The sequence below is a fragment of the Pseudokordiimonas caeni genome, from assembly GCF_026719705.1.
Lineage (GTDB): Bacteria > Pseudomonadota > Alphaproteobacteria > Sphingomonadales > Kordiimonadaceae > Gimibacter > Gimibacter caeni.
Genome location: NZ_JAPPRR010000003.1, coordinates 230686 through 285302, shown reverse-complemented (window position 1 = coordinate 285302; position 54617 = coordinate 230686). Strand labels below are relative to the sequence as shown.

Here is a 54617-nt window from a genome sequence, read left to right as displayed (position 1 = left end):
ATATGGGGCAAATCACCCTCCCTGACAAGAGTCATTTTCGGGTTGGCTCAAATTGTGTTCACCCGGTCGGATTTGACACCGGGCGCATCTTTCTGGATCATATCCGCCAAGGCGGGAGATACTTATGGCCGCGAAGGCAGTCCATCTGGCCCATCGCACACATTGGGTCGATTTCGACGACAATGAAATCCCTTGGTCGGCCGGCCAGGATTTTTTTCGGTTATGGTGCGAACGCCGCGGCGAACGCGACTGCCCGTCACGGGCCGACTTCACACCGGTAGAGCTAAAGCGCTGGCTGCCCCATGTTGTGCTCCTTGATTATCTGCCTGAAAAGAAGGATTGCCGCATTCGGCTCGTCGGCACAGCAATTGCCGAGCTCTTCCCGCGCGACCCAACGGGGATGCTGATCAGGGACCTGCACAATGGCGACCAGACCATGCTCGGCCTTCAAGCTGTCATTGATTGGCGCATACCGATCATGGCGAAGGACCTGAGCATCGAATGGGCTGATCGTTCGTACCGCATTTTCGATTCGGTCAACCTGCCGCTAAGCCGGACCGGTGAAGCTATCGACATGATTCTGATCCTGATCAACCTCAGGCCGTTGCAGGTCTGACTATTCCCCTGAAACAGCTTCGTGATCCTTTCCTGAAACGGCAATATGCGGTAGGACTCTGATATGAGCCCCAGCCGTCCGCCGGCCCGGGTCACCTTGTGCGAGAGAGTTGGAGTTCGTTCATGATCAGACGCTCGGTTGAGGTAGCTGGCGGCATCATTCATACCGATTTCGACGCTGAAGACCTGCCTTGGGCGGGCGGCGCTCATGTCTTCCGACTATGGTGCGAACGCCGGGGTGATCGGGACATGCCTTCGCGCGCCGACTTCTCGCCGCACGACATGGTGCCCTACCTGCCCTTTGTTGTGCTGGTGGATGTGCTGCACGATCCGCTGCGATTCCGCAACCGGTTGGTCGGTACGGCGCTCGCCGAGCTCTTGCCAAACGACCCGACCGGTATTTTCATGGATGAATTGCCGAACGGCGAGGTCACTGCAGCCCGACTGGCACTGACGGTGAACGAACGCCATCCCACATTCAGCACGGACCTGCCGCTTGACTGGGCGAACCGCGATTACCGCAGCTTCGATGCCATCGGCATGCCGCTTTCGTCGGACGGCCAAACGGTCGATATGATCATGACAGTGATGAGCCTGAGGCCTGCAACACAGGCAGCCCCAAGGGGCAAGGGCCCGGTGAGGCACAAAAGCTGAAAGCAAAAAGGGCGGCCACCGGGACCGCCCTTCTTCATTTCATCAGGCTGAAGCCTCAGGCTGCCACTTCGGCAAGCGCCAGCATCCAGTCCAGTTCTTTTTCGAGATGCGCCTTCGCGAGCTCGTCCTTGGCGTCGGCGATATCCTCGCGGGTATCGGCGATCTTCTTGGCGAGCTCTGCAGTGTCCACACCGTCAAGGCTGATCGTTTCCTCTGCGAGGATCGTCAGGCCCTTGGGGCTGACTTGGGCGAGGCCGCCCTTGACGAACAGCTTCTCGGGGGCGGCGCCTTCAGAGGCATAAACCGCCACAACGCCCGGGCGGATGGTCGACATCATCGGCGCATGCCCCGGCAGCACGCCGAAATCGCCGTCCGCTCCCGGAACCACGATCATGGCCGCTTCGGCGTCTTTCAAAAGACGCTCGGGCGACACGATTTCATAATGCAGGGTATCGCTCATGATGTTCCCTTATCCGCGGGCCGCACTCAGGCGGCGTCGCGTGCGAGTTTTTCAGCCTTGGCGATTGCCTGCTCGATGGTGCCAACCATGTAGAAGGCAGCTTCCGGCAGGTGGTCATATTCGCCGTTAACGATGGCCTTGAAGCCCTTGATGGTGTCTTCAAGCTGGACGAACTCACCCGGCGTACCGGTGAAGACTTCGGCCACATGGAACGGCTGGCTGAGGAAGCGCTGGATCTTGCGGGCACGGGCCACAACAAGTTTATCGTCTTCCGACAGTTCGTCCATGCCGAGAATGGCGATGATGTCCTGCAGCGACTTGTACTTCTGCAGCACTTCCTGAACCTGACGAGCCACTTTGTAGTGCTCTTCGCCAAGAACGTTCGGCGACAGAATACGCGACGTGGAATCGAGCGGATCCACTGCCGGGTAAATGCCGAGCTCGGCGATCGAACGGTTCAGAACCGTCGTTGCGTCAAGGTGGGCGAACGAAGCAGCCGGAGCCGGGTCGGTAAGGTCATCCGCGGGTACGTAAACGGCCTGAACCGAGGTAATCGAGCCCTTCTTGGTCGAGGTAATACGTTCCTGCAGCGCACCCATGTCGGTGGCAAGCGTCGGCTGGTAACCCACGGCCGAAGGAATACGGCCAAGGAGAGCCGACACTTCCGAGCCTGCCTGGGTGAAGCGGAAGATGTTGTCCACGAAGAACAGCACGTCCTGGCCTTCCTGGTCGCGGAAATATTCAGCGAGGGTCAGACCGGTCAAGGCAACGCGGGCACGGGCTCCCGGAGGCTCGTTCATTTGGCCGTACACAAGGGCCACTTTACTGTCGCCTTCGAGGTTGATAACGCCCGAATCGATCATCTCGTGGTAAAGGTCGTTCCCTTCGCGGGTACGCTCACCCACACCGGCGAACACGGAGTAACCGCCGTGGCCTTTCGCGATGTTGTTGATGAGTTCCTGAATGAGAACCGTCTTGCCCACGCCGGCGCCGCCGAAGAGACCGATCTTGCCGCCTTTAGCGTAAGGCGCCAGAAGGTCCACGACCTTGATGCCGGTGACGAGCACTTCCTGCTCGGTCGACTGGTCGGCGAAATCAGGAGCCGGCGCGTGGATCGGCGCGGTCTGCTTGTGGCCGATGGGGCCGCGCTCGTCAATCGGCTCGCCGATCACGTTGATGATGCGGCCAAGCGTTTCCGGGCCAACCGGCACGTTGATCGGCTTGCCAAGGTCACGAACGGGCTCGCCGCGGACGAGACCGTCGGTGCTGTCCATGGCGATCGTGCGAACCGAGTTCTCACCGAGGTGCTGGGCAACCTCGAGAACAAGGCGCTGGCCGTTGTTTTCGGTTTCAAGCGCGTTCAGAATAGCCGGCAGTTGGTCGTCGAACTGAACGTCGACAACGGCGCCGATGACCTGGGTAATGCGGCCTGTATTGGTGGTGGCAGCCATCGCTACACTCCTTCGTGCAAACTTTAGAGCGCTTCAGCGCCCGAGATAATTTCAATCAGTTCCTTGGTGATGAAGGCCTGACGCGTCCGGTTGTAGGTCAGCGTCAGACTGTCGATCATGTCGCCCGCGTTCCGCGAGGCGTTATCCATGGCCGTCATCCGGGCACCCTGCTCGGACGCCGCATTCTCAAGGAGACCGCGATATACCTGCACTGCCACGTTCCGCGGCAGCAGGTCGTCGAGGATCGCGCTTTCGTCGGGCTCGTATTCATACACCGCCCCGCCAAGCTCGTCCGTCATGTTCTCGTTGGCAGCTTCCGGAAGCGGCGCCGGGATCAGGCGCTGCTTCGTGGTGATCTGCACGAGAGCCGACTGGAACTTGGCATAGAAGAGCGTTGCCACATCGAACTCGCCGCGCTCGAACATGTCGAGGACGTCAGTAGCGATAGCCTGCGCGTCTGCGAACCCGAGGCGTTTCACACCGGCAAGGTCTTTGGTGCCGATGATCTTCGAGGCATACTCGCGGCGCAGGACGCCGTAGCCCTTCTTGCCGATGCAAAGGATCTTCACGGTCTTGCCAGCAGCGGTGAGGCTGTTGATATGCGCGCGCGCAGCCTTGACGATGTTGGTGTTGAAACCGCCGCACAGGCCCCGCTCGGAGGTGGCGACAATCACCAGTTCAACATCGTCCTTGCCGGTACCGACAAGAAGCGGCGAAGCACCAGGCTGGTCCTTGACGGCCAGCCCGAGGCCCGCGAGCACTTTTTCCATCCGCTCGGCATACGGCCGGGCAGCTTCCGCCGCCTCCTGAGCACGGCGCAGTTTCGAAGCCGCCACCATCTTCATGGCTTTGGTGATCTTCTGCGTCGACTTGACCGACTTGATCCGGACTTTCAGGTCTTTAAGGCTTGGCATGTGTCCAGCCCTTCTCCATTGGATCCGTTAACTTAGCTGAACGACTTCGAGAAAGTATCGAGGATCGATTTCAGCTTGGTGATGGTGCCGTCCGACAGCTTCTGCTCGCTGCGGATGGTGGCGAGCACGTCAGCGTGCTTGCCGCGCATCTCGGCGAGGAAACGCTCTTCGAAGCGGGTCACGGCCGAAGTCGGGATCGCATCGAGATAGCCGTTCACACCAGCGAAGATCGACACAACCTGCTCTTCTACCGGCAGCGGCGAGAACTGGCCCTGCTTCAGCAGTTCCGTCAGGCGAGCGCCACGGTTGAGAAGTTTCTGGGTCGAGGCATCGAGGTCCGAACCGAACTGGGCGAAGGCTTCCATCTCGCGATACTGGGCGAGTTCGAGCTTGATCGAACCTGCAACCTGTTTCATCGCCTTGATCTGAGCGGCCGAACCCACGCGGGATACCGACAGACCGACGTTAATAGCCGGACGGATACCTTTGTAGAACAGTTCGGTCTCAAGGAAGATCTGGCCGTCGGTGATCGAGATCACGTTGGTCGGAATGTAGGCCGACACGTCACCAGCCTGGGTTTCAATCACCGGCAGAGCGGTGAGCGAACCAGCGCCGCTTTCATCCGACATCTTCGCAGCGCGCTCAAGAAGGCGGCTATGGAGATAGAATACGTCGCCAGGGTAGGCTTCACGTCCCGGAGGACGACGGAGCAGCAGCGACATCTGGCGGTAAGCAACAGCCTGTTTCGACAGATCGTCATAAACGATCACGGCATGCATGCCGTTGTCGCGGAAGAATTCACCCATGGCCGCACCGGTATAGGGCGCGAGGAACTGCAGCGGAGCAGGCTCCGAAGCGGTTGCAGCCACGACGATCGTGTACTCGAGAGCGCCTTGCTCTTCGAGCGTCTTCACGATCTGGGCAACGGTCGAACGTTTCTGGCCGACGGCGACATAGATGCAGAAGAGCTTCTCTTTGTCATCCTTGGCGGTCTTGTTCACCGATTTCTGGTTGATGAAGGTGTCGATGGCTACAGCGGTTTTACCGGTCTGGCGGTCACCGATGATCAGCTCGCGCTGGCCACGACCGACGGGCACGAGGGCGTCAATTGCCTTGAGGCCGGTCTGCACGGGCTCATGAACCGATTTACGGGGGATGATGCCCGGCGCCTTGACTTCCACGCGCTGGCGAACAACGTCCGTCAGCGGGCCTTTGCCGTCGATCGGGTTGCCGAGACCGTCAACCACGCGACCGAGGAGGCCACGGCCAACGGGCACGTCCACGATGGCGCCGGTCCGTTTTACGGTGTCGCCTTCTTTAATACCGCGGTCGTCGCCGAAAATCACCACACCGACGTTGTCGGTTTCGAGGTTGAGGGCCATGCCCTTCACACCACCGGGGAATTCGACCATCTCACCGGCCTGAACCTGATCCAGGCCGTAAACGCGGGCAATACCGTCACCAACGGAGAGAACGGTACCAACTTCGGTCACTTCGGCCGAAGCGCCGAAATTTGCAATTTGGTCCTTCAGGACCTTGGAGATTTCCGCGGCACGGATATCCATCACTGAACCCCTTTCATGGCGATTGCGAGGTTTTGGAGTTTGGTCTTGAGCGAGCTGTCCACCATACGGGAGCCCACTTGTACTTTGAGGCCGCCGAGAAGGCTCTCGTCAACGCGGGCGTCGATGGCGACATCTTGGCCCGTGGCGGCTTTGAGTTTCTTCGACAGCGCGTCGAGCTGCTTCTTCGTCAGCGCGCGGGCGCTTACGACTTCGGCGCTGACTTCACCACGATGGGCAGCAAGCAGCGCCGCGAAGGCTTTGATGGTGCCGGCAATCGCCGAGAGGCGGCGATTCGCTGCCAGAACACCCAGAAACTTGAGGGTCAGGTCGCTGACCTTGCCAAGCTTGCCGATGGCCTCGATGCCTTTCAGCTGTTGATCGCGGCTGTAGAGCGGCGAAGCAACGAAGGCGCGGAGGTCGGCGCTTGTCTCCAGCATGGCACTGAGGGTTTTAAGGTCGGATTCGACGGTATCCAGCGCTTTTTTCTCGACAGCAAGGTCGAAAAGCGCCCGGGCATACCGGCCCGTAATCCCTGAAACGTTGGCTTGTTGCGAGGCCACGTCTGGCGTCCCCTTGTCGATGGCCTGAACCAGGGTGTTGGTCCAGAACCAGTTGACGATTGCAAACCGGCGAAATGCCGCCTGCGTGATGTTAATATCGAACGGTCATGTGCGAAGATCCGCGAAATTCGCGGCCACAAGCGACTGACCTGTCAAAATGCGTGCTCCGTCTAGCACAAGGAAAACGAGGGGGCAAGCGACTATCGGCGCGGGTTTCCGATTCTTTCCGGGGCTTTCCGAAGGGCCTTGGGAAGTGGCATCATGGGCATCCCTTGAACACCCGTTTTACCGAAGCCGGATACCGTTCAAGAAGGGCGGCGGCGCGTGTGGGGCGCGACAATAAGTCGCCCCCGCAATTGGGGCAGCGGCCACCAAGCTTGCCTTCCGCACAGGCTGCGCAGAAGGTTGCATTCGAAGCTGCAGATATAGGCACCCGGCGCATCCGCCGGCAGGTCCTTGTCGCAGCATTCACAGCCGGGGCGCATTTCAAGCATGACGGGCTCGCTTCCCTATCCTGCCGCCTATTTCATATAGATGCCGAAGAAACGGCGGCGGCGTTCTTCAAGCAGCGTGCCCAGAATGCCATTGGCGCTGATCGTTTCAAAGCATTGATGGACACGCGCCCCGACCGCCACATCTTTGAAAACCCAATGCGCCTGTGTTGCCGGGAACAAGGCTGCCACATCGAACCGACCCTCCGCCTGCCCGTCGAGGCCCGCCTGTGCACCCAGAAGATTGGTATAGGCCGCGAAGATCAGCTTGTCGGCAATCACAGCATCCACCCTGCCGGCCATGATGAGGCGACTGTGAGCGTCCTGATTGGCAATCTCCATATAGGTCGAGAAACTGCCCCGCACAGCGCCAAGCCCCGGCAGGATCCGCGCCGCGCCCGGAAAGGATACGACCCGCATGCCGGCGAGATCCGAGAGATGCTCTGGCTTTGCCATGCGCTCACGCAACGTGATGACGCTGTTCTGATAGGATGAATAGACAAACTGGTACGCGACATCAGCAGGCGCGGAAATGACCGTGACTGCGGCCTCCACCGAGCCATCCTGCAGGAAGGATTCGAGGTGGCGACCAAAGGGTTGCAACTGGATCACCGGCTTCAGTCCGCACTCGCCAAGCGCGGCAATCACAATCGCCTCTTCAACCCCGCCGCCATTACGCTCATAGAGCGGATAAAGAAGCGGTGCCGCGATCACGAGGCTGTCGTCATCTGCCCTTGCCATACATGGGGCGAAACACAGGCTGAAAGCGAGCAAAGGCCCCGACAGAGACCGCCCCGGAAGCACCCAAAGCTTTCCCACTGACTGCGCTGCGCGATTTGCAACGGCCCGCCAGCGCCACCCAGTATCGCTCAACAGCCTGACCCCCAAGGTTGCAAGCTAACGCCCGTGCGCAGCATTCAAATTTCAGTCGGCACCGTCAGTCAATTCAGGAATGGAAAAAATTTCCACTATTCGACAGCCGGAAGCCCTTCATGCGAAGTTTTCATCAATATATCCAGCAAATCCGGATCGAGATTCTTCGGCGCTATCAGATAGCCCGGATATCGGGCAACTTCGCCAAGCGACGCAGTCTCATCTTCAGCCACGCCAAGATCGGCCATGTTGCGGCTGAAAATCTTTTCGGTGCTGACGATGAAGTCGGCCCGGCCGGCCAGAAGCAGCCGCTCAAGCCCCGTTGTCGCAGTCAGCGGTGTGGCCACCATATGCGCGTCATCGATTCCGAGGGTGGCCATGACTTCGCAGCCGATCGCCTGAAACTCGCAGGCACCAACGAAGCCGCCCTCCTTCAGATCGGCGAGTTTCACCCCGGCCGCGCGGCTTGACCGCAGCGTATAGACCCGGAGGCTGTAGTCTTCGCGGATCGGCAATATCCAGTGATATTTGTTTTCGCGTGCCGGGGTACGCAGATATTCGAGATACAGCGCCTGTTCCTGCCGCAGCAGGAAAGCAGTTTTACGCGGGCGCGGCAGAAAGCGCATTTCATACGGGATGCCGGTGCGCTCCATGAAGGCCTTCACCCGGACGATGATTTCCCCCATCTGCCGTGCCTGCTCCTCGCTTTGCGGATGGATGTGCCAGTCCTCGCCATAAACGATCATCGGGTGGCGCCCGGCGGGGCGCACGACTTCCTCAGCCAACAGGGGGCGAGCCAGCAACGCCAGCAAAAAACTCAAAACCAGAACACGCAACATATACACCATGGGTAGATCGGGGTGCCAATCTAGGGACCAACCCTTCAACGGATCGTTAAGAATTGGTCGCAATTTTATCGGCTCACCCAACAATCGCCCTCTCTGCCCTACATGAAACTGTAGGGGTCGATATCCACCCTGATCTTCACGGCACTCGCCGGTTTGACCCGCCCGAGCCAACCCGCCACCAGATCCTGTATCAATGTGTCACGCCCCGTTTGAACCAGCATGCGATGCCGGTGCAGCCCGCGCAAGCGTGCAAGTGGCGCCGGCGCCGGGCCCAGCACATGAATGCCCTCGCCCGCAGGGGCAGCCCGCGCCAGCCTGCGCCCGGTCTCGACGACCGCCGCCAGATCCGGCCCTGAAATCACGAGCGCTGCAAGCCGCCCGAAGGGGGGCATCCGGAAGCGGGAACGCTCGGCTTCCTCCGCTTCCATGAAGGCTTCACCGTCGCCCGTAGCAATAGCGGCGACCACCGGATGGGCGGGATCGTAGCTTTGCAGGAAGACCGTGCCCGGCTTGTCGCCCCGCCCCGCGCGGCCCGCCACCTGAACAAGCTGCTGCCACGTGCGTTCGCCCGCCCGCAGGTCCCCGCCGCGAAGCCCGAGATCGGCGTCAATCACGCCAACGCAGGTAAGATTCGGGAAGTGATAGCCCTTGGTGACGATCTGTGTGCCGATCACGATATCAAGCGCCCCGCTTTCGATCATCGCCACCATCCGCGCCATATCGCCGGGGCGGGTGAGCGTGTCGGATGTCATCACCGCCAGTCGGGCGGTCGGGAAACGTGCAGTCACTTCTTCCTGCAGGCGTTCCACTCCCGGCCCGCAGGGGACGAGCGATCCGGTATCGTCGCATTCCGGGCAATTGTCCGGCGTGCGCATCGAATGCCCACAGTGGTGGCACACCAGCCGCCGCTCGCTGCGGTGTTCCACGAGCCACGCCGAGCAGGCCGGGCATTCGATCCGGTGGCCGCAGGTCCTACACAGCGTGAGGGGCGCGTATCCCCGGCGATTGAGGAAAAGCATCGACTGCTCGCCCCGGCTGAGCCGGTCCTCGATGGCGCTCGCAAGCGCTGGCGCGATCCACTCGCCGCTGGCCGGGCCCTCATGGCGCATGTCGATCACCCGCATGGCCGGCAGCTCGGCGGCACCATGCCGTTCGGTCAGGCGTAGTTCGCTGTAACGTCCGGCCTTCGCATTCACCCGGCTTTCCATCGACGGCGTGGCGCTCGCCAGCACCAACGGACAGGCCTCGAACTTGGCGCGCACCACGGCCATGTCGCGGGCGTGATAGATCACACCTTCTTCCTGCTTGTAGCTCGGGTCATGTTCTTCATCGACGACGATGAGCCTGAGGTTGCGGAACGGCAGGAACAGCGCGGAGCGTGCCCCAACCACCACGCGCGCCCGGCCTGCCGCGATCTCACCCCAGGCGCGCCGCCGACCCGCCTGCCCGATATCGGAATGCCAGACCACCGGCTCCACGCCGAAGCGGCTGGCGAAGCGGTCGAACCATTGGGCGGTGAGCGCGATTTCCGGCAGCAGCACCAGTATCTGCGCCGTCGGGTCCTTCAGCGCCTCGACCACGCCTTCGAAATAGACTTCCGTTTTGCCAGAACCTGTGATGCCGTCCAGCAGGAAGGGCGCGAAGTCATGCTCTGCAACCGCCGCACGGATCGCGTCCGCCGCCGCCTGCTGTTCGCGTCCGAGGACGGGGCCCTCTGCCTTTGGTATCGGCACGGCAAAAGGCTGGTCCACCGGACGCAGTTCAGCCATCAGCGCGCCCTGCTCTTCCAGCCCTTTGATGACCGCTGCCGACACGCCGGCCAGCTCTGCGATCTCGCCGGGTGTGCGGGCGATGCCGTCTGCCATCAGGGTGAGGACTGCCTTGCGCGCCGGCGTCAGCTTGTCTGGCACGGCCAATCCGTCGCGCCAGAAAAGATGCTTGCGCACCGGCACGCCTTCAAGCGCTTCGGGAACGCTGAGGCACATTTTCAGGATCATGCCGGGGGCGGACATCGTGTAGGCCGCAACCCAGTCAACAAGCTTCATAAGGGCGGCATCGAGCGGGGCCGCCTCCACCGCGCGGATCGCCGGTTTCAGCTTCGATAGCGCGACCTGACGGCCCTGATAGCGCCCACCGTCCCACACCGCGCCGATCACGCGGCGCTTGCCAAGCGGCACTTCCACAAGTCGGCCGGGGGCCGGGGCCGGCATATCCCCCGCCCACAGATAGTCAAGCGGGCCATCAAGGGGCGCGGGCACCATCACGCTGATCCGCCTTGCTTCCCCGATGTCGTCCAATTCAATCGTCACGCCTGCCATGCCCTTGCCACTTTCTGGCACCATAACGAGAGGCACGAGGAAAAGGCAACGCGCACGATCATGACACCGACCCTTACCCCCTTTGCACTTGCAAAAAAGCCCCATCGGCGCTAGGCAGGCGGCCAATGACCGACCTCCAGACATGGTAAGGAGCGACCCGATGAAATTCTTCCTCGACACCGCCAATATCGACGAGATCCGCGAAGCGAATGCGACCGGCCTGCTCGACGGCGTGACCACCAACCCTTCGCTGATCAAGAAATCCGGCCGCGACTTCTTCGAAGTCATCACCGAGATCGCCAAGGAAGTGAAAGGCCCGGTTTCGGCTGAAACCGTTGCGCACGATCACGAAACGATGCTGAAAGAAGGCCTGAAGTGCGCCAAAATCGCGGACAATATCGCCGTGAAAGTGCCGCTCACCATCGAAGGCCTCAAAACCTGCAAGGCGCTCCGCGCTGAGGGCATCATGGTCAATGTCACCCTCTGCTTCTCGGCCAATCAGGCCCTTCTCGCAGCCAAAGCCGGTGCGACCTTCATTTCGCCCTTCGTCGGCCGTCATGACGACATCGGCTTCGATGGCATGGACCTGATCCAGGACATCCGCACCATCTATGACAATTACGAGTTCAACACCCAGATCCTGGTCGCAAGCGTGCGTCACCCGGTGCATATCCATCAGGCTGCCCTGATTGGCGCCGACGTGGCCACTTTCCCGGCCGACGTGATGAAGAAGCTTGCCAACCACCCGCTGACCACGAACGGCCTCGCCGCTTTCGACAAGGACTGGGCGGCGACGGGCTTCTCGATCCTTTAAGGAAGGAACCGAATGGCGCAGCGCCTGATAGAGGATTCCCTGCTGGCACTGCGCCGGGCCCATCCGTGGCCCGAACGGAACGACTGGGCGGTCATCCCGCCCTGGCCCTACGCGCTGGGCGGCGGCGGGCGCGAGCTCGTGGATGCGATCATCCGGGTCAGCCGCCCACGCCTGATGGTGGAAATCGGCGTCTTCCTTGGCGCCTCCACCAAGCGCTGGCTGGATATATCCCCGCGCCTTACCGTTATCGGCATCGATCCGTGGGACGAGCTGCGGCTGATCCCGCAATGCCGGCGTTATGTCGGCCGCCCCGCGCTCACCCGCGCCTATCCCGACCCGGAAATGCAGGAACGCTTTGCCGTCGATATCGCGGCGAACGGCGTGCGCCTGACCGCACTATCGCTGCTCAGGCCCTACCGCGACCGCTTCATCCCGATGCAGGCGACAAGCCCCGACGGGCTGCATGAAATCGCCGCGACCGGGCTGAAGCCCGATCTCGTTTATATCGATGCAGACAAGAAGGCAGAGGACCTGGAGGCCGCTCACCGCCTGTGGCCCGAAGCCATCATCGCAGGCGACGACTGGCACTGGGGCCGCACCAAGGGCTATCCGATGCGCCGGGTCGTCGAGGAATTCGCAGCGAAAAACGGTTTTGCCATCACTGCCGACCACGGCACATGGGTCCTGACCCGTCAGGGCCTTACTGCTTGAAAACCTCATTGAGGTAAGCGGCAATCCGCACGCTGGCCATCGACAGGCGCTCTTTCGCCGTGCCGATATGGTCATAGCCATATTGCCACGACAGCATCTGGTTCTGCGGATAGACGCCAGGGCGCAGCGTGGCACTTTCCTTGATCCAGACCTTGGGGTCCGTCACCGTCCATGCCTGCACCTTCTCAGGCGTGATGCGCGCGGCAAGCCATGTGGACATTTCGGTGTAGGAAAGACCCTGATGGTTCAGCAGGTCCTCATCCCACACCATGTGCAGGTTCGAGGGTTTTTCAAACCACATGACCTTCACATCGTTGCCGCCGCGGTCGCTGCCGTCGCCGGTGTGCATCGGCTGGTGCAGGTCGCCGACGATATGAACGATGAAACGCAGCGCCCGCTGCCGGTCGGCAAGGCTCGCGTTCTTGTCTTTCAGTGTGGCGGTGAAGGTGGCAAGTGCGGTCATCGCATCGCCCTGCGGCGGTGCCATCGACGCGTCATAGTCGGTGCCTTCGGGCATCGTCACATAATGCCAGGGGGTTGCCTGCTTCTGCCAGAATTCGTCAGGGTTGGAGCGCTGTTCATCGGGCCATGTGGAGGCTTCGGCGAGCGTTTCGACACCGAGAAGCGCCTCAACCGCAGCTTTCGCCTCGGGCGTCAGGTAGCGCTCGGCGAGCGCCCCGGTCACACGGTGGCCAAGCGGCCCCCATGCGCTTGCGGGCGTGGTGGCAGCAGCCAGCATCAGGCCGGCGATCATCAGCTTTTTCATGGCATCCCCCATCTTCTTTTCAGAAAGCCCCGGCGCGGGGGCCGGTTTTTCCCTGCCTAGCATGGCTTCATGCAGGAAAAAAGACAGGGGTGGTGGGTGCGCCTATTTCTCTTCCGGGCGGAAGCGTTCGACCCAAGTCACATGGCCCATCTTGCGGCCGTCGCGCGGGTCAAGCTTGCCATAGTGATGGAAGTGGGCGTTGGTATCGGCCAGATACTGCTCGTACTCGAGGATATCCTTGCCAAGGAGGTTCTTCATCCGCACTTTGCCAAGCGCCTTGGTGGGGCCAAGCGGCAGGCCGCAGATGGCGCGGATATGCTGCTCGAACTGGCTGGTTTCAGCCCCTTCGATAGTCCAGTGGCCGCTGTTGTGAACGCGGGGTGCGATCTCGTTGACGATCACTTCGCCCGTCTTGTCGTTCACGAACATCTCGACCGCCAGCACACCGACATAATCGAGGGCGTTGGCGATGCGGGTGGCCATCACCTTGGCCTTGGCCTCCACCACTTCGGTGATGGTGGCCGGCACGTCCGTGGTGTCGAGGATATGGTTGGTGTGCACATTCTCGCCCACCGGGAAGGCCGCCACATCGCCTTCCACACTGCGGGCCACGATGGCGCTGATTTCGCGGTCGAACGTTATGAAGCCTTCAAGGATCGAAGGCGCACCGCCGGTAACCTCAAGCACGCGGTCGATATCCTGCCGGTTCTTGATCAGGATCTGGCCCTTGCCGTCATAGCCCATGCGGCGGGTCTTGGCGACGGCGGGGCGACCGATCACGCGCAGCGCTGCGGTCAGCTCTTCTTCCGTTTCGAACGGCTGGAAGGGGGCGGTGGTGACGCCGCATTCGTTGAGGAAGGTTTTCTCCAGCAACCGGTCCTGCGAGATTTTCAACGCGCGCGCACAGGGGCGCAGGGTCGAATGGCGCGCCACGATCTCGGCGGTCTTGGCCGGCACATTTTCGAATTCGTAGGTCACAACGGCGCAGCTTTTGGCGAACTCGGCCAGTGCTTCCTCGTTCTCATAGGGCGCGATCGTGAACTGGCGCGCCACATGGAAGGCGGGGCTGCGCTCGTCCGGGCAGAAGATATGGGTGCGGTAGCCAAGCTTGGCAGCGGCGAGCGCCAGCATGCGGCCCAATTGCCCGCCGCCAAGGATGCCGATGGTGGAGCCGGGTTTCACTGCAGTCATGACTCAGGCCTCGTTCACAGGTACATCGGCAACCGACGCGGTTTGCGCGGCGCGGAAGGCATCCAGTTTGTCGGCAACGGCCTTGTCATGCAGCGCGATCACGCTGGCCGCCAGGATGCCCGCATTCTTCGCCCCGGCCTTGCCGATGGCAAGCGTACCGACCGGCACACCGCCCGGCATCTGCACGATGGATAGAAGACTATCCTGCCCCGAAAGGGCAGCGGACTGAACGGGTACCCCGAAAACCGGTAGCGGCGTCATGGCAGCTGCCATACCCGGCAGGTGGGCGGCACCGCCCGCACCGGCGATGATCACATGCAGGCCGCGCTCGCGTGCTGTTGTCGCATAGTCGACAAGCCGCGCGGGCGTGCGGTGGGCAGACACGATCCGGGCTTCGTAGGGAATCCCGAATTCTTCAAGCATGTCGGCTGCATGTTTCATGGTCGGCCAGTCGGACTGGCTGCCCATGATGATGCCGACAATCGGCTTCGCGTCACTCATACACACACCTCGGGTCTGAGAGGACCGGGCGAACGCCCGCGATATAAAAAGGCCGGTGAATGAACCCGGCCAACTGCGCGCGCATTATAGGCGGGAAGCCTTTCAATGCAAGCAAAGCCGTTGCCGGGTGCGTCTTTCGTACCGTGCGATCAGGGATTCACACCAGCGCCCATATGGGATAATGATGGTAGGATAAGTTAGGTTCCACACGATCACGGGCTGACACCGCATGAAAGTGACCAACAGTTCAGGGGTGACCCGTTATGGCCCCACGGGCGGTGTGCGCCGCACCGGCAGCAGTGAGAGCACCCCGAGCGCCAGCACGGTCCGCCGCGTGGAAGACAGCGTCCAGATACTGGGCGTATCCCCCGACGAGATCAGCCCGCGCGTCCATCAGGCCATCCTCAGCCTGATGCAGGAGGTGGAAAACCTGCGGCGCGAGCTCGAAGAATCGAATCGCCGCCTGCGCGAGATGGAAGACCTCGCGGACCTTGACGCCCTCCTGCCGATCCCCAACCGCCGCGCCTTCGTGCGCGAACTGAACCGGATGATCGGCTTCGCCCAACGTTACGGCACGCCTTCGACGCTCATCTTCATCGACCTGAATGACATGAAGCTGATCAATGATGAATATGGCCACGAAGGGGGCGACAAGGCGCTCCTGCACCTCGCCCGCCTGCTGATCGACAATGTGCGTGGCACCGATGTGGTCGCGCGGCTTGGCGGCGACGAATTCGGGGTGATTCTGGCGCAAGCCGACGAAACGACCGGTCAGGAAAAGGCCAAGGCGCTGGCAGAGGTGATCGCCAATTCACCCATTGAGCTTGGCGGCAAACCCTACCAGTTGAAAATGGCCTATGGCACCTACACGATCAAACAGGACGACGAGCCCCATGAAGCGCTCGATAAGGCCGACAAAGCCATGTACGAGAAAAAACGCGAGATGAAAGGCGAAGGCAACGTCCGCTAAGGGTGGCCGATTTTCAGGCGATGATGTCAGGCAAAAGAAGATCGCGGAGCTTGGCCATCTGGTCCTTCAGGTGCAGTTTCCGCTTCTTCAGGCGTTGCACCTGAAGCTGGTCGAACGTCGTACCGTGCTCAAGCGCCGTGATGGCGTCGTCAAGATCCCGATGCTCCTCCATGAGAAGCGCCAGTTGCGCCCGAACATTATCTTCGTCCATAAGTGAAGTATCCCGCCCTGCCTACTCGGAAATTTGCGCAGTATAGCACCATGAACGATATGAGAGAAGCAAGCGCCACCGCCTTCTGGCACGCATCGAAGGCCCTTTACGACAAGCCCGAGGTCATGCGCCTTGCCCTGAAAGCACAGGATAGTGCCGGGCGCGACGTGAATGTGATCCTCCTGCTGGCCTGGCTTCATCAGCGCGGCCTGACCCCCGATGCGGACGGCTGGAAGCAGTTGAAAGCCGAATCGGACAAGGAACGCAAGACGCTCGAAATGATGCGCGCCTACCGTCGCAGCATGCAGGGCAAGGGTGGATACGAAGAGGCGAAGTCCATCGAGCTTGATGCCGAACGTTCGGTGCAGGAGCGCCTGATCGACGCGATGGGCACACCGGTCAAGGGCGATCCCGTGCCGCTTCTGGCGGCATATCTGAAAGGCTTCCGGGAGGCTGGCGCGCTTATGAAGGCGCTTGGTCTTCCGCCTCGCGCCAACGCTTGACGTCCGGGTGATCGAACCCGAATAGATCCAGCACCCGGGCAACCGACTGGGTGACGATCTCGTCAATCGTTTTGGGCTTCGTGTAGAAAGCCGGTACCGGCGGCACGATCACCGCCCCCATTTCAGATAAAGATGTCATGGTGCGCAGATGTCCGGTGTGGAACGGCGTTTCGCGCACCATCAGCACCAGCCTGCGACGTTCCTTCAACACCACGTCTGCCGCGCGCGAGACGAGGCTGGTAGTCACACCGGTCGCAATCTCACCCATTGTCTTGATCGAGCACGGGGCGATCAGCATGCCGCGCGTGCGGAACGAGCCCGAGGCAATCGCCGCCCCGATATCCTTGACCGGGTAGATGGTGTGGGCGAGCGCCTGAACGGCCTTCAACGAGACGTCGGTTTCTTCGCCGAGCGTGCGCTCGGCGGCCTTCGACATCACGAGATGCGCCTCGGCGCCAAGGTCGCGCAGCATCTCGAGCGCGCGGATGCCATAGACAATCCCGCTCGCCCCCGTGATGGCCACGATCATCCGGCGGTCCTGAGTCTCGCTCATCGGGTGAAGGTCCTTTTTCCCATGCGGCATTCTACGGCAAAGAATCCCACTTAATACGATGGAATGTTACACTTTTTCGATTGGTAACAAAATTTTCCGTGACAAGCCCGCCGTTCGGATGTTGGAATCAGGGCCTCTTTGAAGCAAACAAGAAGGAGAGACGGGAATGAGCCTTCAAACGCATGTCGACAGCCTGACTGCGAAACACGCCGAGATCGAAGAGATCATTACCCGAGAAGAACACCGACCTAATCCCGATACCATCAGACTCATGCAGCTGAAGCGCCGGAAGCTCCGCATCAAGGAAGAGCTGAGCAAGCTCGCGGTGCGGCACTGATACGCCTCCCGGTCGGGACCTTATGAAAGAAAAAGCGCAGGATTTCCTGCGCTTTTTGCATTTTAAAGGTCGATATGGCCAGCGGATCAGGCTTCGCCTTCGCCTTCCGGCATTTCAGCAGCAGGTGCTTCAGCCCCGGCTTCCGGCTTCACATCCGTTTTCTTGCGGCGCTCAGCCGCAAGGCGCACGGCGGCATCAAGTTCGCTCTGCTTGCAAAGGCCAAGGCCAACAGGATCCTGCGGCTTGATATTCTGGGCGTTCCAGTGGCTTTTCTCGCGGATCGCCTGAATAGTCGGCTTGGTGGTGCCGACAAGGCGGCTGATCGCCAAGTCCGAAAGCTCGGGATGGTGACGCACCAGCCACGCGATGGCATCGGGCTTGTCCTGACGCTTCGAAACCGGCGTATAGCGCGGACCCTTGGTGCGCGGCAGGGCTTTCACGTCATCCTCGCGCAGTTTCAGGCGCGCGGTCTCGTCCGCGGCACAGCGGTCGATCTCAGCCTGCGTCAGCTGACCGTTCGCGGTCGGGTCCTGCCCCACGATATGGGTGCCGACGGTGCCGTCCGCGATGCCTTGAATCTCCAGCTCATGCAGGCCGCAAAACTCGGCAATCTGGCGGAAGGTCAGGGCTGTGTTGTCAACGAGCCAGACGGCGGTTGCCATGGGCATCAGGGGTTGGGTCATCTGTCTCTATCCTGTTTCAAGTTTATCGGCCGCTTAACCCCAGGGCAGCACGAACAAGCCATGCGTCCGGGCCCAGACAAGCTTTCCCTTGCCTGCCTCCAGCGCGATACTCTCTGTCCGGAGGGGTGAAACGGCGTTTCACTGACCTCTCTTTATCAGCTTGGGGGCGGCGTGTCATGGCCTTATGTCGTGCCTCTGGAAAGAAATTCCAAGGGGTAATCAGCCGGCCGCAACACGAAGCACGATCTTCCCCATATGGCGTGACGATTCCATCAACGCATGCGCATCCGACGCCTTTTCAAGCGGCAAAACTGTATCGACAACCGGCTTGACCCTGCCAGCCTCGATGAGCGGCCAGACCTTCGCCCGAAGCGCTGCCGCCACCGCCGCCTTGAAGCCGTTGTCGCGCGCCCGGAGCGTGGAGCCCGTCAGCACCTGTCGTTTCAGCATCACCTGCATGATATTGAACTCGGCCTGCATGCCACGAAGCGCTGCGATGGAAACATGTCGGCCTTCCACCGCCAGCGCATTCAGGTTGCGTGGCAGATAGTCGCCGCCGACCATATCCAGCACCACATTGACGCCCTTCCCGCCCGTTGCCTTCAGCACCGCTTCCACAAAATCCGCCTCGCGGTAATTGACGGCAAGGTCAGCCCCGAGCTTTTCAACGAACGCGACCTTGTCCGCCGAGCCCACGGTCGTCGCGACCTTGGCACCAAACGCCTTGGCAAGCTGGATGGCAGTCGACCCGATCCCGCTGGATCCACCATGAACGAGCAGCCACTCGCCGGGCATCAGCCCCGCACGGTCAAACACGTTGGACCAGACGGTGAAGAAAGTTTCAGGAATGGCCGCCGCTTCCGCCATCGCCAGCCCTGCGGGCACCGGCAGCACCGAGCCCGCAGGCGCCACCGCATATTCGGCATAGCCGCCACCGGAGATGAGCGCGCAGACGGCATCGCCTTCCTTGAAGCCCGTGACCCCTTCGCCCACCGCAGCCACATGGCCAGCGATTTCAAGCCCCGGAATATCGCTCGCGCCCGGTGGCGGAGCGTAGAAGCCCTGCCGCTGCACCACATCGGGCCGGTTGACCCCGGCTGCCGCCACCTTGATCAACACCTCGCCTGCCCCTGCCACCGGTACGGGCCGCGTCGCCGGCTTCAGCACTTCCGGGCCGCCGGGCTTCTCGATCTCGATCGCGGTCATGGTTGCAGTCATTGCGTCTCTCCCTCCTGTACTTTCGGGGCGAAGTCTAGGCGTGTGTCTTGACCGGTGACAAGTAAAGACACCTGCGGCAAGATCACAAGAAACGGAGATGCCCCATGGATTTCGATGACCTGCCCCGAAAGAAAACCGGTCCCCTTTTCGACCTTGAAAAGGAAGACATCAGCACGCTCGGTGTCGAGGAACTCGATGACCGCATCCTGCGCCTGAAAGCCGAAATTGTCCGCGCCGAGACTGCAAAGGCCGCCCGCAGCGCCTCTCGCTCCGCCGCTGAAGCGCTGTTCGGGAAAAAGTAGCCCTCAGCCCTTGTAGAAAATGCAGGCTGCCCCCGCCGCGATCAGCGAGAAGCCAAGTGCGTGGTTCCAGCTGAGCGGTTCCTTGAGCACAAGGATTGAAAAGACGGCGAAGACGGTCAGGGAGATCACTTCCTGTATCGTCTTCAGTTCTGCGGCGCTCATCACACTGTGGCCGATGCGATTGGCCGGCACCTGCAGCAGATATTCGAAAAAGGCGATGCCCCAACTGATCAGGATGACCGTGATCAGCGGGGCCGCCTTGTATTTCAGGTGGCCGTACCAGGCAAAGGTCATGAAGATGTTGGAGAGAAGCAGAAGGCCGATGGTGACGGCCGGCACAGGCAGGGCAAGCGCCATGATGAACTCCGGAGAGGGACAAGCTGGCGCCAGAATATAGCCGTGTGTTCGGAAAGAGAAGCGGGACGCGGGGCCTTCGCAAGGGGGGAGGGGGAAAGAAGGGCCGGCCGCGTCCCGCATGAAGGTGCGAGGAAACGTGAAACAGGGAAACTATCAGGGGTTCCCGCCGCCCTGCCGTTCAGGAGGCAACAATTCCGGCAGGGCAGCGGGGCTGGAGAAGGCTATGCCTCAGGCAGCGTCGGCCTCGATGGTTTTCGGGGTCGATTTCTCGCTGCCGCGGATGGCAATCTGGCGCGGCTTCATGTGATCGGGGATCACACGCTTGAGGGCGACCTCAAGGAGACCGTTTGCAAAGGACGCTTCACCGACCTGAATCGTGTCCGCCAGCTCGAAGCGGCGCTCGAAGGCGCGCTTGGCGATACCACGGTGCAGGAAGGTGCGCTCGGCTTCTTCTTCACGGCCACGGCCGGAAACGATAAGCGTGCCCTTCTCGACGGTGACAGTCAGTTCGTCAGGGGCAAAACCGGCAACGGCCAAGGTGATCTTGTAATCATCGTCGCCCAGTTTTTCGATATTGTACGGGGGGTATGCTGCCTGGGTCGCGTCGCCCTGGAACGCCGAATCAAGCAGGCGGTTCAGGTGGTCAAAGCCGACAGAGCGGGACAGGAGCGGGGTCAGGTCGAAAGTACGCATGGTTTAGTCCTCCAATAGAAGCAACTGTTTGCATCATGGTCCGCCAACTGGCCGGACCTTCGGTGTCGCCGGCCCTCATTCGAGCAACCGGACAATTGAGATGTAAGCAGCCAAACGAGAGCTTCAAGGGGGACAAAATGAAAAAGGCGCCATCAAAGGCGCCTTCTCCGAATTCCGCGATTGTCGCGAACGACTTACTTGTTGAGCGAGAAGCTGCCGAAGCGCTTCTTGAAGCGCGCAACCTGGCCGCCTTCACCAACCGTACGGGTGCCACCGGTCCAGGCCGGGTGCGACTTCGGGTCGATCTCGAGCGTCATGGTGTCGCCTTCAGCGCCCCAGGTGGAACGCGTCTCGTAGGTCGTCCCGTCGGTCATCACGACTTTGATCGTGTGGTAGTCGGGGTGAATACCTTGTTTCATGGCCTAGTCCTCCAAAAACGAGCCCCGCGTATAAAAGGATTCATCGGGGTTGGCAAGGGTCGAAACGCGATAGGCCTGCATTTTTGCCATACGGGCTTATTTTGTGCTCGGGCGTTGGCGATCCGGCGCCAATGGCTTATATGAAGCCCAATCGTCCGACGAAATATAGAAAGACCGGATATCCGATGACCGACAGCGCCGTCCGCCTAGAGCATGAAGCCCCGAAAGCCCCGGTTCGCAAGGTGAAGGGCCTTTGGCGCTTCATCCGCCCCTACAAGAAGGAACTGGCGCTGGCGTTTCTGTTTCTGGTGATTGGTGCCGCCACCGTGCTGGTGCTGCCCTCGGCGATGCAGGGCATTGTCGATCAGGGCTTCTCCACCGAAGACGCCCACACCGTGGACCGCTATTTCTTCATTTTCATCGGGCTTGTCGTGGTGATGGCGGCCTCCACGGCGTTCCGATTCTATTTCGTCACCTGGCTTGGCGAGCGGGTTGTCGCCGATATTCGCAAGGCGGTGTACGAACGGCTGATCACGCTCAGCCCCGAATATTTCGAAGAGAATCGCCCCGGCGAGATCGTGAGCCGCCTGACCGCCGACACCACCCTTGTGCAGAATATCGTCGGTTCGTCGGCAAGTGTGTGGGCACGAAATCTGCTGATCGCCGTTATCGGCACGGTCTGGCTGTTCATCATGTCGCCAAAGCTGATGGCCTCGATTGCCATCGTCATCCCGATTGTCCTTTTCATTCTCATCTGGGTCGGCCGCAAGGTCCGCACCCTGTCGCGCAAGAGCCAGGACCGAGTGGCGGATGTGGGGGCGCAGGCCAATGAAACGCTCGGCGCCCTCAATATCGTGCAGGCATTCACCCGCGAAGACACCGAAGCCCAGCGTTTCGGGCGGCGCGTGGACGATGCCTTCCGTATGGCGCGCCTGCGCATCATGGTGCGCGCAGGCCTCACCGCTGCGCTCATCTTCCTCATCTTCGGGGCCATCACACTCGTTCTGTATGAAGGCGTACAGGATGTGATCCAGGGCACCATGACCGGTGGCCAGATCCTTGAGTTCATCATGCGCGCCATCTTCGTGGCCGGTGCCTTCGGGGCGCTGTCGGAAGTCTATAGCGACCTGCAGCGCGCCGCCGGTGCCGCCGGGCGGCTGTCCGAGCTTCTGCATGCCGAATCGAAGATCGTGGTGCCCGATAACCCGATGCCGATGCCGCCCAAAGTGCAGGGCGATATCGCGTTCGAGAATGTGACCTTCGCCTATCCGACGAAACCGACCATACCGGCCCTCAAAGACTTCAACCTGCATATCAAGGCGGGTGAAACCGTGGCGCTTGTCGGCCCCTCAGGTGCGGGCAAGACGACCGTCCTGCAGCTTCTGTTGCGCTTCTACGATCCGCAATCGGGCCGCGTGACCATTGACGGCGTGCCGATCAACGAAACGCTCCCGGCCGATTTCCGCGCGCATCTCGCTTTCGTGCCGCAGGAGACGATCATTTTCGCCGACACAATCGCGGAAAATATCCGCTACGGCCGGCTTGACGCGACGGACGAGGAAGTCCGCGAAGCCGCAAGGGCAGCGGCTGCCCTCGACTTTATCGAGAAAAGCCCCGAAGGCTTCGATACGGTTCTGGGCGAACGCGGCACCCGGCTCTCGGGCGGCCAGCGCCAGCGCCTTGCCATCGCCCGCGCCATCCTGCGCGATGCCCCGATCCTGCTCCTCGATGAAGCAACCTCGGCGCTTGACGCTGAAAGCGAGTTGAAAGTGCAGGAAGCGCTGGAGCATCTGATGCAGGGTCGCACCACGCTGGTGATCGCGCACCGGCTGGCCACAGTGAAGAAAGCCGACCGCATCATTGTGATGGACGACGGTGGCATCATCGCCGAAGGCACGCACGAGGAGCTGTCCCGCACAGACGGCCTCTACAAGCGCCTCGCTGACCTGCAATTCGGGGAAGTGGCCTAGATCACTCGCCGGCTAAACCGGCGAATGACGATTCATTCATTTAACAGGGCGGGGATGATTTCCTCGCCCAGCATCCTCATCGGCGTGAATTGTTCGGGCTTGTTGTAGTTGCGGCCTGTGAAGGCGGCAACAAGGTCGATCTCCGGCACGATGATGATGAAATTGCCGCCGTTGCCGTGGGCATAGGTGATGCTCACCGGCTTGTCTTTCACCCTGCCCTCGTTGCGCCACCAGAGATAGCCGTATGTTTCGCGGCGGTCGAAGATGCGGGTCTGGAAGCCGGTCATCGCCTTGATCCAATCGGCCGCTATCAGCTGCTTGCCTTCCCACACACCGCCCGCATGCACCAATTGGCCGATCTTCAGGAGCGCTCCGATCTCCAGCCGCAGATGGCCACCGGTATCGGTATGGCCTTCAGGTGTGCCCTCCCATTTGGCATTGCGGATACCCAGCGGATGAAACAGCCGCTCGTCCGCGAAGGTCGGCACGTCGGAGCCCGACAGCGCGTCGATCACGCGGCCCAGAAGCACGGCACCGCCGGTGCAATAGCTGAAATGCTTACCTCGCTCATAAGCACGCGGCAGACCGACCACAAAGGCACTCCAGTCGCTAGTGCCATACATGCGTTCCTCATTGCCAAGCGAGGCCGGCACCCAGTCGTTGCAGGCAAGGCCCGAGCGCATGGTGAGCAGGTCTTCCACCGTGATCTCTCGGCGCGGGTCGGCCTTGTCCATACCCTTATAAAGATCGGGCAACAGCTTCGAGACGGGCGTCTTCACGCTTTTGAGGCTGCCATCCTCAATCAGTTCGCCCACGAGGATCGCCGTGATGCTTTTGGTGGCGGAGCGGATATCCTGACGGCTTCCGGCAAGCGCCGCCGCATCCGGCACATCCAGCACCAGCTTGCCACCCACCGAGACAAGCGCGCCTGTCACCCCCTTGTACTCGCCCTTCTTCAGCCGCGCGGCGACATCATCAAGTGTTGTTTCGGCCATGGCCGTTGCCGAAAGGCAAAGGGCCATCAGGGCAGCAGCTATGCGTTTCATCGCTGATCGAGTCTCATTTCGATGCGGCGGTTGCGGGCATAGGCGAAGGTGTTGTCGGCCGGGTCCAACGGATGATGCTCGCCGAAGCCCGCTGCCGCCAGCCGGTGCGGTTCGACGCCCTGCTCCACGAGAAATTCGACGACCGAAACGGCACGGGCGGTGGAAAGCTCCCAGTTGTTGCGGAAGCGTGCTGTGCTGATCGGGCGTTTGTCGGTATGACCGTCCACCCGGAGAACCCAATCAAGGTCCGACGGCAATTCGCGCGAGATGGTGAGGAGCGTTTCGGCAAACTTGCGCATCTCCGCGCGGCCTTCGGGGCCAAGCTCGGCCGAACCGCTTTCAAACAGAAGTTCGGACGCAAACACGAACCTGTCGCCTTCGATCCGCACCTCGGGCCGGTTGGCGAGCACTTCCTTCAATCGTCCGAAAAATTCGGACCGGTATCCGGCCAGTTCATCGACCTTGGCGGCGAGCGCCCGGTTGAGCCGGCGGCCGAGATCGACAATCACCGCCTGATTGCGCTGGTCGCGTTCCTCGCTCGCCTGCAGGGCCGCCTCAAGGCGTGCCAGCTGCTCGCGAAGAGCCGTGATGCTCCGCTGCAGGGTTTCAACCTGCCGCCGTGCGCTTTCGGAAAGAGCTTTCTCACGCTCCAGCTCTTCGCTGGCGGTCGCGTATCGGGATTTGAGGTCTGCGGCTTCCACGCCGAGCGCGCTTGCAGCGGCATCCAATTCGGCAAGCCTTGCGGTTGAACTGGCGAGGGCCGATTTCGTGCTTTCAAGTTCGGCGCTCAAGGCGTCCCGGTCCTTGTTCGCGGCTTCCAGAGAGGATGAAAGCTCGGCCATGCTGTCGCGCAGCGCCGCCGAGGCCTGCTGCTCCATCTTCAGAAGGTCCCCAAGCTCCAGCACCTGCATCCTGAGTTCGGCCAGCGCCTTGTCGCGGCCCGAAAGAGCCTGCCCGAGAAAGAACTGGGCCAGCACAAAAAGCGACAGGAGGAAGATGATGACAAGCAAGAGCGTGGACAGCGCATCCACAAAGCCCGGCCAGACATTGTCGCCGGAATCACCACCTAGCCGTCGCCGGGCGCCGATCATCAGTTATCGTCCTTTTCACGCTCGGCGACGAGCGGCCGCGCGCGCGGTTGTTCGTTGCCCGTCGCAGGGCTCGCGGGGGCCGTGCCTTCACGCTCGCCAAGGCCGGCGGAAAGCGTGCGGGCCAGCAGGCGGATTTCACCCCGCAGGCCTTCGTTCAGCGTTTCGGCGGCGCGGGACTGTTCCTCGATCAGGCGTTTGATGCCGACATCAAGGTTACGGATATGCTGGCGGGTCGCTTCGTCCAGTGCACCGGCATTGCTGGCATCCGCCATGCGCGTGCCAAGCCCTTCGATGGCGCGGGCCAGCGCGCGCGAGGTTTCATCCCGCGCACTTGCCTCGGCCTGCGTTTGTGCACGCTGGGCATCCAGCCGGTCGGCGAGCGTCGCCAGATGCTCGGCCACCGCCGACATGGCGGCATGCGCTTCGTGGCGGAAGGCGCTTTCCTCGCGGATCGTGCGGGCGAGCTTTTCGATCCCGGCCGCCGATTGTTCCATCAGCGCAGTCATATAGGCGTCGGGCGCGCCGCCGCCGCCCATGGCCACGCCCTCGACGGCATCGCCGCCGCGCGACAGGTGGGTAACAGACGCCAGCCAGTCTTCCACTTCGTTATAGAAGCGCGTCTGGGCCTGGCTCGCCTGCAGGTCAAGGAAACCGAGGACAAGGCTACCGGTGAGGCCGAAAAGCGAGCTTGAGAAAGCCGTACCCATGCCCGAAAGCGGTGCTTCGAGGCCGGCTTTCAGTTCATCGAACATCAGGGCCATGTCGGTGCCATCCACGGTCAGCCCGCTGATCGTGTTGCCAATCGCGCCGATGGTGCCCAAGAGGCCCCAGAAGGTACCAAGAAGGCCAAGGAAGATCAGAAGCCCGGTGAAATACCGGCTGATCTCGCGGCTTTCTTCAAGCCTTGAGGCGATACCATCGAGGACCGAGCGCATGGAAAGGGCGGAAAGCCGCACGCCGCCCTCGGCCTGCGTTGCCAGAAGCTGGGCAGCAGGCGCCATCAGGCGGGGGGCGGCGGGCACACTGCCCGCATTCTGCACCCGGCGGAAAGCGGTGATCCAGCCGATCTCGGGCGCCAGATCCAGCACGCGCCGCCATGCGTAAACAGCGCCGACGACCAGCATCAGGAGGATGACGCCATTGAGCGCCGGGTTCGCCGTGAAAGCTGCGACAAGCGCCTTCGAGAGCACTGCCGCCACTGCAATCACCGCGAGGCAAAAGACCGTCATGCGGATGATGAATTTCTGGGGTCGTGTCATGGTCGCATCCTGCCTTCCCGGCCCGATCAATTTCTTCAACAGGTTAGCCGCATATTAGGGGCCAAAATCGGGCAAAGGAAGGGCAGAGTTGCGAGAGTTTACCGGAGGCTGGACCAGCGCCCGCACCCGCGCCATAGTAGCGCCGCCCGTATCTGGAGTGAGCCTGATGCCTGTTGAAACCGCCCTGCCCGGTATAACCCGCGAGCCTTTCGGCACCCTGAGCGACGGCCGCCCGGTGAGCCTTTATCGCCTGTCAGACGGTTGCGGCTTCACCTTCGGCATCACCGAATACGGTGCCCGGATCGTCTCGCTGACAGCGCCTGATCGCGACGGCACGTTTGCCGATGTCGTCCTGGGTTTTGATGCAATCGCGGATTATGAGGCCGACAGCACCTATATCGGCTGTGTGGCCGGGCGTTATGCCAACCGCATCGGCGGCAGCCGCTTCACGATTGACGGCACCGAATACCGGCTTACCGCGAACGAAGGGCCAAACCAGCTGCACGGCGGGCCGGACGGTTTCGACAAACGGTTCTGGACCGCCGAAATGCTGGAAGGCCCGGCCTTGCGGCTGACGCTTACAAGCCCCGACGGCGACAACGGCTTCCCCGGCACGCTGCATGCCAGCGTCACCTATCGCATCACCGCACCCGGCACAGTCGCTGTCGACTATGAGGCGACAACCGACAAGGCCACGCTCGTGAACCTCACCCAGCACAGCTATTTCAATCTGGATGGGCATGCGGCGGGATCGGCGCTCGGACACCAGTTGATGATCACCGCCGATCGTTACCTGCCGGTAGACAGCGCAAATCTGCCGCTGGATCCTGAAACGGTTGCCGGCAGCGGCTTCGACTTCCGGGAAACACGCATGGTGCACGGCCAGTATGACCACAACTGGATCGTCGCGGACCGGTTTGCGCCCGGCGCGGTCCATGCCGTGGCCACGCTTGTCTCCCCATCAAGCGGGCGCCGAATGACGGTCCTGACCGACAAGCCTGGCGTGCAGTTCTACACCGGCCAGCATCTGAAGGGCGTCAAGGGCAAGGGTGGCGCACTTTACGGCCCCACTGCCGGTCTCTGCCTTGAAACACAGCTGTTCCCGGACAGCCCACACCATCCGGAATGGCCGTCGGCGATCTTGCGGCCTGGCGAGAAATACCGCTCACAGACTGTATTTGCCTTTGATACAGTAACTTAGAGTTGGACACATCACCTTCCAGCTTGCCGGATCACCTCCCCTCCCCCTATGCTAGGCACGGGGGGTCGCTGGAATGGGGTTTTCCGGCAATGGCTAGGCTTTGGGTTTGGGCATGGGCGATCATGGGGTGCTTTGCATCCCCGCTTCATGCTGCCGACCCGCTGACCATCGCCTATCCCGAGCGCAAGCCCTATCACTTCACCAACGAGAGCGGCACCCCGACGGGGCTGTTGACCGACGTGCTGAAGCAGGCACTGGCGACCGCCGAAATCGACGCGCGTTTCGTCATGATGCCAACCCAGCGCGCACTGGCGCTGGTGCAGCAAACCGATCCCTTCTGCACCATCAGCTGGTTCAAGACACCCGAACGGCAGCGCCACGCCCGTTTCAGCATCCCCATATGGCAAGACGCCCCGCATGTTCTTGTTGCACGCGCCGAACACCGTGATCTTCTCACCCGTTTCAGCCTGATGCGCGACATCCAGTTCGACAGGCCGGTGAAGATCGGCATTGTCGACAATGTGTCCTACGGTCCGTTCCTTGACGATATCTTCCAGCTGCAGGGGCGCGGCTTCACCCTCGTGAAGCTCGTCAACAATGACGCCAACATGTACCGGATGCTGGATCAGGGCAGGTTCGACCTGATGGTCGCCTCCGAGCTTGACCTCGCCGCCGGGCTCGAATCCGCCGGGCTGGACCCCGCCACGGTCACAGCGCAGGGGTATCCCGATATCCCGCCGGGTGGCAAACGCCGCATGATGTGCTCGAAAGCCGTGGACGCGGCCCTGATCGACCGGCTGGACGCAGCCCTGAGGCCGCTGGTGCCACCCGAAATCCTCGACTGATCCCTCAGGCCGCAGACTGGCGCTCGGCAAGATAGGCGTCGATCGCGCCCTGCATTTCCTTACGGCGCGTTGTCATGAGCGTGTCCGAAAGCGCATGCAGGCGGGCGAGCGGTTCGGCCTCGAAGCAGCGGTCCCGCCAACCGGCGACCGTCGGCCAGCGGGCGGCATCAACCTCAAACCCCGCATAGCGCGCATTCAGAAGCATCGTCGACATGGCAAAGTCCGCCATCATAGGCCGGTCACCGAACAGGAAACCGACCTCCGGGAGCACGCCTTCAAGATAATCGAGCGCCGCTGGCAGGGTTTCCTCCTCCGCCTTGCGGATCATTTCCTTGTCGCCTTCTTCCTTCAGCACGAAGGGGCGGATCACTTTCTGCATGAACAGGCAGAAAACCACGTTCCGGCCAAAATGGTCGTCGGCATATTCCTCAAACCAGCGGGCCTTGGCGCGCCAGCGCGGCTCCGCGGGGTAAAGCGGCGTGCCGCCGTGGGTTTCTTCCAGATATTCGCAGATGACGGACGAATCGTTGAGCACGAACGGACCGTCCAGATACACAGGTACCCGGCGCAGCGGGCTGATCTGGGTAAACTCCGGCGGCGTCAGGAACGGGATTTGCGGATCGATCCGGTACGGCACGCCTTTGACTTCAAGCGCGATCAGCGCCTTCCTGACATAGGGTGAAACCGGGCTGCCGATGATGGTGACGGGTTCGGACATCTGCTGACTCCTCTCGCTGTTCGCGGCGGATTGGAACAGAGCCCAAGGCCGTGTGCAAATGAAAATGGCTGCCACACGCGCGTATGGCAGCCATTCAGATTTGTTGACGGAAGGACGGGGTCAGGCCGTCTTGGCAGCACCGCGGCGGGCGCGTTTGATCACCCGTTCCATCGGGGCATGCAGGCGGTCGTTCGCGGCGATGACCGAACCGGAATTCAGCATGTCCTGCCCGCCGGTAATATCGGACACATAGCCGCCCGCTTCCTTGACGATCAGGATGCCGGCCGCAATGTCCCATGACTGCAGATTGTCTTCCCAGTAACCGTCGAAACGACCAGCGGCAACATAGGCAAGATCAAGGGATGCGGCGCCGAAACGACGGATGCCGGCAACGTTCGGGGCGAACTCGGCAAGCTCGGCCTGGAAGGTGTCGTGGCCGTCCTTGCCCTTGAAGGGAATGCCGGTGGCGAGAAGGGCGGCTTCCATCTTGTCGCGGCCCGAAACGCGCAGGCGCGTGTCATTGAGATAGGCACCCTGGCCCTTTTCGGCCCAGAAAAGCTCGTCAACGATGGGGTTATAGACAACACCGGCGACGATCTCGCCTTTTTCTTCCACGGCCACGGAAAGCGCGAAGTGCGGCAGGCCGTGCAGGAAGTTGGTGGTGCCATCAAGGGGATCGATGATGAAGCGCACGTCATCGCGCTTGCCGGCGATTTCGCCATGTTCTTCCATCAGGAAGCCGAAATCGGGGCGACCGCGCGAGAGTTCTTCATAGAGGGCTTTTTCAGTGCGCTTGTCCGCAGCGGATACGAAATCCGCCGGGCCCTTCTTGGAGACCTGCAGTTGCTCCACCTCGCCGAAATCGCGGCGCAGGTTACGGCTCGCTTTCATGACGGCGGAAACGATGACATTCATCAGGGGAGAACGGCGCGACATGGGATAATCCCTCCTTTAAGGGCACAACTCGGACACAACATTAGAAAGAGCGAAAGCCGCCCCGGCCGCAACCGGGGCAGCGGAAACGGATGTTATTCGGCGCGGGTCGAATATTCGTGCGTTTCAGTCAGCACGACGATGCGGTCACCGATATTGATGAAGGGGGGTACCATCACACGGATGCCATTGTCCATGATCGCGGGCTTGTAGCTCGAAGCGGCGGTCTGGCCCTTCACGACGGGCTCGGTTTCGGTCACTTCCAGAACCACCTTCTCCGGCAGCGAAACGCCGAGCGGAGTTTCCTCGAAGAATTCGATCACGGCGATCATATTGTCCTGCAGGAAGACCGAAGCCTCGCCGATGTCTTCGGCGGTCAGTTCGATCTGGTCGTAGGTTTCCTGGTTCATGAAAATGAACTTTTCACCTTCGGCATACAGGAACTGATAGTCGCGCTGCTCAAGGGTGACGCGCTCGACCTTGTCTGCCGACCGGAAACGCTCGTTGAGCTTGGTGCCGTCGCGCAGGTTCTTCATCTCGACCTGCATGAAAGCGCCGCCTTTGCCGGGCATCGTGTGTTGGGTTTTGGTGACGCGCCACAGGCCGCCGTTATGCTCGAGCACGTTGCCGATACGGATCGAGTTGCCGTCGATCTTCATGGGGACTTCCTCACAAGGTCTAATAAAGCCAAAGAACGTTCGGCCCGAATGTGGCACAATCCGAAAGCTGCGCCGGGGCCGGGTCGGCGCCGCATGTATCAGATTTTAGGATGGGGGGCAATGGGGGATTGGCGAACGCCATTGGCATGGCGTTCGATATTTAGCAACACAGCCTATACATTTGTATGGCTATCCCTTCAACGTACCCAACGTCATATTCCGGATCAGTTGAACAGCACGGCGCGGCCACAGGGCCCGCTGACAAGATAGACAGATACGGAGACCAACAATGACCACCAAAGCACAAATCTTCGGCGCCACCCTGCCGGTTCCCTCGATCGAATCCATCGTCGGCAAGTTTTCCGACCATGCCGATACCCTTGTCCGCGTTGCGACGGGCCTTTTCCTGATGCCCCACGGCGCCCAGAAGCTGTTCGGCTGGTTCGGCGGCTACGGCCTTGAAGCCACCGGCCAGTTCTTCCAGACCCAGATGGGCTTCTCGAACGGCTATCTCGCAGCCCTCGGCGCCGGTTCGGTCGAGTTTTTCGGCGGGCTCCTTCTCGCCCTCGGCCTCTTCACCCGGCCCGCTGCCATCGCTGTCCTCGTGATGCTTGCGGTTGCCAGCACCTTCCACCTCGGCGCCGGCTTCTTCTGGACATCGGGCGGCTGGGAATATCCGGTTCTCTGGGCGATCCTCGCGCTTAACTATGCCGTGAAAGGCGGCGGCCGCTTCAGCCTCGACAACGCCCTCGGCAACCGCATCTGAAGCCGGTAACATCATCGTCAAGGAAACGTGACGGGACTTGGGTCCCGTCGCTTTCTATAAGCAGCCGGTATGTTCTAGGGGAGATTGACATGCGCCTTTTCACCGCCCTCTATTTTCTTCTGATGATCGTTACCCTGCCCGCGCGCGCCGATGCGCCGGATGACCTCGGGCCCGCCGTCGGCACCAATATCGCCGCGCTCATCAAAGCGCCGGACCAGAATGGCAAGCCCCGTGCCTTTGCCGATCTCGTGGGTGAGAAAGGCGCGGTTGTCGTCTTCTTCCGTTCGGCCAAATGGTGCCCTTATTGCCAGCTGCAGCTGATTGACCTCAACCTGCATGCCGAGACCATGGCGGCGGACATGGGCTATAACCTCGTCGGCGTCAGCTACGACACCGAAGACAATCTCGCCACCTTCACGAAAAAATGGCAGGTGAATTACCCGCTGCTGTCGGATGAAGGCTCCAAGATCATCAACGAGATGGGTATCCTGAACGACGAATTCCGCCCCGGCCACTATGCCTACGGCGTACCGCATCCGCTGATCGCCATCACCGACAAATCGGGCAACATCCGCGCCAAGCTGCATGAGAAAGCCTACCGCGACCGCCCGCAGATCGAGGCGATCTTCGAGGCGATCAAGGGGCTGAACTAGGCCAGCCGGAACGCCGGCAAAGATTGAAGCGGGAGGGGCGTATCAGCGCCCCTCTTTTGCATTCCAGACATCGACCTTCGCCTTCGTCTCTTCCAGCATCCGGTCAAGCGCCGCGCGGTCATGGAACTGGCCGCGCAGGATCACGGCGCGGATCGCCTGTGTGGCGCGGATATCGGCCAGCGGGTTGCGGTCAAGGATCACCAGATCCGCCGCCTTGCCTGCCTTGATGGCACCGTATCGATCCAGCTTGCCGAACCATTCAGGCCCGGTGCGGGTAGCCGACGCCAGTGCCACAGCGGGGGTCAGGCCTTTTTCCACATAATAGGCGATCTCGTCATGGAGGCCGGGGCCGGAGTAGATGAAGGAATTCAGGAAGCCCGCATCGGTGCCCGCCAGAATTTTGACCCCCGCTTCAGCAAGGAGCGGCATCACCGCCGCCACATGCTCGTGATGGGCATGGCGGAAAGCGATCTCTTCCGGTGTCGCCTTCGCGGCGCGGTCAACCCGCCACTGGTAGGTCGCCCGAAGCTTCGGCCCGATATAGGCGAGGAAGGGGTCGTCCACATGGTCGTCCTGATCCAGATAATCGAGGATGCGGCCACCGTTCAGCGTGGGGCTGACAAACACGCCCTTCTCGGCGAAATGGCGATAGGCCTTCATCGCGGTGTCGCGGTCGAACCCGGCATCGAGGCGGCGGGTTGCGGCTGCCCGGTCGATCTTGCCAGCCGCATAATCGGCGGCAATCGCGGCTTCATCCTTCACACCGGCCTTGAAGGCATAATCCAGGTGCTCGATGGAGCTGATACCAGCGTCCACCGCCTGCCCCACCGTCAGCGCCATCGGGATGTGTCCCGATGCATTGAGGCCGGCTTTCCGGGCCGCACCCACGGCATAAAGGAACAGGTCGGGCTTCAGGGTGCTGTCGGTGATTTTCACGAAATCGACCTTCAGGCCCTTAAGTTTTGTAACTGCCGCGTCGACTTCGGCTTCCGAACCGGTCTCGATCGTGCCTTTCCACAGCGGCTTCAGCCCTTCGATCTTGGGGCCGGAGGACAGGAGCGTGGGACCAAACAGCTTGCCCTCGGCAATTTCCTGCCGCCACGCCAGCACGTCATAAGGCAGATCGCCGGAGGCATCGCGGATAGTGGTGATGCCGTGTGCCACATAAAGGGGCAGAAGTGCCTTGTTCTCGGCAATCAGGTCCGGCCCGCCACCGAAATGCACATGCATGTCCCACAGGCCGGGGATCAGGTAGCGGCCTTCGCCGTCAACTGTCTCGGCGGCCTGCCACTCAGCTGCAATCTCGGCGTCCGGCCCAACGGCGAGGATGGTGTCACCCGCTGTGGCCACCGCTTGGCCAGCAACAAGGACGCCCTTTTCAACATCGACGATGGTGACATGACGCAGAAGGAGATCAGCGTCCGCCGCGATAACGGGCGTAGCGGCGAGGATGGCGGCAAGCGCGGCGATCAGTGATTTCATCGGATCAGCCTTCAAGCGCCGCGACATATTCCTTCACGGCAGCCGCCGGACCCTTGGGGTGGCCCCAAACGCCCGAGCAGACGGCGATGAAATGCGCGCCGGCGTCGGCGAGCGTCTTTGCATGCTCCGGCTTGATGCCGCCGATGGCCACGCAGGGGATTTCGGTGACTTCGTCCCAGGTGGTCAGCAGCTCCAGATCGGCGCGGTGCTCGGTCTGTTTCGTATCGGTATCGAAAAAGGCACCGAAGGCAACATAGTTGGCGCCCGCCTCGCCGGCCTCATAGGCCAGATGCAGGCTGCCATGGCAGGTGACGCCGATCTCGCGGTCCATCCCCAGCATCTTGCGCGCACTTTCCACCGTGCCGTCGGCCTGCCCCAGATGCACGCCGTCGGCGTCTGCCGCAAGGGCGAGGTCAGCGCGGTCATTGATCAGGAAGGCGACTTCATGGTCATGGCAGATCGGCATCAGGTGCGCGGCGGCATCCAAAATCGTGGCATCGTCCACATCCTTCAGGCGCAGCTGCACGCAAGCAACGGGGCCGGCGCTCAGGGCCGCTTCCAGATCTTTCCCGAAGGCTTCAAGATCAGGGATCGCCGGCGGCGTGATCAGGTAAAGCTGGCAAGGCGGCAGGAAGGTTTCTTGGCTCATGGTGTCGTCTCGTCTCTGAAAATGAAAAGGCCCCGCACCCGAAGGTGCAGGGCCTGATCCGCATCCGGGTTTGGCCTACTATTAGGCCTTGCCCTTGAAGATGTCGATAATATTGGAAAGCATGGCAATCGCTTCCTCGCGCGGGCGCTGGAAGGTGTTGCGGCCGATGATGAAGCCGCTGCCGCCACCGGCATAGATGTCGCGCGCATCCTGATAGACGCTGTCGGTGCCCTTGGTGGCGCCGCCCGAGAAGACAACGAGACGACGGCCATTGAAGGACGACTGCATCACATGCGCCACACGCTTCGCCTGCGTCGAGATATCGATCTTGCCGGCCTCATAAGCCTTGCGAGCTTCGGGCTGTTCCAGATGTTCGGACGGCAGCTTCACCTTGATCACATGCGCGCCGAGCGAGGCGGCAAGGTGAGCCGAATAGGCGCAAACGTCCATCGCGGTTTCGCCGGCTTTCGAAAGCTCGCCGCCGCGCGGGTAGGACCACAGCACAACGGCAAGGCCCTTGGCCTTGGCTTCCTCGGCGATCATGGTGAATTCTTCAAACAGGTCCAGCGCCTGATCCGAGCACGGATAGATGGTGAAGCCCACAGCCGCGCAGCCAAGGCGGATGGCATCATCCACGCTTGCGGTGACCGACTGGTCCTTGGTGGTGGCCCAGCTGTTAGAGCTGTTCATCTTCAGGATGGTAGGGATTTGCCCCGCAAAGGTGTCGGCGCCAGCTTCCAGCATGCCGAGGGTCGAGGCATAGGCATTGAGGCCTGCATCGATCGCCAGCTGGAAGTGATAGTGCGGGTCGTAAGCGGCCGGGTTCGGCGCAAAGGAGCGCGCGGGGCCGTGTTCAAAGCCCTGGTCAACGGGCAGGATGACCATCTTGCCGGTGCCGGCGAGCTTGCCGGTGGAGAGCATGCGGGCGAGGTTCGCCTTCGTGCCCGGATTATCGGACTCATACTGGGCGAGGATCGCCTTGACGGTTTTCGAGACTTTCATTGGGGGCCCCCTGAATTATTTATGAAAAGGTGGGTCGATTGGTATTGAGTGCGCCTTTCATACACAAAGGCGGTTCCCCGCGCAACTGACTAAGCCACCAAAAACAATTGGTATCATTGGTATTAGGGGTCTCATTCCGCAGGTGAAACACACCCCTCTCCCGCCGTTACCGGATTGCAGCGCACACTGCCGCCGCCCGGCAGATGCACCTCGTATCCGGTGCCGAAGCGGGTGTCGGGTTTGTAATAGTCGGTCGTCACGATCTGGGCGCCGCTTGCGAACGCTGCATCACGGCGGCCGGTATCACCGTTCCGGGCTTCCATCGTGTCAGCGTCGGCGCGGGTGCGGACGATCATGCTGCGCTCCAAAGCCTCGGCGATGGCGTCGGCGTCCTTCACCGGGTCATTCAGCACAGTGATTGCGGCGGCGGGGTCGTCCATGGGCAGCGTCATGAACATGGCCCGGCCACGGAGGCCGATATGGTCGCCCGCCGCATAATCACGGCGGAGGTCCGCGTCGGTTTCATCAATCACGAAGATAAATTTGCCGCGAAGGGCATCCACGGTTGGCCAGCCTATCACATCCAGCACCTTGGCGATGCTCGGTGCGTTTCCGCGCAGGTCATCGGGCGTGAACAGCCGGTGCGCCCCGAGTGTATTGACAAGGGTTTCATCCAGCAGTTTCAGGGCCGCCAGATCGGGCTTGGGTGCCGCGGGGCCGCCCTCGATGGGGGATGGGCCGCTTTTCAGGTTCATCGTCACGATCACCGGCACATGGCGCGGATGGGCGGCGGACCATGTGGCAAGATCCGTGAGGCAGGCTTCAAATGTGGCACAGTGGCTGCGGAAATCCACGTCCTGAATATGCAGCGTCTTGAAGCCCGGCACATCCAGGCCAGTGGTATCGTGGGGCAGCAGGCCCGTCGCCCCTTCCGCTTGCAGCATCCGGTAGCCCAGCGGGTTGGCATAGAGGCCGCCTGCGGGGTCCCACGCCACATCGAGCTCAAGATTGCGCATGCCTGCGTCCAGCTGCTCGGCCAAGGGGGCATGCCAGTAATCAAGGGTTTCGGCGCGGGCCGGGTCCTGCATCGTCATGCGGGCGAACAGCATTGGGTCAATCTGCGCCTTGTAGCTATTGTGGGTCCCCACAAACTGGATTTCATTCAGGCGCGGACTCACCGGGGCCTCGTCTGCACAGGCGGCAAGGCCGAGGCCGAGCATTATCAGGCTATGGTGCAGTCTCATCAGCGTTCCCCTTGGCACTACCCCCCGAAAAGACATCGGGCCGGCACCCATGATGCCAGCCCGAATGTTACATGCCTGTTGCGGCGCGTGAAGCCCTTAGCCGAGGGCCGCCACACCCGGCAGCTCGCGGCCTTCCATCCATTCAAGGAAGGCGCCGCCCGCCGTGGAGATATGGGTGAACTGGTCTTTGACGCCAGCATGCGCAAGTGCGGCAACCGTATCGCCGCCGCCAGCAACCGTCAGAAGGCTGCCCTTCACTGTCAGGTCGCCTGCCGCTTTCGCAAGTGCCACGGTGGCGGCATCAAACGGGGCCATCTCGAACGCACCAAGCGGGCCGTTCCAGACGAGCGTTTTCGATGCCTTCAGCACATCGGCGAGTTCCGCAACAGTTGCGGGGCCTGCATCGAGGATCATCTCGTCGGCGGCTACATCACCCGCTGCGCACACGCGGTTGTCGGCGTGGGCCTTGAATTCCTTCGCGACCACGACATCGGTCGGCAGGTGGATCTTGCAGCCAGCCTCGGCGGCTTTCGCGAGGATCGCCTTGGCGGTGTCGGCGAGGTCCTTCTCGCAAAGGCTTTTGCCGGTGTCGATGCCCTGCGCATAGAGGAAGGTGTTGGCCATGCCGCCGCCGATGATCAGGTGATCGACCTTGGCAACGAGATTTTCAAGGACCGCGAGTTTCGAGGAAACCTTGGCACCGCCGACCACAGCCACCACCGGGCGCTTCGGCGCACCAAGGGCTGCCTCGAGCGCCCTCAGCTCGCCGCCCATCGTGGCACCGGCATAGGCGGGCAAGAGGCGGGCGATGGCTTCGGTGGAGGCATGCGCGCGGTGCGCAGCCGAGAAAGCGTCGTTCACATAAACGTCGCCGTAGGCCGCGAACTGCGCTGCAAGCTCGCCGTCGTTCTTCTCCTCGCCCGGATGGAAACGGGTGTTTTCAAGAACCACGACCTCGTCGGCGGGAAGCGTGTCACCAAGCTCGATAAAGCCGACCGAACGGCCAAGCGTTTTGGCAAGTGCGGGTATCACCTGACGAAGCGACATCTCGGGCACGACCTTGCCCTTCGGCCGGTCGAAGTGCGCAAGCAGCACCGAGCGGCCACCCTTGGCGGCAATCGCATCCACGGTGGGCTTCACGGCCTCAAGGCGCGTGAAATCGCTGACAGCACCGTCCTGCATCGGCACGTTCAGATCGACGCGGACAACGGCAACCTTGCCGGTCATGTCGGGGAGGTCATCAAGGGTCTTGAAGGTCATGGGAGGTCTCCGGTCCTTTAAAACAAAGGGCGGCACAAGGCCGCCCTCCGGTATTCTGTCTCAGCCTCAGCCGAGCTTGGCCATCGCCACTGCCGTATCCGACATGCGGTTCGAGAAGCCCCATTCGTTGTCGTACCACGAAAGGACACGCACGAACTTGCCGTCGATGACTTTCGTCTGGCTGGCGTCGAAGGTCGAGCTGTTGGCGCAGTGGTTGAAGTCGATCGAAACAGCCGGGGTGTCTTCGTAGCCGAGAACGCCCTTGAGCGCACCGTTCGAAGCTGCCTTGATGGCTGCGTTGATCTCTTCCGCCGAGGTCTCGCGGCCGGCATCGAACTTCAGGTCGATCATCGATACGTTCGGGGTCGGTACGCGAACGGCCGAACCGTCGAGCTTGCCTTTGAGCTCCGGCAGCACGAGGCCAACGGCTTTCGCGGCACCGGTCGAGGTCGGGATCATCGACAGGGCAGCCGCACGTGCGCGGCGCGGGTCACTGTGGAGCGTATCAAGCACCGGCTGGTCGCCAGTGTAGGCGTGAACGGTGGTCATGTAGCCACGCTCGATACCCACGAGGTCGTTCAGCACCTTGGCAACGGGTGCCAGGCAGTTGGTGGTGCAGGACGCGTTCGAGACGATGATGTCGTCTTTGGTCAGCAGGTGATGGTTCACACCGTAAACCACGGTGCGGTCTTCACCCGTGCCGGGCGCCGAGATCAGCACCTTCTTGGCGCCGGCATCGAGGTGCAGGCGGGCTTTTTCAGCCTTCGTGAAGATACCGGTGCATTCCATGGCGATATCAACGCCTTCCTTGCCCCACGGCAGGTCAGCCGGGTTGCGCTCGGCGGTTACGCGGATACGGTCGCCATTCACGACGATGCTGTCGCCGTCCACGCCGACTTCACCACGGAACGGGCCGTGGACGCTGTCGCGACGCAGGAGATAGGCATTCATCTCGACATCGCCGAGGTCGTTGATGGCAACAACCTTGATGTCCGTGCGGCCGCTTTCATAGATAGCGCGCAGCACGTTCCGGCCGATGCGGCCAAAGCCGTTAATGGAAACACGAACCGTCATGGGTATTCCTCCGGGTTAGATCGTGGTCTGGGGACCAGAATTGCTGTTTTTTATTAGAGCTTGTTTTTGACAGCCGCAACAAGCGCTTCGGCAGTCACGCCGAAATGATCGTAAAGCTGTTCTGCCGGGGCCGACGCACCGAAGCTGTCGATCCCGATATTCACGCCGTCAAGGCCGGTGTAACGCTGCCAGCCGAAGGTCGACGCGGCTTCGATCGATGCTTTCAGGGCATCCGCCGGCAGCACGCTTGCCTTGTAGGCAGCGTCCTGCTTGTCGAAAAGCTCGGTCGACGGCATGGAAACAAGGCGGGTGGCAATACCTTCGGCTTCGAGGATGTCGCGGGCTTTCGCCGCGATCTCGACTTCCGAACCGGTGCCGATCAGCACGACCTTCGGCTTGCCGCCGGTGGCCTCGCGGAGCACATAGCCGCCCTTGGCGCAGAGGTTTTCAGTCGTGAATTCGGCGCGCAGCTGCGGCAGGTTCTGGCGGGTCAGCGACAGGATGCTCGGCGTTTCCTTGGCTTTCAGTGCCAGTGCCCAGCATTCAGCCGTTTCGACCACATCGGCCGGGCGGAACACATTGAGGTTCGGCATGGCGCGCAGCGACGCCAGATGCTCGATCGGCTGGTGGGTCGGGCCGTCTTCACCAAGGCCGATGCTGTCGTGCGTCATCACATAGATCGCACGCTGCTTCATCAGCGCCGCCAGACGGATCGCCGGGCGGGCATAATCGGTGAACACGAGGAACGTGCCGCCATAGGGGATATGCATGTTCGAGAGCGCGATACCGTTCATGGCAGCGCACATTTCGAACTCGCGGATGCCGTAATACATGTAACGGCCAGAGAAATCGTCAGCGGTGATCGCGCCCATGCCTTTGGTGAGCGTGAGGTTCGAGCCCGTGAGGTCCGCCGAGCCGCCGATGGTTTCGGGGAGCACCGCATTGATCACTTCAAGCGCCATCTGGCTCGCCTTGCGGGTAGCGACCTTCTGGGGTTCAGCCGCAAGCTTGGCTTTATAGTCGTCAATCGCCTTGTCGAAGCCGGCCGGCAGGTCCTTGTTCAGGCGGCGCTCCAGATCGGCTTTTTTAGCAGCATCGAGGCCATCGAATTTCTTTTTCCACGAAGCGGTGAGCTTGGCACCGGCCGCACCGACCTTACGCCAGTTGGCGAGCACATCTTCAGGGATCACGAAGGGCTCATGCGGCCAGCCGAGTTCAACGCGCGCGGCGGCGATTTCGTCAGCACCGAGCGGCGAGCCGTGGGTTGCCGAGGTGCCCTGCTTGTTCGGGGCGCCGAAGCCGATCACGGTGCGGCAGGCGATCAGCGAGGGGCGCTCGTCTTCACGGGCAAGCTCGATGGCGGTCTCAATCGCTTCCTCGTCATGGCCGTCCACCGACTGCACATGCCAGCCGGCAGCTTCGAAGCGCATGTGCATGTCTTCGCTGGTCGACAGGTCGGTCTTGCCGTCGATCGAGATCGAGTTGTCATCCCAGAGGACAACCATCTTGCCGAGCTTCAGGTGACCGGCGAGCGAGATGGCTTCCTGCGAAACGCCTTCCATCAAGCAGCCGTCACCGGCGATCACATAGGTGTGGTAATCAAAGAGGTCGCCGCCAAATTCCTTGTTGGCAAGGCGTTCGGCAATCGCCATGCCGACCGAGGTGGCAAGACCTTGGCCGAGCGGGCCGGTGGTCGTTTCAACGCCCGGGCACTCGCCGAATTCGGGGTGGCCGGCGGTCGGGCTGTGCAGCTGACGGAAATTCTTGATGTCTTCCATCGTCGGGCGCTCGTAGCCCGTCAGGTGCAAGAGCGAATAGATGAGCATCGAGCCATGACCGGCCGACAGAACGAAACGGTCGCGACCCGGCCAGGTCGGCCATTTGGGGTCAAACCGCAGGAACTTCGAGAACAGCACGGTGGCCACATCAGCCATACCCATCGGCATGCCGGGGTGGCCGGAATTGGCTTTCTGCACCGCATCCATCGAAAGGGCGCGGATGGCATTGGCCATGTTCTTGTGGATCTGTTCGTCGGTCAGCTCGATCGGGGCGTTCATTTTTAAGCGGCTTCTTTCTGTGAAGAATGAGACAAGCGGGCGCCTCGGGGGTGCGCTCGTCTGCCGCCCCGGCGCCGAATGGCGGCAAAATGGCGAGGAAGCCTCTCTGAGTCAACCGAAGAAGGGCCGCGATGCGCCGATTTCTGCCACTCACGACACACTTCCACCTGCCCGATTGACCTTCGTCCAAGGAAAGCCCTATCCTCGCAGGCCTCAAGGGCGGGCAAAAGGAAAGATACAGTCATGGCCGCAAACCACCGACCGGACGAACTGGAACGCGCCCGCGCGCGACTCGAAGGGGCCTTGTCGCGCCTCGCCCAGGGTGTGGCGAGCCAACGCGAAGCCATCGCCATGGCGTCTGAAATCGTCGAGGAAAAGGACGAAATGTCCCGCCGCGTGACGCGGCTCGAGACGGAAAACCTGAAACTGCACGAACAGATCGCCTCCATGGCGCTCGCCCCGCAAGGCGGTGGCGAGGAGCTGGCCGAGGAACTGCGGCTGGTGGCGGAAGAAAAAGCGGCGATTGAAAAGAATTATGCGCTCCTGAAGCGCCAGTATGCCCAGTTGCAGGACCAATATGACGCGGCCGGCAGCCAGATGGACGACAATAGCGACCTGATGGTGGAAAACCGCACGCTGCGTTCGGCGCTCAACCGCCTGACCGAAGAACGCGACGAAATGAAAGCAAGCCTCGATGCCGCGATTGCCGAGCTTGAAAGCCTGATGGCAGAGGTGTGAGATGGCCCAGATCAATGTGAATATCAACGGCAAGCTCTATCCCCTCGCCTGCGCCGACGGCGAGGAAAGCCGCCTTCATGACCTTGCTTCCTATGTGGATAGCAAGGCCCGCGACCTGACAGTGCGCCTTGGCCATGTCAGCGAAGCGCGGCTCCTTCTCATGGTTTCGCTGATGATTGCCGATGAATTGCAGGATGCGCTCGAATCGGGCGGCACCCCCGGCATCGTCGGCACTTTCAGCGCCGATGACTTCGCTTCCGTCCTCAATGAAGTGGCCGCAGAAGTGGAAGGCATTGCAGAAAGGCTCGAGAAAGCTTAAATAAGCGGCGCGGGTACTGCGCTGTGCGCGCGATATGCAGTAATTCCCCGGGGCTATAAGTTCTTCCAGGGAGCTGTCCCTGAGCTGGATCGTGGTCCGGCACATACGGCACCCACCTGCATTGCAGGTTCCGGAGGATACAAACGTCAGACGGCAGAGGCGGTCCCGCACCCTTCTCTTTCGGCCCCACCACCCGAGGACCGGCCAATGGAAAACGCAGATAAGACGGCTCTTCGCGCCGAGGCGCGCCGCATCCGTGCCGGGCTTGCCAAGATGTATGGCTATGCCGCAGCTGAGGCGATTGTCGACCACGGCCTGAAGTTCCTGATGGCGCGCCCCAAGGGCAGTGTGATCGCCGGCTACTGGCCAAAGGGGGACGAACTCGACCCGCGCCTCCTGATGATGGCGCTGGAGCGTGCCGGGTTTGAAATCGCGCTTCCCGTGGTGCGGGGTGACGACGAGCCCCTCACCTTCCGCCGTTTCGGCGAAGGCGACCCGCTGGTTGAAGGCCCCTATGGCATCATGATGCCGGGCGGCGATGCACCGGTGGTGACACCCTCGACGCTCATCGTGCCGCTTCTCTCGTACGACGCCGACTGTTACCGACTGGGGCAAGGCGGCGGCTATTATGACCGCACACTGGCAGCGATGCCCGGGGCATCCGCATTCGGCTTTGCCTATGCCGGCCAGTTCGTGAACTATATCCCGCGAGAGGTGCATGACATGCCGCTCCATGGCATCATCACCGAAACGGGCATCTATGTGCCCCAACGCCACAACAAGACCTGACGAAAAGGAAAGGCCCGCCCATGCGACTGTTGTTTCTCGGAGACCTGATGGGACGGAGCGGCCGGGACGCGGCCGTGGCCGCACTGCCGGACCTCCGCCAGAAACTCAAGCTCGATTTCGTCGTGGTGAACGGCGAGAACGCAGCGGCAGGCTTCGGATTGACTGACAAGATCGCCAACTCGGTCATCCAATCGGGTGCCGATGTGATTTCGGGCGGCAACCATACGTTCGACCAGCGCGATATCATGAGCGCGATTGACAGCGATCCGCGCATCCTCCGCCCCATCAACTATCCCGAAGGCACACCGGGTCGCGGCTGGCATATCTATGAGGCCCCGCGCGGCAAGAAGGTGATGGTGATCAACGCCATGGCTCGCACCTTCATGAACCCGATGGACTGCCCCTTCCGCGCGATTGATAGCGTGCTGAAGAACCACCGCCTGGGTGTCACCGTGAATGCGATCCTTGTCGATTTCCACGGCGAGGCGACGTCCGAAAAAATGGCGATGGGCCATTATCTGGATGGCCGGGTGAGCCTAGTGGTTGGCACCCACAGCCATATCCCGACCGCTGATTGCCAGATTCTGGATGGTGGCACCGCCTACCAGACGGACGCGGGCATGTGCGGCGACTATAACAGCGTGATCGGCATGCAGAAGGACGAGCCAATCAGCCGGTTTCTCACCAAGATGAACAAGGAACGCTACAGCCCGGCCGAAGGCCCCGCCACCATCTGCGGCACCTTCGTTGAAACCGACGACCGCACGGGCCTTGCCAAACGCATCGAACCCGTCCGCATCGGCCCCCGCCTGATGGAACATATCCCGGCGGTGTAGAATACTGGCCCTTGCCACGGCACCTGCAAAGCAGAAGTCCAAAACCACACTGCCACCTGAAGTGGTTATTCAGGTACCGTTCATCCCGCATGCCGTTTCATGGGGTCCGCCATCTTCGGATGGCACCAAACCCACATGAATGAAGCAAGGGGACCTATCATGCGATTCATGAGCAGAATGGAGGGCAAGGGGGCTTTGCCCTCGCTGAGCGAAAAGCCGGCGGCCGAGGAGGCGGATGGCGGAGAATTTCACATTCTTCCCTGGTACGGCGATGAAGACACCGGCTACGACTTCACGGATGGCATCGACTGCGGATTTGCCGACGGTGCCACCCCGCCGACCGTCGAGACACTCCTCGCCAAACTGGCAGACCCGGCAAGCTGGGATCTGGCCGGGGTGGAGATCGAAGGCGAGCCGTGGCTGGCTTTCGAGAAAGCCCTGGAAAGCGGGGAGCTTGCAGGCTCCTACGATGCCATTGGCGACGGTGCGTGGCAGGCAATCCATGACTGGGCCTTGGGCGCCGGCATCGATCTTCCCATGGACGACCGCCCGGCGGTATCTGACCCGGTCGACCTTACCGGCAACGGTGGCGGTTTCGTCGGCATCGAGCCCTGGCTGATGGGGCCCGACGCCCCACACGTGGGCTGGTAACCCCACCCTGCACTCAGGCCGTCTCGCTTCCTGCGCGGGACGGCCATCATCCCCTCACGCCGGTGTACGCCGGGCATTGAGCCCGCGGCCACGCGCCGCCCTGCCCGCAAGGCCGAAGCCCATCAGCATCATCAGCCAGGTGGCCGGCTCCGGCACCGGGCCCGCGGATTTGACCATGCTGATGGCATAGAGATCGACCTCGCCAAGGTCAGTCCAGATCATGCTGCCTTCCACCGAATTCTGCGCAAGGATCGGCCACTGGTCGAAAAGGATCATGTCATTGCCGGATATGAGCGTCTCATCAAGGCTGAAGGCATTGACCTGCGCGAAGGTAATGTTGAGACCGCCGAGCGATACATCCGTCTCACCCTGTGCGCGCATGAAATCATAGATATTGGTGGTGCCGTCGCTGATGCCATCGAAAATCCCGATGAGATTGCCGATGGTATCAGTGACGGGGCCGTATTCCCAACTCCGGTTGCCCAGTTCCCACTTGAAATAGCCATAGGAATAGCGCGCCTGCTGGGCCACATAGTCCGTGTCATCGTGCTGGCCCTTGAAGAAAGCAGCAGACCGCACGAGACTGTCGTCGGTCCATAAACGGGCGGTGAAGGTTGCAGGGTCGGCAAGGCTATAGCCAAAAGCGGTGGCAAGCGCCGCGTTCCCCTGAAAGTCGGCCGTGCCGGTGAAGGTGTAGACCACAGATGAGGCCATGGCCGCACCCGAGGCCGCCGCGCCGATCGCCCCCGCCACACCCATCCGGCGCACCTGTCTTGAAAACCAGCCCATGATCGCACCTCCCGCTATCTTGCAGATGCTTTCCTCTACCAGCTTTCGGGAGACGGTTCCTTGACCCGGATCAGCCTTTTGTCATTTCCACCAGCGGCACGCCGACAGTGCCGACCATCACGGTTTCCTCGCGCACGGGTGTGTAGCCGCAGGCTTCATATAGGGGCACGCCCGCCATCGTCGCCATCAGGGTGTAGCGCGTGAAGCCCTCCGAGCGGGCAGCAGCTTCGCAAAGCTCGATCACCTGCCGGCCAATGCCGCGCCGGGCGTGGGCGGGGTCGGTGTACATGGCGCGGATGCGGGCGCGGTCCCTGGCGGGGTCCAACAGTGCCGCATCACGGCCTGCGGTGTGATTGCCGCCATAGAGCGTCGCCCGGCGCGACCAGCCCCCGCAGCCGACGATCACGTCGCCGTCCAGCACCACCACATAGGTGCCATCCTCGATCAGCTGGGTATCAAGCCCCATCAGCGCGCGCGAGGCCGTCACCTGCTCTGCGCTCAGGAAGCCCGGCAAAAGCCCGCTGATCGATGCTTCCATGATTTCGGTGAGGCGCGGGATATCGGCGGGGGTGGCAAGACGATGGGTGAAGGGCATGGCGAACAGTGGCTCTTGTTTTCGGTGGCCGGAGCATGCCCCGATCCGCCACGCGCCGGAAGCAAAAACAAAGGCCCCGTCGTCCCGGCAGGGCTTTCGTGATGGGCCGAGCGCGCCTCAGGCCGCCAGCCATCTCCGGCGCCGGGCAGCAACGCCTGCGAGGCCAAAGCCCATGATCATCATGAGCCATGTGGCGGGTTCGGGGATGCCGCTGACCGAACCATCGACCCTGGTCATTACAACATTGTACAAACCTATGTAACCCGGCTGCAGGTCTATACCAATTGCTCCTCCAGCACGAAGCCCCGGCGCAACCAGTGTTGTCTCAATGTCATTCCAGTTGTCCAGCTGCGCAATATCCGAGCCTGAAAATATATGCTCATTGTCGTTCTGAGCATAAAGAGCGCTTCCAGTAATGGTTATACCCGGTAAGGCAACCTCTTCATATCCCTCCACATTTAACCCATCTAAAGTGCCATAAATACGGTCTTCAATCCCGTCTATGACGACGATCTGGTTTTGATCGTACGTATTTCCACCGTAAAATTCCCAAGACTTATTCCCCAAAGTCCACTGGAAAATCGAATATTCGTAGAACGACAATTCATCATGAAGATATTCAGAATCAATAAGGAAAGAACTGGTTGGATGTGGATCGTCGATAGTCAGTTTCGCATGGAAACTATAGGTTCCCATTGAAGAAAAGCCAAAATAAGCGGCCTTGTCCGCCGAAATCAACGCATCTCCCGTGAATTCGTAGACAGCTGCATTAGCACCGGTCGAAAGCGCTCCAATCAAAACTACAGCAGCGAACGCTGCTCGGACGCCGGAAAGAAGACGGATCATGAACAACCCCCATTTGATAATCCCTAGAGGGATTGGCCAGTCGCCTGCCTGTTCAAAGCCCTCAAAAACCCTTCCGAATATTATGGAAAGGCAATGACGCGATCCGCATCGGGGAGGCCCGGTCGCCGTCGGCCCGCCTGATTTATCCCCCAAGAATACAATCTTGCGTTTAGCCGAAAGCCGACATCGCGTCCAATTAAAATTTAATGAAAAGTTAATGATCCTGAGTAGCTATTGGCTACAAAGCTCGCAGCCACTCTATCGCCACCCCGGACCTGATCCGGGGTCCATGCTGACCGTAAGACCCGCTGGATGCCGGGTCAGACCCGGCATGACGGCGGCCACACATGCACCGTTCGGTCTGAGGAGAGGCAAAGCCTCGTCTCGAAGACCGGGAAGGTGGCACGCCCTTCGAGACGCCCTTCGGGCTCCTCAGGGCGAACGGGGGTTAAAGAAACCGTCCCAGCACGTCCTTGTAGCTGCGGCTGACCTTCAGTTCCTTGCCACTCAGCAGCGTCAGGAAGCATTCGCCGTTCGAGTGCGGGCGGACTTCCTTCACGCGTTCAAGGTTCACGATGGTGGAACGGTGGATGCGCTGGAAGATTTTGGGGTCCAGCCGGCGTTCCATCTGTTTCATCTTCTCGCGCAGGATATGGGTCTTTTCGCCCACATGGATGCACATATAGTCGCCGGCGGCGTCGATATAATCGACCTCGGAAACCGGCACGATGGTGATATGGCCGCGGTCCTTGATCCGAAGGTGCGGATCGAAGCGGTCGTCGCGGGTTTCAACCGGCGCCTCGAGGATGGCGGTCAGCGCCTCCTTCGGCGGGTTGTCCATATTATCCAGAAGCTCCATCAGCTTCGCGGTCTGCTCCACCGCTAGCCGCTGGGCCAGCGCCTCGCGCACACGGACGATGGCTTCGGCGAGGCGTTCTTCCTCCACCGGTTTCATCAGGTAATCCAGCGCATGGGCCTTGAAGGCTTCGAGCGCATACTGGTCGAACGCGGTGACGAAGATGACGATGGGCATTTCGGTTTCGCCGATCAGCGACCGCATCACCGCAAAGCCATCAAAGCCCGGCATCTGGATATCGAGGAACACGAGATCGGGCTTCAGTTCCTTGATCTGCTTCACGGCATCGCGCCCGTTGGCGGCGGAACCCACGATCTCGATATCCTCGTAAGGCTCCAGCCTGATTTTCAGGCCGCGCACGGCAAGCGGTTCGTCGTCAACAAGCAGGGTGCGGATTTTCGCGCTCATGGATGGTCTCTCCTAGTAACTGCGCGCCATGGCCGGTGCTTCGCGCTCCGACGGGATATCGATGGTGATCGACAACCCTTGAGGAAGCAGGTTGGTGATCCGGAAGACATGGTCACCGGGATAAATCTGCGCCAGCCGCTCGCGCGTGTTGGCGATGCCGACACCCGATCCCGACTGGCTTTTGATATGTTCGATATCCTGAATGCCGGGGCCGGTATCCGAAAGCTCGATCACCAGCCGGCGGCCATCCACCATCGTGCGGGCTTTCACCGCAATGGTGCCGCCATCCATCGATGGCGCGATGCCATATTTGATGGCGTTTTCAATGAGCGGCTGCAGGATCAGGCTCGGGATCAGCATCGGCTTGGCGCGCTCGTCGATATCATACTCGATTTTCAGCCGGTCCTCGAAACGCACCTTCTCAATATCGAGATACAGGCCAAGGGCATAAAGCTCCTGCTCCAGCGTCACTTTCTGGGTCGGCTGGTTGACAAGCGTGTACCTGAGGAAAGCAGAAAGCTTCGTCACCATCTTGTTGGCGTCGTCGCGGGCGTTCTCCAGCACCATCGTGGAGATGGCATTCAGCGTATTGAACAGGAAATGCGGATTGAGCTGGTAGCGCAGCATCTTGAGCTGCGCCTGATGCGCCATCGCGGTCGCCTTCAGCGCCTGTTCCTGCTGTTCCTGAAAGCCGGTGTAATAGTGATAGCCGAAATAGATGGCCGTCCATGCGAACAGGGCGGTTGCCTCAAACATGGCGTTGCCAAAGCGGGCAAGACCCACGGGCGGCTCAAACCCATCCATCAGCATCGGCACAATTGCCGTTTCGATAGACGAGAAAAGCAGCCCCAACACGCTGCACAGGACAATGGAGGTAACCAGCACCACAGGCAGCGAAAGGCCGCGCACCAGATGGTAAACCCGGCGCATGCCGCTCGTCATCAATAGGCCGATGGCAATGGCGACGATGATCAGCTTGTAATAGTCGGCCATCGGCTGGCCCACGGTCATGCCGTGGAACATCCGGACCATCCCGTAGCCAAGCCAGCCGACCGACTGGAAGATCCAGAAAGTCCGGCCACGGTCGATAAAGAGTTTATTCATGGACACGGCTGCCCCGTTTGCATTCCCCCTGCCGCCGCCCTCACGGGCGGACGCATCGGCATTATGGGGGGATGGGGCAGCCGCGCCAATCATTTTCGCTGGTCGCGTCAAGGCTTACTCGCCACTCCGTCAGTAAAGCTCGGCCAGATCGGCTTTGACCTGCACGTCCTGCCCCGGGCGCAGGCGTTCGCCGCCCCGCACCACGATACGGTCGCCAGCCGTTACGTCATCGCCTTTCAGGGCGATGCGGGCACCATCGGCCGCACCGGTTTCCACAAGGATCTGCTCGGCCTTGTTCTCGCCGTTGATGCGATAGATGTAAGTCGCGTCCGACCGCAGCACGAGTGCATCGCGCGGCACGGCGACGACCCGTTCCGGCGTGCTTGATGGCAGGGCGATCTGCACCGGGCTGCCGACCACGAAGCCTGCATCCGCTGGCACCACAGCCCGCACTTCCATCGTGCGGCTTGCGGTATTGCCCACGGGTACGATGGCACGCAGGCTGGTGGCCACCAGTTGTTCACCGTTCCTCAGCGTCACGGCAAGACCATCCTCCAGCACGTGCGACAGGCTGACGGGTGCCTGTGCCGTCACTTCCAGATGTTCGGTATCGACAAGGCGGACAATCTCGCGCCCCGGCGTTGCATATTCACCGATCTGGGCGAGGCGGGTCACTACCCGACCGGGGAACGGGGCGCGCACGCGGGTGCGGTCAAGGTCCACCTTCGTCTGGTCGCGCACGATGCGCGCTTCGGCCAGTTCCTGCTCAACCATTGCAAGGTTGCTGGTTGCTTCCTCCACGCGGCTTGTCGGCGTGTGGTTGGTGGTCGCCAGTTCCTGCAGGCGGGCGAGATCGAGCTTCAGGTAACCAAGCCGTGCTTCCAGCCGCTTCACCTGTGCCTCGTTACGGCCAAGGGTGAGGCTGAGGTTACGGTCATCAATGCGGGCAACCTCATCACCCCTTTTCACGAGCGTGCCTTCAGGTGCCACCCAGGTGACCCTGCCGCTGATTTCGGCCGCGATCCGGCTGTCCCCAAGGCTGACGACCGTGCCCGGTACCGTGATCACCGGGGCCATTCGCTCTTCGGTCGCCGGTGCCACCTCGACAAGCGCGGGCGGCGGGCCGTTCTGCGCCATTGCGGCGGTCGGCACCAGGGCATGCATCAGTCCCACGATCAGGGGAATCCGGAAGGTACGCATTTGTTTGTTCCTCGCTGTAGTCATTTCTGTGTCTGTTCTTTTTAAGGTGGGGGTGCCGATCACTCGGCAGCCCCGTAAGCTTCGCTGCGGCGGAACAGCCGCTTCAGGCTGCCAAGGCCTTCGAGCTTCAGGAGGCACGGCAGCAGCACCAGCGTGAAGATGGTCGAAACCGCCATGCCGCCAACGATGGTGGTCGCCATGCCGCGATAGATTGCACTGCCGGCGCCGGGGAACAGCACGAGCGGCAGCATGCCCATGATGGTCGTCGATGTGCTCATGAAGATCGGCCGCAGACGCAGGGCAACCGCCTGCTCCACCGCCTCGGCGCGCGAAAGCCCTTCGGCCTCGCCGCGGCGGGTACGATCCACCAGAAGGATCGCGTTGTTCACCACCAGCCCCAGAAGGATGATGAAGCCGATCATGGTGAGAAGATCGAGCGGCGTGAAGGTGACGAGGTTCATCAGCTGCAGGGCCGCCACGCCGCCGACAGTGGCGAGCGGAATGGTGATCACCACCATCACCGCATCCTTCGGCGAACGGAACAAGCCGGCAAGGATCATGAACAGGAGGCCAAGCGCCAGCACAAAATTCATGCTGAGAGAGGTCACCGCACGCTCCAGCGCATCGGCGCTGCCGCCATAGGTGATGGTCGCATCCGCCGGCATATAGGGCCGGAGCGCCGGTTCCACCTTCGTCTTCAGGATTTCGACCATGTCTTCAAGGGCCATGCCGTCCGGCTGGCTGATATTGAAGCTGACGCTGCGGCGACCTTCGATCCGCTGGATGAAGGTGGGGCCAACGCCCCGCTCGATATTCACCAGTTCGCCAAGGGGCACGGTGCCGCCAAGCGGGGTGACGAGCGGGATGCTCATCAGGTCTTCGGGGCTCAGCTCGTGATCGGCCTTGAGGATCATGTCGACGCGCTTGTCGCCGTCGAAATGCTCGCCAAGCCACAGGCCGTCACCCAGTGCACGCACGATGGCCGCAAGGTCATCCCGGCGCATGCCCACTTCGGCCAGGCGGCGGTCGTTGGGCGATACTTTCAGCTCCGGCGTCACCACGTTCGGATCGGGGTTCGGCTGGGTCTGGGCGCCGGGCAGATGTTCATTGATCAGCGCCATCGCCTGTGTGGTGGCTTCCCGCAGGCCATCAAGATTGCGGGACTGAATCGCCAGCTCCACCGCGCCGTCGCCGCCGAAGCCGCCAAACAGGTTACCCTGCTGGGCGAAGGCGAAGATATCCGGGAAGCCTGCAAGGATTTCGTTCTGCACGATTTCCTGCAGTTCTTTCACCTTGTTCTGGTCCTTGGCGCGCACACCAAGGGTACCGCCCTGCCCGTTCGGGAAGGTGATGATATAATAGTTCCTGAGTGCCGGTTCCTTCTCGCCCTTCATATAGGGGTCGAGCCGCTCGACAATCACATCCACCACTTCCTTCTCGATCATTTCCTGATTGGCCCCTGACGGGAACAGGATGAAGGCATCAACCGCATCGCGCTTGATCGGCGGCAGATAGTTGAGGTTCGGCAGCATCACCCACGAAAGGCCAAGCGACCCACCGATGAGACCGACGATCACCACACCCCGACGCAGCGGCGTGGATGAAAGCTTCATCAGCCGGTGCGAGAAACGCGCCGCCCGCGCCGAGCGTTCGTCCGCCGGCGGCATTTTTTTCAGCCAGCGTTCGGCCGCAACCGGCAGCACGGTCACGGCAACGATCAGCGACAGGCCGACGCCGATGGCGATGGTGATGGCGAGGTCAGCGAAAAGCTGGCCTTCCACATCCTTCAGGAACAGGATCGGCACGAAGATCGCAACAGTGGTGGCGGTGGAAGCCAGAAGCGCCCCCCAAACCTGCTGCGCGCCCAGAAGCGAAGCCGCAGTCGGCTTTTCGCCCTTCTCGCGCAGTCGCACGATATTTTCGAGCACCACAATCGCTGCGTCCACCACCATGCCCGAGGCGAAGGCAAGCCCCGCAAGCGAAATCACATTCACCGACCGGCCAAAGAGGCCAAGCACGATCATGGTAGCAAGGAGGCAGATCGGGATCGTCATGGCGATCACAAGGGTTGCCCGCATCTGGCGCAGGAACAGCCACAGGATGCCGATAGCAAGAATGGAGCCGATGAAAAGGTTACCGCTGAGGAGGCTGATCGCGCGGTTGATGAAAACGGATGGGTCGAAGGACTTGGCAATCGTGATGCCCTTTTCCTTCAGGGGCCCTGCATTCATCTGATCGAGCTTTTCGGTGAGCTTGTCGATGGTCGCCAGCACGTTGGCACCGGATTCGCGGACGATCCGCATGCCGATGGCCGGGCGGCCATTCTGGTAAACCACCTGATTGGTCGGTGCCGGGCCGGTTTTCACCGTGGCGATGTCGCCAAGCCGCACCGGGCTGCCATCGCGCCAGTCGAGGATCAGCGCACGCAGTTCCTCGGGCTCGTAGCGGCCCTGGAAATTGATCATGTAACGCCGGCGGCCCACATCCATGAAGCCGCCCGAACTGTCGACCGTGCGACCAACGCGCGCAGCGATGTTACGGATGTCGATGCCAAGGGCGGCGGCGCGCTCGGGATCGAACTCGATCTGCAGCTGCTCGCCAAAGCCTGCGCCTGCTTCCACCGAAACGTTCGCAACGCCTTCGATGGCCACAAGCTCCGGCACCACATAATCATCGATGAAGCGGGTATATTCATCCGGCTTCAGGGTGCTTTCGTCGCTGAACTGGGTGAAAAGATAGATAAGCGTCTCGCCTGACGGGTCGCCGCCGTTCATCAGCACCTGCGGGCGGTCGGCGTCGGCCGGCAGCGGGGGCAAGCGGTTGATGCGGCTGATCACCTCAATGAGCGCGCGGTCCATGTCGGCTTCAAGCGTGAAGGTCAGCGACACAAAGCCGAACGTATTGTTGGAGAAGGTCCGCATTTCATCGAGCCCGGGCATGCCCTGCATGACATCCTCGATCGGCTCGATGATTTCGGATTCGATTTCAGCCGGGCTCGCGCCGCGCCAGAAAACCTGAACGCCCAGCTGCGGCCGTTCGATGTTCGGAAATAGCTGCACAGGCAGCCGCGTCAGCATCAGGACGCCGAGCGCTGCCACCATCGCGGTAATAACGGCCAGAATGGCCGGATTCTTGAGACTCTTCTCCGTCAGATTCATCACGTTTCCCCTCGCTGCCCATGTCTCGGGCTTATGCGGAGGGGTATGCGCGCAATAGGGAAGAGATTACAGCCGATTGCGATAAAATGCTCGGCAGGTGCGACAGGCCGCCCCGTCGCGGGGCGGCCTGTTTAAAGGCTTATATCTGCGGTTTATTTGCCGTCTGTATCGGCATCGGTGTCGGCATCGGAATCGACCGTGCCGTCCTCGGCCGGGGTTTCGCGGCGCTTCATCACCTGAAAATCGGCGAGGCCGCAGCTTGCCCAATCACGACCGAAACTGTCGATCACCGTGATGATATCGTGGGAACACAGGGACCCGAGCGAGGTCTTGTAGGCGAAGCGTTCCTCGAAGGCGAGGCGCGGGCAGCGGTTGGCCATCTCGACAAGATAGCCACGGGCATTATTGGTCCGGAAGAAAATCGTCTTTTCATCCAGGATCGAAGATGACCGAAGCTCGCGCAGCGGCACGCAGCGCTTCACCTCTCCCGTCCGCTCATATTTTTCCATCACGGCAGCCTTGCGCTTTTCGAGCCGGGTCGGCTTGTTGTCATCGTCAGCACCCATCACGGGTGCGGCAAGGGCAAGAGCGAGGGCCGACAGGGTGAACAGTCCAGTCACATTGCGGAACATTCGTTTCATCAGAAACAATCCTCTATAACGAAGCTTGCACACAGACTATCGGGCCGCTCCTGAACGATGGCTGAACATAATTGCAACATAAAGGTTAACAGACTTCCGAGGTTAGCATGCGATCCGCCGCCGCATCACGGCATTCCCGAAGCGCATTTTCAAGAAGCGCAAGAGCCCGCCGCTCGGCCTCGCCGATCATGCGCGGTGCTCCTTCAAACGCAAGTCCGTGCACCTGCGCCAGCTGCACGAGATAGGCGATATAGGCATCGCTGCGGGCCTCGATAATCCAGCGCGCCGACCGGCAGGACACGCCTTCCTTACGGCAGGCCGCGATGAAACGATTGTAAAGCTCGGGCAAGAGGCTCGCCCCCACATGGCGCAGGCCGACACAGAAAGCTTCGAAGGGCGGCATCGCGTCGTTGGCTGCCGAAAGGCGCGGTTCATCCTGCTGGCAGGAGGCGATCCGTTCCAGTTCACCGACCATTTCAACAAGCACGGCATCCATTTCCGACGCCAGCCGTCCGGCCGAGTCGGCCTCGATGCCACTCTCGACAGCCACGGAATCGCCGGAAGCAGCCTGTTTTTCCAGCCGCCGGGCCACCAGATCGATGATATTGTCGGTTTCTTTCATCTGCGTCCTGTCCATGGTGAATCGCAGCATGCCCGGAACCGGCGCCGCTGAAAAGACCCCAAGCACGTTATAGTGCCTCGCAATCGCTTGACCCGTCCGATTGGCACTGTCACATTTTCTTCGTACGAATTGGGGAATTCGCTGTGGAAATCGTCAGACGCGCGCCTGAGGATATCTT

59 protein-coding genes, 1 other RNA gene and 1 pseudogene (1 of these 61 running past the window's edge) are annotated in these 54617 nt (G+C 61.3%); 20 read left to right on the top strand and 41 right to left on the bottom strand.

Features of this window, described 5'->3' with window-relative positions:
• The first annotated feature begins 124 nt into the window (after positions 1-124).
• Complete coding sequence (locus OU694_RS14560; protein ID WP_308911740.1) at positions 125-616, top strand: PAS domain-containing protein; 492 nt, start codon at positions 125-127, stop codon at positions 614-616.
• Positions 617-738: 122 nt separating this feature from the next.
• Positions 739-1269, top strand: coding sequence for a PAS domain-containing protein (locus tag OU694_RS14555; protein WP_308911739.1), 531 nt, complete (start codon positions 739-741; stop codon positions 1267-1269).
• A 55-nt stretch (positions 1270-1324) separates the two neighbouring features.
• Here OU694_RS14555 and OU694_RS14550 read toward each other — a convergent pair whose 3' ends face one another.
• From OU694_RS14550 to OU694_RS14515, 9 genes and pseudogenes are all read right to left on the bottom strand, one after another.
• Positions 1325-1729, bottom strand: coding sequence for a F0F1 ATP synthase subunit epsilon (locus OU694_RS14550; RefSeq protein WP_308911738.1), 405 nt, complete (start codon positions 1727-1729; stop codon positions 1325-1327).
• A 26-nt stretch (positions 1730-1755) separates the two neighbouring features.
• On the bottom strand, positions 1756-3180 hold the full coding sequence (gene atpD / locus OU694_RS14545) for a F0F1 ATP synthase subunit beta (protein WP_308911737.1): 1425 nt from the start codon (positions 3178-3180) through the stop codon (positions 1756-1758).
• Between the two features lie 23 nt (positions 3181-3203).
• A complete protein-coding gene (locus OU694_RS14540) occupies positions 3204-4094 on the bottom strand; it encodes a F0F1 ATP synthase subunit gamma (protein WP_308911736.1) in 891 nt (296 codons plus the stop codon).
• Between the two features lie 32 nt (positions 4095-4126).
• The gene (gene atpA / locus OU694_RS14535; protein ID WP_308911735.1) at positions 4127-5659 is read right to left on the bottom strand and encodes a F0F1 ATP synthase subunit alpha; all 1533 of its coding nucleotides are present in this window, start codon (positions 5657-5659) and stop codon (positions 4127-4129) included.
• Positions 5659-6219, bottom strand: coding sequence for a F0F1 ATP synthase subunit delta (locus tag OU694_RS14530; protein WP_308911734.1), 561 nt, complete (start codon positions 6217-6219; stop codon positions 5659-5661). Before OU694_RS14530 ends, atpA begins: the two co-directional genes overlap by 1 nt.
• A gap of 259 nt (positions 6220-6478) precedes the next feature.
• Positions 6479-6713 (bottom strand): annotated as a pseudogene (locus tag OU694_RS16400) (DUF1272 domain-containing protein).
• Between the two features lie 27 nt (positions 6714-6740).
• Entirely contained in the window at positions 6741-7451 is a 711-nt protein-coding gene (locus OU694_RS14525; protein WP_308911733.1) for a transporter substrate-binding domain-containing protein, read from the bottom strand.
• Positions 7452-7678: 227 nt separating this feature from the next.
• Entirely contained in the window at positions 7679-8515 is an 837-nt protein-coding gene (locus OU694_RS14520) for a hypothetical protein (RefSeq protein ID WP_308911732.1), read from the bottom strand.
• Between the two features lie 14 nt (positions 8516-8529).
• Positions 8530-10749: a primosomal protein N' gene (locus OU694_RS14515; protein WP_373460404.1), complete on the bottom strand. Its 2220-nt coding sequence runs from the start codon at positions 10747-10749 to the stop codon at positions 8530-8532.
• A gap of 160 nt (positions 10750-10909) precedes the next feature.
• Between OU694_RS14515 and fsa the strand changes: the two genes are divergently transcribed.
• Both fsa and OU694_RS14505 read left to right on the top strand, forming a co-directional pair.
• Complete coding sequence (gene fsa / locus OU694_RS14510; RefSeq protein WP_308911730.1) at positions 10910-11563, top strand: fructose-6-phosphate aldolase; 654 nt, start codon at positions 10910-10912, stop codon at positions 11561-11563.
• A gap of 12 nt (positions 11564-11575) precedes the next feature.
• Complete coding sequence (locus OU694_RS14505) at positions 11576-12274, top strand: class I SAM-dependent methyltransferase (RefSeq protein WP_308911729.1); 699 nt, start codon at positions 11576-11578, stop codon at positions 12272-12274.
• On the opposite strand, the gene OU694_RS14500 is transcribed toward OU694_RS14505, so the two are convergent.
• The 3 genes from OU694_RS14500 to purE all read right to left on the bottom strand — a co-directional run bounded on the left by OU694_RS14500 (position 12264) and on the right by purE (position 14732).
• Complete coding sequence (locus OU694_RS14500) at positions 12264-13040, bottom strand: S1/P1 nuclease (RefSeq protein ID WP_308911728.1); 777 nt, start codon at positions 13038-13040, stop codon at positions 12264-12266. The two genes, OU694_RS14505 and OU694_RS14500, sit on opposite strands and share 11 nt — an antisense overlap.
• Before the next feature lie 102 nt (positions 13041-13142).
• On the bottom strand, positions 13143-14231 hold the full coding sequence (locus OU694_RS14495) for a 5-(carboxyamino)imidazole ribonucleotide synthase (RefSeq protein WP_308911727.1): 1089 nt from the start codon (positions 14229-14231) through the stop codon (positions 13143-13145).
• A gap of 3 nt (positions 14232-14234) precedes the next feature.
• On the bottom strand, positions 14235-14732 hold the full coding sequence (gene purE, locus OU694_RS14490; RefSeq protein WP_308911726.1) for a 5-(carboxyamino)imidazole ribonucleotide mutase: 498 nt from the start codon (positions 14730-14732) through the stop codon (positions 14235-14237).
• A gap of 229 nt (positions 14733-14961) precedes the next feature.
• On the opposite strand from purE, the gene OU694_RS14485 reads away from it, so the two are divergent.
• Positions 14962-15702 carry a GGDEF domain-containing protein gene (locus OU694_RS14485; protein ID WP_308911725.1) on the top strand — a complete coding sequence of 247 codons (741 nt, stop codon included), beginning with the start codon at positions 14962-14964 and terminating at the stop codon, positions 15700-15702.
• Between the two features lie 13 nt (positions 15703-15715).
• On the opposite strand, the gene OU694_RS14480 is transcribed toward OU694_RS14485, so the two are convergent.
• Positions 15716-15913: a YdcH family protein gene (locus tag OU694_RS14480; RefSeq protein WP_308911724.1), complete on the bottom strand. Its 198-nt coding sequence runs from the start codon at positions 15911-15913 to the stop codon at positions 15716-15718.
• Between the two features lie 50 nt (positions 15914-15963).
• Here OU694_RS14480 and OU694_RS14475 point away from each other — a divergent pair, with 50 nt between their 5' ends.
• A complete protein-coding gene (locus OU694_RS14475) occupies positions 15964-16416 on the top strand; it encodes a TIGR02444 family protein (protein ID WP_308911723.1) in 453 nt (150 codons plus the stop codon).
• On the opposite strand, the gene OU694_RS14470 is transcribed toward OU694_RS14475, so the two are convergent.
• Positions 16376-16969, bottom strand: coding sequence for a UbiX family flavin prenyltransferase (locus OU694_RS14470; protein WP_308911722.1), 594 nt, complete (start codon positions 16967-16969; stop codon positions 16376-16378). The two genes, OU694_RS14475 and OU694_RS14470, sit on opposite strands and share 41 nt — an antisense overlap.
• A gap of 166 nt (positions 16970-17135) precedes the next feature.
• Between OU694_RS14470 and OU694_RS14465 the strand changes: the two genes are divergently transcribed.
• Complete coding sequence (locus OU694_RS14465; RefSeq protein WP_308911721.1) at positions 17136-17306, top strand: YdcH family protein; 171 nt, start codon at positions 17136-17138, stop codon at positions 17304-17306.
• 86 nt (positions 17307-17392) lie between these two features.
• Here OU694_RS14465 and OU694_RS14460 read toward each other — a convergent pair whose 3' ends face one another.
• Both OU694_RS14460 and OU694_RS14455 read right to left on the bottom strand, forming a co-directional pair.
• Positions 17393-17989, bottom strand: a complete 597-nt coding sequence (locus OU694_RS14460; protein WP_308911720.1) for a DUF1013 domain-containing protein — start codon at positions 17987-17989, stop codon at positions 17393-17395.
• A gap of 219 nt (positions 17990-18208) precedes the next feature.
• Positions 18209-19207 (bottom strand): NAD(P)H-quinone oxidoreductase, encoded by a 999-nt coding sequence (locus OU694_RS14455; RefSeq protein WP_308911719.1) that lies wholly within the window; start codon positions 19205-19207, stop codon positions 18209-18211.
• Between the two features lie 104 nt (positions 19208-19311).
• On the opposite strand from OU694_RS14455, the gene OU694_RS14450 reads away from it, so the two are divergent.
• On the top strand, positions 19312-19509 hold the full coding sequence (locus OU694_RS14450; protein ID WP_308911718.1) for a DUF1192 family protein: 198 nt from the start codon (positions 19312-19314) through the stop codon (positions 19507-19509).
• A gap of 3 nt (positions 19510-19512) precedes the next feature.
• On the opposite strand, the gene OU694_RS14445 is transcribed toward OU694_RS14450, so the two are convergent.
• From OU694_RS14445 to rpmE, 3 genes are all read right to left on the bottom strand, one after another.
• Entirely contained in the window at positions 19513-19866 is a 354-nt protein-coding gene (locus OU694_RS14445) for a DMT family protein (RefSeq protein ID WP_308911717.1), read from the bottom strand.
• 228 nt (positions 19867-20094) lie between these two features.
• Entirely contained in the window at positions 20095-20559 is a 465-nt protein-coding gene (locus tag OU694_RS14440) for an Hsp20 family protein (protein ID WP_308911716.1), read from the bottom strand.
• Positions 20560-20753: 194 nt separating this feature from the next.
• Positions 20754-20978 (bottom strand): 50S ribosomal protein L31, encoded by a 225-nt coding sequence (rpmE, locus tag OU694_RS14435; RefSeq protein WP_308911715.1) that lies wholly within the window; start codon positions 20976-20978, stop codon positions 20754-20756.
• Positions 20979-21163: 185 nt separating this feature from the next.
• Between rpmE and OU694_RS14430 the strand changes: the two genes are divergently transcribed.
• On the top strand, positions 21164-22948 hold the full coding sequence (locus OU694_RS14430; protein ID WP_308911714.1) for an ABC transporter transmembrane domain-containing protein: 1785 nt from the start codon (positions 21164-21166) through the stop codon (positions 22946-22948).
• Positions 22949-22980: 32 nt separating this feature from the next.
• Here the strand turns inward: OU694_RS14430 and OU694_RS14425 are convergent, their stop codons facing one another.
• From OU694_RS14425 to OU694_RS14415, 3 genes are read right to left on the bottom strand one after another with little or no spacing between them, the layout of a single operon-like run.
• Positions 22981-23994 (bottom strand): serine hydrolase domain-containing protein, encoded by a 1014-nt coding sequence (locus tag OU694_RS14425; RefSeq protein ID WP_308911713.1) that lies wholly within the window; start codon positions 23992-23994, stop codon positions 22981-22983.
• A complete protein-coding gene (locus OU694_RS14420) occupies positions 23991-25085 on the bottom strand; it encodes a peptidoglycan -binding protein (protein WP_308911712.1) in 1095 nt (364 codons plus the stop codon). Before OU694_RS14420 ends, OU694_RS14425 begins: the two co-directional genes overlap by 4 nt.
• Positions 25085-26344, bottom strand: coding sequence for a hypothetical protein (locus OU694_RS14415; protein ID WP_308911711.1), 1260 nt, complete (start codon positions 26342-26344; stop codon positions 25085-25087). Before OU694_RS14415 ends, OU694_RS14420 begins: the two co-directional genes overlap by 1 nt.
• 166 nt (positions 26345-26510) lie before the next feature.
• Between OU694_RS14415 and OU694_RS14410 the strand changes: the two genes are divergently transcribed.
• Together OU694_RS14410 and OU694_RS14405 are read left to right on the top strand one after the other, a co-directional pair.
• A complete protein-coding gene (locus OU694_RS14410; RefSeq protein ID WP_308911710.1) occupies positions 26511-27545 on the top strand; it encodes an aldose epimerase family protein in 1035 nt (344 codons plus the stop codon).
• An 89-nt stretch (positions 27546-27634) separates the two neighbouring features.
• Positions 27635-28390 (top strand): substrate-binding periplasmic protein, encoded by a 756-nt coding sequence (locus OU694_RS14405; RefSeq protein WP_308911709.1) that lies wholly within the window; start codon positions 27635-27637, stop codon positions 28388-28390.
• Positions 28391-28394: 4 nt separating this feature from the next.
• Here the strand turns inward: OU694_RS14405 and OU694_RS14400 are convergent, their stop codons facing one another.
• The 3 genes from OU694_RS14400 to efp form a co-directional block, all read right to left on the bottom strand.
• Entirely contained in the window at positions 28395-29108 is a 714-nt protein-coding gene (locus tag OU694_RS14400; RefSeq protein ID WP_308911708.1) for a glutathione S-transferase family protein, read from the bottom strand.
• Between the two features lie 120 nt (positions 29109-29228).
• A complete protein-coding gene (locus OU694_RS14395) occupies positions 29229-30044 on the bottom strand; it encodes an inositol monophosphatase family protein (RefSeq protein WP_308911707.1) in 816 nt (271 codons plus the stop codon).
• Between the two features lie 92 nt (positions 30045-30136).
• The gene (gene efp / locus OU694_RS14390; protein WP_308911706.1) at positions 30137-30700 is read right to left on the bottom strand and encodes an elongation factor P; all 564 of its coding nucleotides are present in this window, start codon (positions 30698-30700) and stop codon (positions 30137-30139) included.
• A 289-nt stretch (positions 30701-30989) separates the two neighbouring features.
• On the opposite strand from efp, the gene OU694_RS14385 reads away from it, so the two are divergent.
• Positions 30990-31466, top strand: coding sequence for a DoxX family protein (locus OU694_RS14385; protein ID WP_308911705.1), 477 nt, complete (start codon positions 30990-30992; stop codon positions 31464-31466).
• Between the two features lie 89 nt (positions 31467-31555).
• A complete protein-coding gene (locus OU694_RS14380; protein ID WP_308911704.1) occupies positions 31556-32119 on the top strand; it encodes a peroxiredoxin family protein in 564 nt (187 codons plus the stop codon).
• Between the two features lie 42 nt (positions 32120-32161).
• Here the strand turns inward: OU694_RS14380 and OU694_RS14375 are convergent, their stop codons facing one another.
• From OU694_RS14375 to tkt, 7 genes are all read right to left on the bottom strand, one after another.
• Complete coding sequence (locus OU694_RS14375; protein WP_308911703.1) at positions 32162-33601, bottom strand: amidohydrolase family protein; 1440 nt, start codon at positions 33599-33601, stop codon at positions 32162-32164.
• Positions 33602-33605: 4 nt separating this feature from the next.
• Positions 33606-34250: a thiamine phosphate synthase gene (thiE, locus tag OU694_RS14370; RefSeq protein WP_308911702.1), complete on the bottom strand. Its 645-nt coding sequence runs from the start codon at positions 34248-34250 to the stop codon at positions 33606-33608.
• Positions 34251-34331: 81 nt separating this feature from the next.
• Positions 34332-35252: a class I fructose-bisphosphate aldolase gene (locus OU694_RS14365; protein WP_289503656.1), complete on the bottom strand. Its 921-nt coding sequence runs from the start codon at positions 35250-35252 to the stop codon at positions 34332-34334.
• Positions 35253-35383: 131 nt separating this feature from the next.
• The gene (locus OU694_RS14360; protein WP_308911701.1) at positions 35384-36496 is read right to left on the bottom strand and encodes a Ca2+-dependent phosphoinositide-specific phospholipase C; all 1113 of its coding nucleotides are present in this window, start codon (positions 36494-36496) and stop codon (positions 35384-35386) included.
• Positions 36497-36592: 96 nt separating this feature from the next.
• Positions 36593-37756 (bottom strand): phosphoglycerate kinase, encoded by a 1164-nt coding sequence (locus OU694_RS14355; protein WP_308911700.1) that lies wholly within the window; start codon positions 37754-37756, stop codon positions 36593-36595.
• A gap of 66 nt (positions 37757-37822) precedes the next feature.
• Positions 37823-38830, bottom strand: coding sequence for a type I glyceraldehyde-3-phosphate dehydrogenase (gap, locus tag OU694_RS14350; RefSeq protein ID WP_308911699.1), 1008 nt, complete (start codon positions 38828-38830; stop codon positions 37823-37825).
• Between the two features lie 53 nt (positions 38831-38883).
• The gene (tkt, locus tag OU694_RS14345; protein ID WP_308911698.1) at positions 38884-40887 is read right to left on the bottom strand and encodes a transketolase; all 2004 of its coding nucleotides are present in this window, start codon (positions 40885-40887) and stop codon (positions 38884-38886) included.
• A gap of 243 nt (positions 40888-41130) precedes the next feature.
• Here tkt and OU694_RS14340 point away from each other — a divergent pair, with 243 nt between their 5' ends.
• From OU694_RS14340 to OU694_RS14315, 6 genes are all read left to right on the top strand, one after another.
• Complete coding sequence (locus OU694_RS14340; RefSeq protein ID WP_308911697.1) at positions 41131-41625, top strand: hypothetical protein; 495 nt, start codon at positions 41131-41133, stop codon at positions 41623-41625.
• A 1-nt stretch (position 41626) separates the two neighbouring features.
• A complete protein-coding gene (zapA, locus tag OU694_RS14335) occupies positions 41627-41944 on the top strand; it encodes a cell division protein ZapA (RefSeq protein ID WP_289503662.1) in 318 nt (105 codons plus the stop codon).
• A 10-nt stretch (positions 41945-41954) separates the two neighbouring features.
• Positions 41955-42114, top strand: a non-coding RNA gene (gene ssrS, locus OU694_RS14330) — 6S RNA.
• Between the two features lie 37 nt (positions 42115-42151).
• A complete protein-coding gene (locus OU694_RS14325) occupies positions 42152-42733 on the top strand; it encodes a 5-formyltetrahydrofolate cyclo-ligase (protein ID WP_308911696.1) in 582 nt (193 codons plus the stop codon).
• Positions 42734-42753: 20 nt separating this feature from the next.
• Entirely contained in the window at positions 42754-43569 is an 816-nt protein-coding gene (locus OU694_RS14320) for a TIGR00282 family metallophosphoesterase (RefSeq protein ID WP_308911695.1), read from the top strand.
• A 159-nt stretch (positions 43570-43728) separates the two neighbouring features.
• Complete coding sequence (locus OU694_RS14315; protein ID WP_308911694.1) at positions 43729-44220, top strand: hypothetical protein; 492 nt, start codon at positions 43729-43731, stop codon at positions 44218-44220.
• A 54-nt stretch (positions 44221-44274) separates the two neighbouring features.
• On the opposite strand, the gene OU694_RS14310 is transcribed toward OU694_RS14315, so the two are convergent.
• From OU694_RS14310 to OU694_RS14270, 9 genes are all read right to left on the bottom strand, one after another.
• On the bottom strand, positions 44275-45009 hold the full coding sequence (locus OU694_RS14310; RefSeq protein WP_308911693.1) for a PEPxxWA-CTERM sorting domain-containing protein: 735 nt from the start codon (positions 45007-45009) through the stop codon (positions 44275-44277).
• Positions 45010-45079: 70 nt separating this feature from the next.
• On the bottom strand, positions 45080-45604 hold the full coding sequence (locus tag OU694_RS14305) for a GNAT family N-acetyltransferase (protein ID WP_308911692.1): 525 nt from the start codon (positions 45602-45604) through the stop codon (positions 45080-45082).
• 117 nt (positions 45605-45721) lie between these two features.
• Positions 45722-46450: a PEPxxWA-CTERM sorting domain-containing protein gene (locus tag OU694_RS14300; protein ID WP_308911691.1), complete on the bottom strand. Its 729-nt coding sequence runs from the start codon at positions 46448-46450 to the stop codon at positions 45722-45724.
• A gap of 448 nt (positions 46451-46898) precedes the next feature.
• Positions 46899-47714, bottom strand: a complete 816-nt coding sequence (locus tag OU694_RS14295) for a LytR/AlgR family response regulator transcription factor (protein WP_308911690.1) — start codon at positions 47712-47714, stop codon at positions 46899-46901.
• Between the two features lie 12 nt (positions 47715-47726).
• Positions 47727-48818 (bottom strand): sensor histidine kinase, encoded by a 1092-nt coding sequence (locus OU694_RS14290; protein ID WP_308911689.1) that lies wholly within the window; start codon positions 48816-48818, stop codon positions 47727-47729.
• 129 nt (positions 48819-48947) lie between these two features.
• Complete coding sequence (locus OU694_RS14285) at positions 48948-50018, bottom strand: efflux RND transporter periplasmic adaptor subunit (protein ID WP_308911688.1); 1071 nt, start codon at positions 50016-50018, stop codon at positions 48948-48950.
• A 59-nt stretch (positions 50019-50077) separates the two neighbouring features.
• The gene (locus OU694_RS14280; protein ID WP_308911687.1) at positions 50078-53176 is read right to left on the bottom strand and encodes an efflux RND transporter permease subunit; all 3099 of its coding nucleotides are present in this window, start codon (positions 53174-53176) and stop codon (positions 50078-50080) included.
• A gap of 152 nt (positions 53177-53328) precedes the next feature.
• Complete coding sequence (locus OU694_RS14275) at positions 53329-53817, bottom strand: DUF6491 family protein (protein ID WP_308911686.1); 489 nt, start codon at positions 53815-53817, stop codon at positions 53329-53331.
• Positions 53818-53902: 85 nt separating this feature from the next.
• Positions 53903-54439, bottom strand: coding sequence for a hypothetical protein (locus OU694_RS14270; RefSeq protein ID WP_308911685.1), 537 nt, complete (start codon positions 54437-54439; stop codon positions 53903-53905).
• 143 nt (positions 54440-54582) lie between these two features.
• On the opposite strand from OU694_RS14270, the gene OU694_RS14265 reads away from it, so the two are divergent.
• A protein-coding gene (locus OU694_RS14265) for a PAS domain-containing protein (RefSeq protein WP_308911684.1) crosses the window boundary here: on the top strand, positions 54583-54617 show its start. Its footprint extends 556 nt past the window's final position; 35 of the gene's 591 nt are visible here — the first part of the coding sequence; the start codon lies at positions 54583-54585; its stop codon lies off the right edge, out of view.

What these genes read in the sequence shown, in the direction of transcription:
- OU694_RS14560 (WP_308911740.1), top strand. Translation starts at nt 125, where the DNA reads ATGGCCGCGAAGGCAGTCCATCTGGCCCATCGCACACATTGGGTCGAT.
- OU694_RS14555 (WP_308911739.1), top strand. Translation starts at nt 739, where the DNA reads ATGATCAGACGCTCGGTTGAGGTAGCTGGCGGCATCATTCATACCGAT.
- OU694_RS14550 (WP_308911738.1), bottom strand. Translation starts at nt 1,729, where the DNA reads ATGAGCGATACCCTGCATTATGAAATCGTGTCGCCCGAGCGTCTTTTG.
- atpD (WP_308911737.1), bottom strand. Translation starts at nt 3,180, where the DNA reads ATGGCTGCCACCACCAATACAGGCCGCATTACCCAGGTCATCGGCGCC.
- OU694_RS14540 (WP_308911736.1), bottom strand. Translation starts at nt 4,094, where the DNA reads ATGCCAAGCCTTAAAGACCTGAAAGTCCGGATCAAGTCGGTCAAGTCG.
- atpA (WP_308911735.1), bottom strand. Translation starts at nt 5,659, where the DNA reads ATGGATATCCGTGCCGCGGAAATCTCCAAGGTCCTGAAGGACCAAATT.
- OU694_RS14525 (WP_308911733.1), bottom strand. Translation starts at nt 7,451, where the DNA reads ATGGCAAGGGCAGATGACGACAGCCTCGTGATCGCGGCACCGCTTCTT.
- OU694_RS14515 (WP_373460404.1), bottom strand. Translation starts at nt 10,749, where the DNA reads ATGGCAGGCGTGACGATTGAATTGGACGACATCGGGGAAGCAAGGCGG.
- fsa (WP_308911730.1), top strand. Translation starts at nt 10,910, where the DNA reads ATGAAATTCTTCCTCGACACCGCCAATATCGACGAGATCCGCGAAGCG.
- OU694_RS14505 (WP_308911729.1), top strand. Translation starts at nt 11,576, where the DNA reads ATGGCGCAGCGCCTGATAGAGGATTCCCTGCTGGCACTGCGCCGGGCC.
- OU694_RS14500 (WP_308911728.1), bottom strand. Translation starts at nt 13,040, where the DNA reads ATGAAAAAGCTGATGATCGCCGGCCTGATGCTGGCTGCTGCCACCACG.
- OU694_RS14495 (WP_308911727.1), bottom strand. Translation starts at nt 14,231, where the DNA reads ATGACTGCAGTGAAACCCGGCTCCACCATCGGCATCCTTGGCGGCGGG.
- purE (WP_308911726.1), bottom strand. Translation starts at nt 14,732, where the DNA reads ATGAGTGACGCGAAGCCGATTGTCGGCATCATCATGGGCAGCCAGTCC.
- OU694_RS14485 (WP_308911725.1), top strand. Translation starts at nt 14,962, where the DNA reads ATGAAAGTGACCAACAGTTCAGGGGTGACCCGTTATGGCCCCACGGGC.
- OU694_RS14480 (WP_308911724.1), bottom strand. Translation starts at nt 15,913, where the DNA reads ATGGACGAAGATAATGTTCGGGCGCAACTGGCGCTTCTCATGGAGGAG.
- OU694_RS14475 (WP_308911723.1), top strand. Translation starts at nt 15,964, where the DNA reads ATGAACGATATGAGAGAAGCAAGCGCCACCGCCTTCTGGCACGCATCG.
- OU694_RS14470 (WP_308911722.1), bottom strand. Translation starts at nt 16,969, where the DNA reads ATGAGCGAGACTCAGGACCGCCGGATGATCGTGGCCATCACGGGGGCG.
- OU694_RS14465 (WP_308911721.1), top strand. Translation starts at nt 17,136, where the DNA reads ATGAGCCTTCAAACGCATGTCGACAGCCTGACTGCGAAACACGCCGAG.
- OU694_RS14460 (WP_308911720.1), bottom strand. Translation starts at nt 17,989, where the DNA reads ATGACCCAACCCCTGATGCCCATGGCAACCGCCGTCTGGCTCGTTGAC.
- OU694_RS14455 (WP_308911719.1), bottom strand. Translation starts at nt 19,207, where the DNA reads ATGACTGCAACCATGACCGCGATCGAGATCGAGAAGCCCGGCGGCCCG.
- OU694_RS14450 (WP_308911718.1), top strand. Translation starts at nt 19,312, where the DNA reads ATGGATTTCGATGACCTGCCCCGAAAGAAAACCGGTCCCCTTTTCGAC.
- OU694_RS14445 (WP_308911717.1), bottom strand. Translation starts at nt 19,866, where the DNA reads ATGGCGCTTGCCCTGCCTGTGCCGGCCGTCACCATCGGCCTTCTGCTT.
- OU694_RS14440 (WP_308911716.1), bottom strand. Translation starts at nt 20,559, where the DNA reads ATGCGTACTTTCGACCTGACCCCGCTCCTGTCCCGCTCTGTCGGCTTT.
- rpmE (WP_308911715.1), bottom strand. Translation starts at nt 20,978, where the DNA reads ATGAAACAAGGTATTCACCCCGACTACCACACGATCAAAGTCGTGATG.
- OU694_RS14430 (WP_308911714.1), top strand. Translation starts at nt 21,164, where the DNA reads ATGACCGACAGCGCCGTCCGCCTAGAGCATGAAGCCCCGAAAGCCCCG.
- OU694_RS14425 (WP_308911713.1), bottom strand. Translation starts at nt 23,994, where the DNA reads ATGAAACGCATAGCTGCTGCCCTGATGGCCCTTTGCCTTTCGGCAACG.
- OU694_RS14420 (WP_308911712.1), bottom strand. Translation starts at nt 25,085, where the DNA reads ATGATCGGCGCCCGGCGACGGCTAGGTGGTGATTCCGGCGACAATGTC.
- OU694_RS14415 (WP_308911711.1), bottom strand. Translation starts at nt 26,344, where the DNA reads ATGACACGACCCCAGAAATTCATCATCCGCATGACGGTCTTTTGCCTC.
- OU694_RS14410 (WP_308911710.1), top strand. Translation starts at nt 26,511, where the DNA reads ATGCCTGTTGAAACCGCCCTGCCCGGTATAACCCGCGAGCCTTTCGGC.
- OU694_RS14405 (WP_308911709.1), top strand. Translation starts at nt 27,635, where the DNA reads ATGGCTAGGCTTTGGGTTTGGGCATGGGCGATCATGGGGTGCTTTGCA.
- OU694_RS14400 (WP_308911708.1), bottom strand. Translation starts at nt 29,108, where the DNA reads ATGTCCGAACCCGTCACCATCATCGGCAGCCCGGTTTCACCCTATGTC.
- OU694_RS14395 (WP_308911707.1), bottom strand. Translation starts at nt 30,044, where the DNA reads ATGTCGCGCCGTTCTCCCCTGATGAATGTCATCGTTTCCGCCGTCATG.
- efp (WP_308911706.1), bottom strand. Translation starts at nt 30,700, where the DNA reads ATGAAGATCGACGGCAACTCGATCCGTATCGGCAACGTGCTCGAGCAT.
- OU694_RS14385 (WP_308911705.1), top strand. Translation starts at nt 30,990, where the DNA reads ATGACCACCAAAGCACAAATCTTCGGCGCCACCCTGCCGGTTCCCTCG.
- OU694_RS14380 (WP_308911704.1), top strand. Translation starts at nt 31,556, where the DNA reads ATGCGCCTTTTCACCGCCCTCTATTTTCTTCTGATGATCGTTACCCTG.
- OU694_RS14375 (WP_308911703.1), bottom strand. Translation starts at nt 33,601, where the DNA reads ATGAAATCACTGATCGCCGCGCTTGCCGCCATCCTCGCCGCTACGCCC.
- thiE (WP_308911702.1), bottom strand. Translation starts at nt 34,250, where the DNA reads ATGAGCCAAGAAACCTTCCTGCCGCCTTGCCAGCTTTACCTGATCACG.
- OU694_RS14365 (WP_289503656.1), bottom strand. Translation starts at nt 35,252, where the DNA reads ATGAAAGTCTCGAAAACCGTCAAGGCGATCCTCGCCCAGTATGAGTCC.
- OU694_RS14360 (WP_308911701.1), bottom strand. Translation starts at nt 36,496, where the DNA reads ATGAGACTGCACCATAGCCTGATAATGCTCGGCCTCGGCCTTGCCGCC.
- OU694_RS14355 (WP_308911700.1), bottom strand. Translation starts at nt 37,756, where the DNA reads ATGACCTTCAAGACCCTTGATGACCTCCCCGACATGACCGGCAAGGTT.
- gap (WP_308911699.1), bottom strand. Translation starts at nt 38,830, where the DNA reads ATGACGGTTCGTGTTTCCATTAACGGCTTTGGCCGCATCGGCCGGAAC.
- tkt (WP_308911698.1), bottom strand. Translation starts at nt 40,887, where the DNA reads ATGAACGCCCCGATCGAGCTGACCGACGAACAGATCCACAAGAACATG.
- OU694_RS14340 (WP_308911697.1), top strand. Translation starts at nt 41,131, where the DNA reads ATGGCCGCAAACCACCGACCGGACGAACTGGAACGCGCCCGCGCGCGA.
- zapA (WP_289503662.1), top strand. Translation starts at nt 41,627, where the DNA reads ATGGCCCAGATCAATGTGAATATCAACGGCAAGCTCTATCCCCTCGCC.
- OU694_RS14325 (WP_308911696.1), top strand. Translation starts at nt 42,152, where the DNA reads ATGGAAAACGCAGATAAGACGGCTCTTCGCGCCGAGGCGCGCCGCATC.
- OU694_RS14320 (WP_308911695.1), top strand. Translation starts at nt 42,754, where the DNA reads ATGCGACTGTTGTTTCTCGGAGACCTGATGGGACGGAGCGGCCGGGAC.
- OU694_RS14315 (WP_308911694.1), top strand. Translation starts at nt 43,729, where the DNA reads ATGCGATTCATGAGCAGAATGGAGGGCAAGGGGGCTTTGCCCTCGCTG.
- OU694_RS14310 (WP_308911693.1), bottom strand. Translation starts at nt 45,009, where the DNA reads ATGGGCTGGTTTTCAAGACAGGTGCGCCGGATGGGTGTGGCGGGGGCG.
- OU694_RS14305 (WP_308911692.1), bottom strand. Translation starts at nt 45,604, where the DNA reads ATGCCCTTCACCCATCGTCTTGCCACCCCCGCCGATATCCCGCGCCTC.
- OU694_RS14300 (WP_308911691.1), bottom strand. Translation starts at nt 46,450, where the DNA reads ATGATCCGTCTTCTTTCCGGCGTCCGAGCAGCGTTCGCTGCTGTAGTT.
- OU694_RS14295 (WP_308911690.1), bottom strand. Translation starts at nt 47,714, where the DNA reads ATGAGCGCGAAAATCCGCACCCTGCTTGTTGACGACGAACCGCTTGCC.
- OU694_RS14290 (WP_308911689.1), bottom strand. Translation starts at nt 48,818, where the DNA reads ATGAATAAACTCTTTATCGACCGTGGCCGGACTTTCTGGATCTTCCAG.
- OU694_RS14285 (WP_308911688.1), bottom strand. Translation starts at nt 50,018, where the DNA reads ATGCGTACCTTCCGGATTCCCCTGATCGTGGGACTGATGCATGCCCTG.
- OU694_RS14280 (WP_308911687.1), bottom strand. Translation starts at nt 53,176, where the DNA reads ATGAATCTGACGGAGAAGAGTCTCAAGAATCCGGCCATTCTGGCCGTT.
- OU694_RS14275 (WP_308911686.1), bottom strand. Translation starts at nt 53,817, where the DNA reads ATGAAACGAATGTTCCGCAATGTGACTGGACTGTTCACCCTGTCGGCC.
- OU694_RS14270 (WP_308911685.1), bottom strand. Translation starts at nt 54,439, where the DNA reads ATGAAAGAAACCGACAATATCATCGATCTGGTGGCCCGGCGGCTGGAA.